This window comes from Microbispora sp. NPDC046933 (assembly GCF_040644635.1).
Taxonomy (GTDB): domain Bacteria; phylum Actinomycetota; class Actinomycetes; order Streptosporangiales; family Streptosporangiaceae; genus Microbispora.
The window spans coordinates 1-56590 of the sequence record NZ_JBEYWW010000019.1 but is presented as its reverse complement, the minus strand read 5'-3'; the positions used below and the strand labels follow the sequence as shown (position 1 = coordinate 56590).

The window sequence follows — 56590 nt, the reverse complement described above, 5'->3', positions numbered from 1 at the left end:
GAGCGGCTGCGGCCGGTGGTCGAGTCGGGGCCGTTCGAGACGAGGTACGCCCTCGGCCTGGCCGCCAAGGACCTGCGGCTCGCCACCGAGGGGCCCGGGGCTTCCCAGACGGTGACCGCCGCCGCCCGGGACCTGCTCGCGCGGGCGGCGGCCGCCGGGCTGGCGGGGCAGGACCTGACCTCCGTCGTCCCGTTCGCGGCGTCCCGGGCGGCGGAAACGCCCGCCCCGAAGGAGGTGCGCGCGGTCGACCCGCCCTCCGTCCCGGCGACCAACGGGTACTACTCCCACGCCGTACGCTTCGGCGACCTGCTGTTCGTGTCCGGCCAGGTGGCACTGGACAAGGACGGGAAGGTCGACGGCGAGGGCGACATGACCCGGCAGTCCGAGGTCGTGATGGAGAACCTGGGCCGGATCCTGGCCGACCAGGGCTCGTCTTTCGACCGGATCCTGCACATCAGGACGTTCGTGACCGACATGGACCGGCTGCCCGAGTACGCGGCGGTCCGCAGCCGTTTCATCACCGGTGAGCCGCCCGCCAGCACCACCGTGGAGGTCGGACGGCTGTTCCGGCCGGGGCTGATGATCGAGGTCGAGGTGGTCGCCGCCCTCTGAAGCCTCAGGCCAGTGGGCCGACGGCGGACTCCGCGGCGGTGACCACGGCGCCGCTCTCGACGAGCCGGGCGACCGTCTCGATCTCCGGCGCGAGGAAGCGGTCGGGTCCCGGACCCGCCACCGACTCGCGCAGCGCCGCGACCACCGCGCCCGTCCCCGGCGCGGGCGCGTACGGCCTGCGCAGGTCGAGCGCCCGGGCGGCGGTCAGCAGCTCGATCGCGAGCACGCGGGTGAGCCCGTCGACGGCGCGGCGCAGCTTGCGCCCGGCCGACCAGCCCATCGAGACGTGGTCCTCCTGCATGGCGGAGCTCGGGATCGAGTCCACGCTCGCCGGCACCGCCAGCCGCTTGAGCTCGGACACGATCGCCGCCTGGGTGTACTGCGCGATCATGTGCCCGGAGTCCACCCCCGGATCGTCGGCGAGGAACGCCGGGAGGCCGTGGCTGCGCGCCACGTCCAGCATGCGGTCGGTGCGCCGTTCGGCGATCGAGGCGAGGTCGGCCACCGCGATGGCCAGGAAGTCCAGGACGTACGCCACCGGGGCGCCGTGGAAGTTGCCGTTGGACTCCACCCGCCCGTCGGCGAGCACGACGGGGTTGTCGATGGCGCTGGCGATCTCGCGGGCGGCGACGGCGGACGCGTGCGCGAGGGTGTCCCTGGCGGCGCCGGCGACCTGGGGGGCGCAGCGCAGGGAGTAGGCGTCCTGGACGCGGGTGCAGGAGCCGTCGCGGTGGGAGGCCATCACGCCCGAGCCGGCGAGCAGCGTCCGCATGTTGGCCGCCGCCAGGGCCTGGCCCGGGTGGGGACGCAGCGCCTGCAGGTCGGCCGCGAACACGTAGTCGGTGCCGAGCAGCGCCTCCACGCTCATCGCGGCGCCGATGTCGGCGGTCGTGAGGAGCCGGGACAGGTCGTGCAGCGCGAGCACCAGCATGCCGAGCATGCCGTCGGTGCCGTTGATCAGCGCCAGCCCCTCCTTGGCGGCCAGCTCGACGGGCTCGACGCCGTGTTCCTTGAGCGCCTCCGCGGCGGGCCGCAGGCGTCCCTCGGCGTCCCGTACGACGCCCTCACCCATAATCGTCAGGGCGACGTGGGAGAGCGGGGCGAGGTCGCCCGAGCAGCCGAGGCTGCCGTACTCGTGCACGACCGGGGTGAGCCGGGCGTTCAGCAGGGACTCCAGCACCCGGGCCGTGGCCGGGCGCACGCCGGTGTGCCCGGTGGCGAGCGTACGCAGGCGCAGCAGCATCATGGCCCGCACGACCTCGGTCTCCACCTCGGGCCCGGAGCCCGCCGCGTGCGAGCGGATGAGGCTGCGCTGGAGCTGCGCACGCAGCGAGGGATCGATGTGCCGGGTGGCGAGGGCGCCGAAACCGGTGGAGACGCCGTAGGCCGGGGTGTCGGCCTCCGCGAGCTCCTCGACCCTCCCCCGCGAGGCGGCCATCTCGGCGATCGCGTCGTCCGTCAGGCGGATCTGTGCGCCGTACCTGGCGACCCGGACCACGTCGTCGAAGGCGAGCGGTCCGGGGCCGACGGCCACGACCTCGTTGTCGTGCATCGTCCCACTCTTTCACGTCGTGCTGCTCGCGCCTGCGCGCGCGGCGAGTAACTAGCGTATCTCAGGTTAGGTCCTTACATCCAAAGGTCTCCTCCAGCCCTTCCCGTCCCGCGCCGGTCAGCCGCAGGGCGCGGGGCACGGTGCCGCGCACCAGCCACTCCCGGGCCAGGAGCCGGTCCAGGACCGCGGCGCCGAGCGCCCCGCCCAGATGCGGCCTGCGCTCCAGCCAGTCCAGGCAGTCGGGGGCGAACCTGCGGCGCGCGTGACGCACCCGCTCCACGTCCACGCCCAGCCCTGTCAGCGCCTCGGCGCCGCTCGCGGTCAGCAGGCAGCCGCCGTCGGCCTCGACCAGATGTCCCTCGCGCACCAGCGCGTCGTACAGTTCGACCCCCACCCGGCCGGCCAGGTGGTCGTAGCAGCTGCGCGCCTCCCGCAGCAGCCGGGCCTGCCGCGACTGCCGCAGGGACCGTACGGCGACGCGCCCGCTGATCCGGGCCAGGACCTCCAGGGTGCGGGCGACATCGGGGCCGGCGAGGCGGTAGTAGCGATGCCGTCCCTGTTTGACCACGGTCACGAGGCCCCCGTCGAGGAGCCGGGCCAGATGGGAGCTCGCGGTGGGGGCGCTCACGCCCGCGATCCGGGCCAGCTCCCCCGCCGCCAGCGCCCTGCCGTCGAGCAGCGCGGTGAGCATTGCGGCGCGGGCGCCGTCCGCGATCAGCGCCGCGACGGGCGCGATGTCGGCGTCCCCCGCGATCTCGGCGTGCGCTGCTATCTCGGCTTTCCCTGTGATCTCGGCGTGCGCTGTGATCTCGGCCGTGCCGGGCTCGGGAGCGATCCCGGCGGGGCCGGAGATCGCGTCGTGTGTGCGGTCATGCGTCACGGACATGGTTCGACGCTAACGCGAGGACGGTTCGACGTGGCTGGAAGCATCGGCCCGGACTCGCGGCGTGAGCAGGGAGAACGCCGCTGATTTGGGGAGTCGGCGGGGGATTGGATAAAGTCTTCCCGTGAGCCCGGCCGGACAGAGCCGGGGACGCGGAAGTGGCTCAGTGGTAGAGCATCACCTTGCCAAGGTGAGGGTCGCGGGTTCGAATCCCGTCTTCCGCTCGGAGCTTGACACTGTGCAGCTTGACACGGTGGAGTGGCCGAGAGGCGAGGCAGCGGCCTGCAAAGCCGCGTACACGGGTTCAAATCCCGTCTCCACCTCTTGGTTCATCCAAGGGCGATTAGCTCAGCGGGAGAGCGCTTCCCTGACACGGAAGAGGTCACTGGTTCAATCCCAGTATCGCCCACCAGGCAGTACGGCAGAGGCCGGATTCCCCAGGAATCCGGCCTCTTGATCGTTCAACCGGCATCCCGGCGCCCGGCGGGGAACAGGCTCGGGGCCGCTTCCGCGTCGCCATCGAACCCCCACCGCCCGGCTCCGGCGGGATCGTGCCGCCCCCGGGAAACCCGCACCGGCCCTGGAACCAAGATCCGCCGGTACATACCCGGTCCGACGCAATGTAAAGCGATTGCACCATTTGCGAGATGCTGTCGCATAACATCACCACTCGCCCCGACTGGGACATTTAAGGTTACTTAAATAGCAAGCTCGCGAAGCACGAACGCGTCTTTGGGCATGACCACTATCGCTACACTTCCCTATCTGGGTGGTCGATCCGTGAGGCATGGCAGCCCACCTACTATGAGCGAAGCGGTGGGATCCAGCGATGCACGGTGTGGCCCGGCGGCCTGGTCGCCCGAAGTTGGGGCGCAACTTCGGGCTACTGTGGTCGGGGTCCGTCATATCCCTGGTCGGAACGGTCAACACCACCGTCGCGGTTCCTCTTGTGGCGCTCATGCTCACCGGGTCCGCGTTCGACGCCGGTCTCGCCGGCTTCGCCGGAACCCTGCCCCGCCTCGTCATGCATATTCCCGCCGGCTTCATCGCCGACAGGGTGGACCGTCGCAAGGTGCTGGCCGTCGCTCAACTCGGGCGATTCGTGGTGGCCGTATCTCTCGGATTCGCACTGCTGTCCGGGAACTGCACGATCCAATGGCTGATCGCGGGGGTCGTCGTCGAGGGTTCCTTCGCCGCCTTCTTCGAAATCGCCGAGATGTCGATAGTGTCCCAGGTCGTCCGGAGAGAGGATCTGGATGAGGCCTCGGCACGCAACGAGGGCCGGAATTTCGTGGCGACCCTCTCCGGACGTCCCCTCGGCGGCGCGCTCAGCGCGCTGGGCGGAGGCTTCCCCTTCTTCGCCGCGGCGGGGGCGTTGCTGGTTTCGACGGGTCTCTTCTTCCGGCTCGGCCGGCGTGATCCACTCGTTCCGCTCCCGCCGCGCGACCGGAGCACGGGGTTCCGGCGTCAGGCAGCGGTCGGCTTCGGGATCCTCCGGCACGATCCGTTGCTCCGCCGTACGCTGGCGATCTGCGCCCTCACCAACTTCCTGTTCCAGGTCGTCACCCTCAACGTGATCGTGATGGCCAGGCAGGACGAGGCCTCGCCGGCCCTGGTGGGCGTCCTCCTCGCGGCCTCGGGGATCGGCGGTCTGCTCGGTGCCTCGTTCGCGCCCAGGCTTCTCGGGTGGCTGAAACAGCCCGGCAAGGCCGTCCTCGCGTGTGTGACCACCTGGTGCTTCGCGTTGTGGGTCTTCGTCATCGTGCATCATCCGCTGGGCTGGCTCGCCGCCTGGGCGGCGGTGGGATTCACCGGGTCGCAGATGAGCGTGTTGCGCGGGACTCACCAGGCGACCGTCGTACCACCGGAATGGCAGGGCCTGGTGAGCGGCTTCAACCAGTTCCTGACCCAGGGCGCCGTCTTTCCGCTGGCGCACATTCTCGGCGGCGGTGCGATCGAGTCCCTCGGCCCGGGGACGATCGCCACGGCCACCGCCGGGACGGCGACCGCTCTCCTGGCGCTGACGCTCATTCGAGGATGGCAGAAGCTGCAGTGGGGCGACAAGAGCCTGCACAAACCCGGGCAGGCGCCGGAGTTCCTGGAGAGTTCGGAATCGTTGTACCCGGAGGGTTCTGAACCGTTGCGCCCCGAGGGTTCCGAACCGTTGTGCCCGGAGGGTTCGGATGTGAGCATGGGCCAGTGCTCTGGATCGGCCTTATCACCTCCGTCATCACCGGCGCGAGCGCTGTCCTGGCCGTGGTCGCGACCCAGTCGGCCACAACGCGACGCGAAGCCGCGGCCAGGGAGCGAGACCGGCAGGACGCCGCAGATCGCGAGCGCAGGGAGTGCCACGAGCGGCTGATCGAGGCCGCCATGAAGCTGCGTGCCCACTTGGAGTTCATCGGGAGAGCACGCTGGCCGGACATGGACGCGCGGCTGGCGCGGTTGGAGGAGCTGGCCACCGAGGTCTCCGTGGCGTCGGGAATCATCGCCCGGCTCGAAGCCCCGGACACCAGCAGAGCGGCACGCACCCTGTCGAAGATCTGCGTCGAGCTGGCCGCCGAGGTGGCCGCCGCGGTCGGTCCCGAGGGGGAGCTGCGAAGCCGGATTCCCTTCGGGCCGTTCGACGAACGACTGGACGAGTTCCTCGCACTGGCCGGCCGCGGCTCAGCGGTCGTGCCTGTGGTCGAGTAGGCGCCTGGCCGACTCCTTCTGCCGCGGTGACAGGGGCGGCTCGGTGGCGGCGATCGCCTGCCGGGCCAGCTCGGCCGCCTTGTCGAAGTCGCCGCTGAGAGTCTCGACCCGGGCGGCGTAGAGAAGAGCCGGCCCGTTCGTCGGCCCCTCCGCCACGACGGCGTCGACCTCGCGCTCCGCCTCCGCGGGGCCGAGCTGTTCGAGGGTGGCCAGGGCGAGCGCGCGGGCGGCGCGGGTCGCCGGCCAGGTGCGGCTGCTCACCCGCCGCAGATCACGCATGGCGTCCTCGGCCCGGCCCTGCTCGGCGTTGAACTCCCCGCGCGCCCGCAGAGCCGTCAGCTGGTCGCCCTCGTCGCGTAGAACACTGTCGAGTTCGGTCATCGCCCGGCTGCGGTGATCGGTCAGCCAGAGCGCGCGCGCCAGTTCGGTGCGCAGGGCGAGGTCCCGCGGCAGGAGGCTCTTGGCCTCCTCGAATTTGCGCACCGCCGACGTGAGCTCGCCCATCTGGGCCATCACCTGCCCGATCGCGCTCAGCATGCGGCCGGCCGCCCCCGCCTCACCCAGGTCGGCGTGACACTGCAGCGCGAGCCGATACCAGGACAGCGCCTTGTTCGTGTGCTGCCGGGCCTCTTCTTCCCGGTACGCGCGCTCTTCGGGGTTGCCCGCATCGGAGAGAGCCGCCTGCGCGGCGCGGGAGCGTTCGATCTGGATGTCGCCGAGCAACGTGTGGACCTCGGCGATCGATGTGGCTTCTGCGAGCTCCAGGGCGTGGAACGCCTGCCGTTCCGCGCCGTCCAGGTCTCCCGCGGCCAGGGCGGCGACAGCGGATTCCAGACCTCCCCGCCGGTCAGAAGGATCGGCCGGGAGCGGCTGGGTGAGCGCGGCCCGGAAGTCGTTGTGCAGGAGCCGTATCCCGTCGCCCAGAACCGATCGCAGGAGATGCTGGTCCTCCAGGGCGTGCACGATCGGGTTGCTCATCCCCGCGGTCTCCGTCGTCCCCTGTTTCGCGGCGTGTCCGTCCGCGAAGGCCGCGACGGCCCACGCCCGTATCGAGTCGGGATCCCGCCCGAAGGCGTCGGCCACCCGGGTGATGGCGGTGCTCACGAAACGCGCGAGAGCGGTCCCGCAGTCGGCGAGCCTGAAGACGTGTTCCGGGCCGATGACCTGGACCGTCGGGGGAAGGCTCGCCCAGAGCCACTGGCAGACGACCTGCAGGACGACCGGCTCGACGGCGTCGCCGCCCAGCTGGTCGAGGAGCTGAACGGCGGCCTGCGGAGTGAAACGGCGCGTGGTCGCCTCGGCGGGGCGGTGGATCGCCTCGATCGCCGCCTGCGCGCTCAGGGGTCCGAGCGTCAGCCACGCGGCCCGGCCGGCGAGCGCGCCGTAGTGCCCCAGGTCGTCGCGCCGGCTCTCCCGGACGACCAGGAGCAGCCGTAGCTCCGGATGGGTGTCGAGCGCGTCGACGAGTTCCTCGGCGAAAGGCTCCCGGAACTGGGCCCGGTAGGGACCGTTCAGGAAGAACTCCTCGAACTGGTCGACGGCGATGAGCAGGGGGCCGGGCTGCCGGCGCAGCAGGCGGGTCACGTAGTCCGTCAGGCTCATGCCCGCCAGAGCGCCCACGGGTTCCAGCGGCGCCAGTGTGGTGAGCAACGAGAGCGTCCAGGGGTTGTGACCGGACGGAAGGGCCGCGACCGGACCGCCGATGAATCGGCCCACCCGTCCGACGCGCGCGTGCGGGAGCCCCGGGAGCACGCCTGCCTGGAGCAGCGACGTCTTACCCGATCCGGTGTCGCCGCTGAGGACCGTCAACGGAAACCGTGACCACAACCGGGTCAGTTCCCGTGACTCCTCGGCGCGGCCGAAGAAGACCGCGGCGTCGTCCGCCTGGAAAGGGGTGGCTCCGGGGTAGGGATGCCGTTCCCTCCCAGGAGCGTCATGAGCGATCATCGGCCGGTTCGGCCCCATCGCGCCGCGCCAGACCGGCGACGGACTGGAAGTTGGCGACGGGCGCCGCCGACTTGGTGTCGGCGAGAATCCTCTGCAACGCGAGGAACAGGGCGGAGTCGTCGCAGCTGTCCAGTGTTTGCGGATCGAGCTTCGGCAGGCCGATCGACCCCGAGCGCTGAATAACGGCCTGTTCGAACACGACGACCACTCCCGCCCGACTTAATCCGAATGACAGGTCCCGAGATCCCATAGACCGCATCTAAACTATAGGCATCCTTCCCGCGGGTGTCGAGACGGGCATGCACCAGGAAAGCTCTAATTTGGCCGACCCTATTGCATTATCTACAGAGGCCGAAAAAAGCGATCGAAGAATATGGGCGCCAAAGGTTGCATACTGAAGGACAATAGACTTCTTCACGGGTAGGAGGACGCTGGTGCCGGCGCTTGAGACCCCTGGTCCGGAACCTCGCATCTGGGGAAGTCGCATTCCGCTTCGCAACGCGAACTTCACGGGCCGCGAGGCGGCTCTCCGCGAGTTGCGCGCACAGATGTTCGAAGGGCCGACCGCGATCCTCCCGCATGCTCTGCGCGGCATGGGGGGCGTCGGAAAGACGCAGCTCGTCATCGAATACGCGCATCGGTTCAAGGGCGACTACGACGTCGTCTGGTGGATCGCCTCCGACATTCCCCTGCTCATTCCCGGGGCGCTGGGCGCGCTGGCGGAGAAGCTGGGCCTCCCGCCCGCCAAGGTCGTCGGCATCGACGAGGCGTGCCGATCCGTGCTGGACGCTCTGCGCAGGGGCGAGCCCTACAAGCGCTGGCTCCTGATCTTCGACAACGTCAACAAGGCCGAGGACATCATGGAGCTGATCCCGGCCGGACGGCCGGAGCAGGGACACGTGCTGATCACCTCGCGCAACCCTCGCTGGGAGGGCGTCGCCAACACCATGGTGATCGACGTCTTCGATCGCGCGGAGAGCATCGAATTCCTCGGCAGGCGCGCCGGGAGGATGACGCCGGAGGAGGCGAGGGAGCTCGCCCACGAGCTCGGCGACCTCCCGCTGGCCCTGGAGCAGGCCGGAGCGCTGCAGGTGGAGACGGGGATGTCCACCGAGGAGTACCTGGATCTGCTGCGCAGGCAGCCGCTCGAGGTGATGGACGAGAACCAGCCGATGGAGTACCCGAGGTCGATGACCGCGGCGTGGCGTCTGTCGATCAACGCTCTCGAGGACCAGCTGCCGGAGGCCCTGCAGGTGCTCAGGTGCGCCGCCTTCTTCGGGCCCGAGCCGATTCCCATCGACCTGTTCAGCTGGGGGAGCTCCGCCGGCGTCGGCCCGCTGCTCGCCCCCATCCTCGGCAACCCGATCCTCCGCACACGGGCGCTTCGAGCGATCAACAACTTCGCCCTCGGGCGGATCGACGACCGCGCCATCCAGATCCACCGGCTGGTGCAGAGGCTGCTCAGGGCCGACCTCGAGCCTGAGCAGAAGCAGGTGTACGAACGCGAGGCACAGATGCTGCTCGCCGCCGCGAACGGGCTGCAGCCGGAGAACGAGGCCAACTGGGGCGTCTTCAGCAGGTTCGTGCCCCATCTCGACCCCGTCGGCGCCACGACCACCACGAACGGCCGGCTGCGCGATCTCGCTCTCAACGTCGTCCGCTACCTCTACCTGATCGGTGACACGGCGTCGGCCCGGACCTTCGCGGCCAGGTTCCGGGACGACTGGAGCCACCTGTCCGGCATGGACGACCACCACGTGCTGATCGCAGAACACCACCTGGCCAACAGCCTCCGGCAGGACGGGCGTTTCGACGAGGCGTTCGCCCTCCTGGAAGGGACGCTGCAACGGGGGCAGCGCGTTCTCGGGGGGGACGACGACGTGGTGCTGCTCCTGACCAACTCGTTCGGGGCCAGCCTGCGCGCCAGGGGCATGTTCAGGGAGGCCGTCGCCCACGACGAGGCGTCGCGACGCCGACACGTGAAGAAGTACGGGGAGGACGACCCCCGCACCTTGCGCACGATCAACAACCTGGCCCTCGGCTACGCGCTGGTGAGCGACTACGAAAAGGCGGTCGAGCTCCAGACCAGGGTCCACGATGTTCGCAACAGGCCGGGAGCCGGCAGCAAGCTGGACCTGCTCGTCTCCTCCGGAGGCCTGTGCCAGGCCGTCCGGTTGAGCGGGGATTACCAGGCGGCGTACGACCTCGGCGTCGACGCCCTGGAGTACGGCAGAAGCGAAGTAGGCGTGGACCACGTCCAGACCCTGGCGGTCGCGGTCGACCTCGCGATCGCCATGCGGCGGCTGGGCCGGATCGAGGACGCGCTGGAACTGGCCCGCGACACCTACAACCGGTACGAGTCGATCCTGACGGCCGCTCACCCGAACACGGTGTCGGCGGCGATCTCCCTGGCCAACGCGCTACGGACCGACGGCCGGCTCAAGGACGCCCTGGCGTTGGCCCGGGTCATCGCGGACGGATTGCCGCGCATCTACGGGCCCGGTCACCCGTTCACGCTGGCCGCGCGTGGCAACCTCGCTCTTCTGCAGCGCGTCAACGGCGACCCGGCGGCGGCCAGGACGCTCAACGAGCACGTCCTCGACGGCCTCGACGAGAACCTGGGCCGCAAGCACCACTACTCGTTGACCGTCGCCATGAACCTGGCCAACGATCTTCACGAGCTCGGTGAGCACGAAGCGGCACTCGATCTGGACACCCGGACCCACGCGCTCCTGCAGGAGCTGCTCGGCGCCGAGCATCCGATGACCCTCGGGTCGGCCGCGAACCTGACCGACAGCCTGAGGACCGCGGGCAAGACCGAGGACGCGGACGCCCTTCTCGTGGCGACCCTCGCCGTCTACGACAGGAAACTGGGCGTCCGGCACCCCGACACCGTCCTGGCGCGGGCGGGTGGCCGTCTGGACTTCGACTTCGATCCCCCGCGCTTCTAACTCCCCCGCGCTTCTGACTCCCCGGCGCTTCCGACTCAGCCGCGCGATCCCGGCCCCGCCCTCAGGCGAAGCCGGGGTTGCGCTCCAGCCACCGGCGCCGATGCTCCTGGGAGACCCGGCGCACGGCGGAGGCCACGGTCGCGGGTACGTGATCCGCGGACCACGACTCCAGTGTCTTGAGCATCACCGAGACGAAGATCCTGCCTTCGTGGTTCAGGTCGCCGGTGTCGAGGAGGGTGGTCGCGACCAGTTCGGCCGCCTCCCGCCAGCGGGCGAACTCGAAATGCGCCGCCTCGGCCGCCTCCCCGGCCTGCAGGTGGCGTTGCCGGCGCCAGAACCGGGTGACGCCGAGGAACGCGTAGCTGCCCTGGAGCAGCCCCTCGACCGGCCGTGGGTCCTCCCGCCAGGGCGCGTAGTAGCGGCTGCCCCGATCGGGACCGATGAGCCGCACGATGTCGAGGACGGCGCACAGTTTGACGTGCTGAACCTCGTGGGTGAGCGTCACGGCGGTGAGACGGTCGTCCCGGATCAGCGTCAACGCGACGCAGCCGAAGGTCTCTCGGGAGCTGGCGCTGCGAAGCCCGACGGGCACGGGCGCCAGCGGGGTGATCGTGTTCACCAGCGACCGGACCTCGCCGGCCTGCACCGGATGGTGCTCGGCAAGGAGCGTCCACGCGCTCTCCAGCGACCGGCGCCACTCGCCGACGGCGTCGTCGGACACCCTCCCGTCCAGATCTTCTCCCGGCATCCGCGTCGGATGCAGGTCGTCCAGAAGAAGGGACATGCCTGTCTCCGGGCTCGCGAGCGTCCGCATGCCGAGCCAGCCGGGAGCGTCGCGGGAGGCGTCGGAGGGGATGCGGATCCGCTCGTCGCCCAGTTCGATGAGCGCGCGTCCGTGTTCGACCGTCACCAGGCCGGCCTGGTCGGGCATCGGTGACGCGGTGCAGCCCACCGTGGGCAGGACCACCCGGCCCTCCATCGTCGGGACCCGAATCCCACAGGGCCATCCGGTCCGTACGGCGATCGCGGCGGCCACTCCGGCGAGCTGCCCGGGGCGCGCGTGCGGCGCGCCCGCCCGCAGATCGCGGATGGTGGTCAGCGCCCACGCGGAGACGGCGGGGTTGGAGATCACATCGGTGGCGATCGCGGGGTGACGGCGCAGAAAAAGCGTGAGCATGTCGTAGGCCTGTGCCGTGATCACGGCGTCGGGGTGATCGACGCCGCGGGTGAGGCGCTCGATGCCCCACAGGAGGAGCACCTGCTTGCTGCGCTGGGCCGCGACGAGCTCGCGGAGTATCTCCGGCGTGGAATCCCCGGCGGCGAGGAGCATCAGGGCGTCCTCTGACAGCTCGTGGCAGGGAAGGCTCATCTCCACGCCTCCAGGTCGCGTTCCATCGTCCGCCGGATGTGATCGATCAGAGCGCGGAGATCCGCGCAGTAGACGGACGGATTCTTGAAGCCGGTTCCGGCGCGATAGCGGTGCGCGTACAGGCCCGCGCCGCACACCTCGACCACTGGACAGGCGAGGCATTCGGCGGAAAGGGCCCGGGCTCCGATCTGGCGGGCGGCGAACCCGGGGAGGGTGAGCGCCCGGTCGAAGGGATCGGTGCGGACGTGCAGGCCGGTGACGGTGGCGCCGTCGTACGCGGCCTTGAGGAAGTCGGACTGTTCGATTGAGCCGTCCGTCTCGATGACCAGGACTCCGACGGGCGAAAGCCCGATGCTTTCGAGGGCGGACGCGCCGCCCAGGAGCAGGTGCATGATTTCGGCGAACAACCGGATCGAGGTTCGCGGGCGCCGATACCAGCGGTCGAAGATCTCGATCAGCCAGTCGGCGTAGGGCGTGGACGCGTCGGGCGGCCGTCCCGGCGGCGGATCGGACCATGTGCCGTGCGGCAGCAGGAAGTCGACGCTCGGCGGATCGAACTCCAGCAACGCCTCGTACGTGGCGAGCGGGTCGTTCCTGAGGTCGATCGTGCAGAGCAGACCGGCGAACAGGTGGTGATGGGCGGCCGTGAGCCTCCGTAACGACTCGACGACCCGGTCATGGCTCGACCGCCCGTCCCTGAACAGCCGGTGGCGGCCGGTGGCGATGGCGTCGCCGTCCAGGCTCACCCCGATGCGGACGTTCAGCTCGTCGAACAGGGAGAGGTACTCGTCGGTGAGACGCAGCCCGTTCGTCTGAACGCTGATGTGCGCCCGGCAGCCCGCGCCGTTTCGCAGGATTTCGACCAGCGCCCTTATTCTTTCCGGCCGGGCAAGCAGCGGTTCTCCGCCGTGCAGCACGATCTCGACGGAGGAAAGCCCGTGTGCCCGCGCGTGCTCGGCGATCCGGTCCGCCGTCCGTTCCGCCACCGCCTCCGACATGCCGCGGGGCTGGTCCCTCCAGCGGGAATCGTTGAGTTCGTACATGTAGCAGTAATCGCAGGCGAGATCACATCTGCTCTGGATCTTCAGCACGAAGGTCTGGAACGGGGTGGGTCGCCAGCCAGCATCGCGAAGTCCGGCAACGTCGAGAGTTGCTGGCCATTCCGCGCCCGTGGGGGATGCCGCGAGGTCCACTGCCACCTGTTCGCACGCGTCGGGTCGTCACGCCATGATGTGCTCGATTTCGCTTCTAATAGTTTACGCCCGGACGCCGGATAAAACATCTATTTGTTGTTATGGCCGCATTACCGCGACCGCCGGGGGCGTCCCTGGGCGCGGCCGTCGGGCCGCCCGCCATGGCCTGGCCGGGCGGCCCCTGGTGGACGTCCGGGTCAGTCGGCGCGGGCGGAGAGCTCGTCGAAGAGCTCCAGCGCGGCCTGCCGTACGTCTTCGGGCGAGATGCCGTTCAGGGTGCTGCGGGCCTGGACGGCGTCACGGGTCGTGGCGAAGGTGATCGCGACCGACTTGGCGGCCGCGTGGCGCAGCGATCCGGTGGGCGCGCTGTCGGCCAGTGCCTCCGCGCTCGCGGCCAGGTCGAGGTTGTCTTTGCCGAACTTGGTGGTCAAAGCGTTCTCCTGGGGTGATGGCGGCTTGACCCATTATCCGCGATGGCCGCGCGACACGGGGCGGCACCCCGCATTGTTCGCGTGTCCCGTCCCGTTTGACCGGCCTGTCTCACCGCCCTGCGAGGCGGGTCCGTACGACGAGGTCGTGCAGGGCGTCGTGGGCCGACGGGGCGTCCGGCAGCGCGGAGGCGTCCCGGGCGTCCTCCAGGCGCGCGGTAAGCGCGTCGAGGTCGGCCGTGAGCCGTTCCCGGCCGGGCGCGCCGTCCGGCAGCCCGCCGTGCTCGGCCGCCCGCTTCGCCTCCACCAGACCGGCCAGGTATGGCGGACCGCCGTCGAGGAGCAGGGTGAGGTCGGCGACGAGCTCACCCGTGCGCATGAGGTGGATGCCCGTCAGCAGCACCCGGAACGCGTAGAGCAGCGGCTTCAGCTCCCCCGTGCGGTCGAACAGCCGCCGCTGGGTGCGCGCGAAACCGAGGTAGTGGTGGGCGTGGTGCCGGGTCAGGCAGCCCCGCGCGAGGGCGCGCATCTCCTCGTGCAGCGGGGAGGTGGTCACGACCAGCGGCGACAGGAGCTGCTCCAGCACGTAGCCGTTGCGGCCGAGCAGCAGCCGGCAGAACTTCGCGAGATCGTGGGTCACGAGGTCGACCTCCACACCCTCGCGCGTCCACGAGCGGGTCACGGTCTCCTCCCCCGCGCGCAGGCCGACGACCTCCTCGGCCGGTAGCACGTGCACCCCCCGCAGGTCGACGTCGGAGTCCACCGACGGGAACCCGTACAGGTGCGCGCCGCTCACGGTGGCGAAGACGAGCGGGTGCCGCTCACCCGCGGCCACCTCGGGCAGCCAGGACGGCAGCACGGCGGTCACGGCGCCTCACCTCCCATCACGGTCACGGCGCCTCCCTCTCCCGTCACGGTCACGGCGCCTCCCCCTCCCGCCATGGTCACAGAGCCGACCTCCGCACCTCGATCAGGAACTCCTCCACGGCCGCCCGGTCCGGCCGCTCCGGCAGCGCGCTCCCGGCCCGCTCGTCCAGCTCGGCCAGCAGCCGCCCACGCCACTCCAGCACCTCGGGCCAGGGCGTCTCCCCCCGCCGTACGGCGAGCAGCCGGTCGCGGTGGACGCCCACCTCGACGAGCGGCTCCCCGTGCCGGGCCAGGTGGGCGGCGCCCAGCAGCAGCCGGATCATGTGCATCGCCATCTTCCACCGCCTGGCGTCGCCGCCCGGCCGGGGCGGGTCCTGCGGCCCGAGACGGTGGAACTGCCGGGCGGCCGATCCCGCGAACGCCCGCTCCGCCTTCCCGGACAGGAACGCGCGGCGCAGCGCCAGCAGCCGCTCGCCCACCGGGGTGACCAGCTCCACCAGCGGCGACCACAGGCACTCCAGCGCGGCCGGGTTGCCTTCGAGCGCGAGCGCGCAGAACCGCTCGACCTCCCACGAGAGCTGCTCGGGCAGCGGCCCCTCCACGTGGTCAGGCGGCTTGTCGAGCCGCCAGAACATCGGGGTGGGCGTCACGAACACGCCTCGCCTGTCGACGTCCGACTCCTCGGTCTCCAGCCCGTACGCGCGCGAGCCGATGACGACCGACAGGACGGTGCCGCCGGGGGCCGTCAGGGTCATGTCGCCGGATCTTGTCACAAAGGTAGGCTCCCGGTCCGGGACGCGGAAAGGTAGCGAATTAATGGCCGACTTCGGACATGAGTTGTGGTTCGGGGCGTTTCTCACGCCGGACGCCTCGGGACACCACCGGATCGTCCGGCAGGCCGTGCTGGCCGACGAGATCGGGCTCGACATCGTCGGCGTCCAGGACCATCCGTACCAGCCGGCGTTCCTGGACACCTGGACGCTGCTGTCCACGCTCGCGGGGCGTACCGAGCGGGTGCGCCTGTTCCCCGACGTGGCGAACCTGCCGCTGCGGCCGCCCGCGGTGCTCGCCAGGGCCGCCGCGTCGCTCGACATCCTGAGCGGCGGCCGGGTCGAGCTGGGGCTCGGCTCCGGGGCGTTCTGGGACGGCGTCGCGGCCATGGGCGGCCCGCGCCGCAGCCCGGGCGAGGCGGTGGAGGCACTGGAGGAGGCCGTCGCGGTCCTGCGCGCGCTGTGGACGCCGGGCGAGGCCGTACGGCTCGACGGCAGGCACTACCGGCTGGAGGGCGCACGGCCGGGGCCGTTCCCCCCGCATCGGATCGGGCTGTGGCTCGGCGCGTACAAGCGGCGCATGCTGGAGCTGACCGGGCGGCTCGGCGACGGCTGGGTGCCCTCGTCCGGATACGCCGCGCCCGGCGAGCTGGGCGCGCTGAGCGAGATCCTGGACGCCGCGGCCGAGCGGGCCGGGCGCGACCCCGCCGAGATCCGCCGCGTCTACAACATCGAGGGCCGGTTCTCCGGCGTCGCCGGGGAGGGGTTCCTCGACGGGCCGCCGGCCCTGTGGGCCGAGCAGCTCGCCGGCCTCGCACTCGGGCACGGCATGAGCGTGTTCGTGCTCGCGGTGAACGACGACAGGGACCTCAAGGTCTTCGCCGAGGAGGTCGCCCCCGCCGTACGCGAGGCCGTGGCGCGGGAGCGCGGCCGGGGGCGACGGGCCGACGCCGAGGGCCCGGCCGAGATCGCGGGGGCGACACCGGCGAGGGCCGTGCTCGACGAGGCGACCCGGCCCCGGCTGCCCAAGCGGGACATCGCCGCGCTCACGCCGCGGCAGCAGGCGAACGGCCGGCGGCTCGTGCTCATCCACGACCACCTGCGCCAGGAGCTGACCCAGGTCAGGGACGCCCTGGAGCAGGTCGCCGCGGGGCGCTCCGACGCCACCGCGCTCCGCTCGCTGATCAACCAGCTCACCATGCGGCAGAACTACTGGACCCTCGGCACGTTCTGCGCGTCGTACTGCCGCCTGCTGACCACCCATCACACGATCGAGGACGAGCACATGTTCCCGATGCTGGCGGCGGCGCAGGAGTCGCTGGCACCGGTCGTGGCCCGCCTGGAGCAGGAGCACGAGGTCATCGCCGGGGTGCTGACGGAGCTGGACGCCGCCCTCGTCGCGATGATCGAGGACCCGGGCCGGCTCGACGGCGTGCGCGACCAGGTGGACCTGCTGTCGGAGGTGCTGCTGTCGCACCTGCGCTACGAGGAGGAGGAGCTCGTGGAGCCCATCGCCCGCCTCAACCTCGACATCTGACAGAACCCGGACATCTGACAGAACGCGGACATCCGACGACCTTGACATCCGACGCCTTCGGATCGGGCGAAATTCGCATGCGGCCGCGCGCCGCCGGCGTCTAGGCTCGCGGCCGTGCGCGATCTCACCCTGCTGCCCAAGGCCCACCTGCACGTCCACCTGGAGAGCACGGTGCGGCCGGCCACTCTGGCGGAGATCGCGGCGGCCAACGGCAGGCCGGTCCCGGCCCTGGCCGCGGGAGCCCCCTTCGACGGCTTCCGCCAGTTCGCCGACCACAACGCGCTCGTACGGGAGTCCCTGCTCAGGCCGGAGGACTTCCACCGGATCGCGGTGGAGTTCTGCGCGGACGAGGCGGCCCAGGGCACCCGGTGGGCGGAGGTGACCTTCACCGCGGCCTCGCACGGGGAGCGGGTCGGCGACCTCGAGATGCCGCTGGAGGCGGTGCTGGCCGGTCTCGCCGAGGGCGGCGCGGCGTACGGCGTCGAGTGCCGGGTGCTGCTCGACCATTCGCGGCGGCGCTCCGTGGAGCGCGCCTGGCGCACGGTGAAGCTCGCCGGCCGGTACGCCGACGACGGCGTGATCGGCGTCGGCCTGGCCGGGGAGGAGTCCTACCCGCTGGCGCCGTTCGCCGAGGTCTTCGCCGCCGCGGCGGACGCGGGCGTCCACGTCGTGCACCACGCGGGCGAGTGCGAGGGCCCGGACAGCGTCCGCGAGGCGATCACGGTGGGGCGCACCGAGCGCCTGGGGCACGGCATCCGGGTGCTGGAGGACCCGGACCTGACCGCCGAGGTGCGCGAGCGGGGCATCCCGCTGGAGGTGTGCCCGTCGTCCAACGTCGCGCTCGGGATCGTGGACGGCCTGGCCGCCCACCCGTTCCCCCGGCTGCGGGAGGCGGGGCTGGCCGTCACGCTCAACACCGACATCCCGTCGATCATCGGAACCACCCTGTCGGAGGAGTACGCCAGGGTCGGGGACGCCTTCGGCTACGACGACGATGTGCTGGCCGGGCTCGCCCGCGCCTCGATCGACGCGTCGTTCGCCCCCGAGGAGACCAAGCGCGCGCTACGCAGCGAGGTCGACGCCTGGCTCGCGACGCCGTGAGCCGACGAGCTTTGTGACCGCGGTGACACGGACTGCTCACGGGGACGCGTGTTTCGCACCAAAGGACGGCGCGGTTCTGGGATGATCTCGAGGAAAACCGTCGGACGTCGAGAGACCGTGACTGATGCCCCCCATTGACCAAATAACCGCCTTCGTGTCGGCCCATCCGGTCGGAACAGTCATCATCAGCGTCATCGCCCTGGTCTTGCTGGTCCTGGCCTTCTTCGCCCTGCGCGCCCTGATCCGCCTGTTCCGCCGCTGGGCGGCCGACCGGCCCACCGAGGACGTTCTCACCATCGTCGCCGCCAGCATCGCCACGGGCGTCTCCGCCCAGGGCATGTGGCGCTTCTCCGGCGACGTCCTCGGGTTCGACGGGCCGCTGCGGCTCCTGCTGTTCGCCTTCATCGAGGTCGCCGTCATCACCAGCGCCGTACGGGCGCGCCGCAACATGCGGGAGAACTACTCCGCCGGCATCGACGGCGTCGCCGTGTGGGCCTTCACCTCCCTGTCGGCCGTCCTGTCGAGCATGGACGCCCGCAGCGTCGCCGAGGCCGTCTTCCGTCTCGCCGCCCCGCTCGTGGCCGCCTGGCTGTGGGAGCGCGGCATGGCCATCGAACGGGTCCGCATCACCGGCCGTGGCCGCATCAACTGGCGGCTCACCCCCGAGCGCGTGCTGGTCCGGATCGGCCTGGCCGAGGTCAGCGACCGTACGGCGAGCGAGGTGGACGCCCACCGCAGGCTGACCAGGGTGGCGCTGGCCGCCAAGCGGGTCCGCGCGCTGCGCGAGGCCGGGGCGTCCGACCGCAAGATGCGGGCCGCGATGGCCAGGCTCGACAAGGCGATGGACCAGGCCGTGGAATACACCGGGCTGGCCGTGGACGAGAAGCGGCAGGAGGCCCTGCTGTCCCAGATCGGCGCGCTCTACAACACCTCCGCGCTGATCGACCTCGCCCCGCCGGTCCCCTGGGCCCCTGAGCCCGAGCAGCCCGCTCCCCCGGCGCTGCCCGCCGCGGCCATCGCGGAGCTGATCGACGACGAGGAGGAGGACGTCCCCGCCGAACCGGCGCCGCCCGTCGTCGACACCGCCCAGCGCGCGGCCCAGCTGCGGACCGCCCGGCAGTACTGGGACCAGCAGATCGCCCGCAAGTACGTCCCCCGGGCCGCCGACATCGCCCAGGAGGTGGGCATCCCGCTCCTCGTGGCGCGGGAGTGGCGGGCGCTGTGGAAGCTCGAACCCCAGGCGTACGCGCTGATCGAGGCGGCGTACCGGGAGCACGGAATCATCGACACCGGCACGTTCCCGGCCATCGAGGTGCCCGAGCGCGAGCGCGTGCTCGTCGTGAACGGCTCCGCCCCGGGAGCGGCCGCGCACGACTCCTGACGGGAGCCGTGGCCGGCTCCTGACGTGGAACGAACGGGGCGGGGGGGGCCGCGGGGGCGGGGCCCCCGCCCCCGGCCCCCCCCCGCGACCGTGGAGGAGCTGCTCGACGGAGTACGGCGGGCGCGGCCGGGCCTGGACGTCCGCGCCGCCTATCTCGACCACGCCCCGCCGTCGCTGCCGCAGGCGCTGTCGGGGCTGGACGAGGCCGTCGTGCTCCCCCTGCTGCTCACCGCCGCCTACCACAGCCGGGTGGACATCCCGGCCGCGCTGCGGGAGGCGGCCGGCCGCACGCCACGGCTGCGGGCCGTCTGCGGCCCGACGCTCGGCCCGCACCCGCTGCTCGTCCGTGCCCTCGAACGCCGCCTCGCCGAGGCCGGGGTGGAGATCGGCGACCCGGAGACCGCCGTGGTGCTCGTCTCGGCCGGCTCCAGCGACCGCCGGGCGAACGCGACGATCGCCGCCGTCGCCCGCGAGTGGGCGCGCGCCCGCCCCTGGTGGTCGGTCACCGCCGCCTACGCCTCGGCCGCCGCGCCCACGCCCGCGGACGAGGTCGTACGGCTGACGCGCGCGGGCGCCCCGAAGGTCGTGGTGGCACCGTACCTGCTGGCCCCCGGCTACTTCGCCGACACGGTGGAGCGCGACGCCCTGGAGGCCGGGGCGCACGCCGTGGCCGGCGTCCTCGGCGCCGCCCCCGAACTGGTCGCGCTCCTGCTCGAACGCCACGCCCAGGCCGTACGCGCCGCCTCCGACGCCGCCTGACCCACTCGTCGGGGGGCCGGATCAGTGCAGGTCGCCGTGGCGGCGGTCGGGAATCTCGTACCCGCCGTAGCCCGGGCGCCGGCGGCGCTCCTGCCACCACTCGCTCCACGCGTGCCAGCCGCGCTTGATCGGCTCGGCCCGGGAGTCACCGATGATCTTCACGTCGCCCATCAGCACGTACGCCGCGACCTTGACGACGGGAGCGGACCGGCCACTGGGGGCCTCGACCACCTGGACCTTCTTGTCCCCCATGATCGTGACGCCGGAGAGCTCGACGTCGACGCCGTCCGGCACGATGATCTTCACGTCGCCCATCACGCACGTGGCGACGATGTCCACCTCACGCCCGCGCACCTCGGCCTGGCGCAGGTCGAGGACCACGTCGCCCATCACGCAGACCGCACCGATGCCGTCGTCGATCCGCCACGTGCCGGTCCTCTTGGCGTCGCCCATCACCGCCACGATCCACTTGCGCATCCTGCCCTGCCGGGCGGCCGGCGCCGCGGGAGCGGGGGCGGGGGCGGGGGCGGGGGCGGCGCCCGGCAGGTCGGCGGTGATCTGGGCGAGCTCGCCGTGGGTCTGCGCCAGATAGGCGGCCTCGGTCCGCTCGGTCAGTTCCGCGAGAGTCAGCCGCCCCTCCGTGGACGCGACGCGCAGCCGTTCCACCACGGACTCGCGTTCGGCGTCGGATGCCCGCATACCACCCGGATCGTTCACGCCCTTCACCGTATCCTGGCCGCCCCCGCTCCCCCTCCTCCCTGGGAACGATCCTGACGACGATCCTGGGAGACGATCCCTGCGGGCGAGGCCGGAAAGGGGCTGTGTGAGCATGGAATCGTGACCCGCAGCAGGTTGCTGGAGGCGATAGCGGGAGGGGACGTCGCGCGGGTGGCGGCGATGCTGCACCCGGACACCGCCGTGAACCCCGCGCAGGGGACGACGCCGCTCTACCGGGCGGCCGTCGGCGGTCACCACGACATCGTCAGGCTGCTCCTGGAGTACGGCGCCGACCCGGACCAGCCGAGCGGGGGGCACGAGGAGGGCCTTCCGCTCTGTGCGGCGGCGTGCTGGGACCACGCCGAGACCGTGCAGGCGCTGCTCGACGGCGGCGCCGACCCCGACGCGGCGGAGGAGGGCGGCTGGACGGCCCTGCTGTGGGCCGCGGCCAACGGCAACCTGGAGTCGGCCGACATCCTGCTCGACGCCGGGGCCGACCCCGGCCGGGCCGACGACGACGGCGACACCCCGCTGACGCTGGCCGCGATCTTCGGGGCGTACGGGATCGTCTGGTCCCTGCTCGAACACGGCGCCGACCCGTCCGCGCCCGGCTGGGACGGCGCGACCCCGCTGGAGATCGCCGCGCGGCTGGCAGCGGTGGATCTCGAAGCCGTGATGCGCGAGGAGGTCTCCGCGAGGGTGGAGGGCGAGTACGCCGTGCTGGTCGCGCACGGCGCCGCGCCGGACGGCACCCGGCGGGTCACGGTCGAGGCGCGCGGCGCCGACGGCGGCTACTCGATCAACCGCCAGCACGGGCACGCCGCGATCGAGACGGTCCTGGAGGCGGCTCTCGGCCTGCGTCCACCCGCGGACGTGCTGCTCAGGCGCGCGCTGCCCTACCGCGACCTGGACGAGGACGACGAGACGTGGTGGGCGGCCGTCCACGCGCTCCAGTCCCGCCACGACGAGGAGACGTTCCTGGCGCTGGCCCGGCTGTGCGAGAGCGACGACCCGGTGGAGCGGGAGTTCGGCGTCGACGTGCTCGCCGATTTCGGTCAGGAGACGGGGGTCGGTCAGGAGACGAGGCTCGGCCAGGGCGCCGTGTCCCTGGCCGCGGGGCACGACCCCTACCGGGACCGCATCCTGGAGATCCTGCGTGACATGGCCCGGCACGAGACCGAGCCCGCGGTCGTCGAGGCGCTGCTGCACGCCTTCGGCCACCAGGCCGACGAACGGGCGCTCCCCGAGGTGCTGAAGATCGTCAACAGCCCGGGCCGGGAGCCCACGGTCCACGACCCCATCGCGCTCGCCGCGGTCCTGCCCCCGGACGACGAGGACGGGCTGACCACGCTGATCCGGCTGAGCCAGTGCGCCGACGACGAGGTGCGGGACTGGGCCACGATGGGCATCGCGGGGCTGCCCGCCGACACCGCCCCCATCAGGGACGCCCTGGTCACCCGGCTGAACGACCGCGACCTGACGACGGTGGCCGAGGCCGCGCGGGGCCTGGCCGGGCGCGGGGACCGGCGCGCGATCGAAGGCGTCCACCGGGTGCTGAGCGAGGCGGGCGCCGACCAGGACTACGCCCGCGACCTCGCCCTGGAGGCGGCCCAGGAGCTCGGACTGGAGATTTCGGGCGCCTGACCGGGTCCCCGCCCGGTGTTTGCCCCGGCCGCCTGGGATGTTGAGATGGAGTCCCGGCATCGTGGACGTCCCGGTATGGACGAGTCCCGGCATCGACCACAGGAGGACCCAGTGACCCACGACGTGACCAACCAGGTGCCCCCGCTGACCGGCCACGACGTCTCGGCCGACCCGGCGCTGCTGGAGGGGCTCGCCAGGGAGGGGGCGGACTGGGCGACCGGGGAGCTGCACCAGCTCGGCCTGCTGGCCGGTTCGGCGAAGGCGCAGGAGTGGGGGCGGCTGGCCAACGAGCACCCGCCCGTCCTGCGCACCCACGACCGGTACGGCAACAGGATCGACGAGGTCGAGTTCCACCCGGCCTGGCACGAGCTCATGACGGTCGCGGTCGAGAGCGGCGCGCACGCCGCGCCCTGGACGTCGGCCCGGCCGGGCGCGCACGTCGCCAGGGCGGCCAAGTTCTTCACCTGGTCGCAGGTCGAGGCCGGGCACGGCTGCCCGATCTCCATGACGTACGCCGCCGTGGCGGCGCTGCGGCACTCGCCGTCGCTGCGCGCGGAGTGGGAGCCGCTGCTGGCCTCCCGCACGTACGACTTCGGGCTCCGCCCGGCCAGGGACAAGCGCGGCGTGCTGGCCGGGATGGCCATGACCGAGAAGCAGGGCGGGTCCGACGTGCGAGCCAACACCACCCGGGCCGAGCCGTTGTCCGACGGGAGCTTCGCCCTGACCGGCCACAAGTGGTTCAACTCCGCCCCGATGTGCGACGTGTTCCTGGTGCTCGCCCAGGCCCCGCGCGGGCTGTCGTGCTTCCTGCTCCCCCGTGTGCTGCCCGACGGCACCCGCAACGCGATGCGCCTGATGCGGCTGAAGGACAAGCTCGGCAACCGGTCGAACGCCTCCGCCGAGGTCGAGTACGAGGGCGCGGTCGCCTACCTCGTCGGCGAGGAGGGCCGGGGCGTCCGGACGATCATCGAGATGGTGAACATGACCAGGCTCGACTGCGTGATCGGCTCGGCCGCCGGCATGCGGTTCGGGCTGACGCAGGCGCTGCACCACGCCCGCCATCGCAGGGCCTTCGGCCGGACGCTGGCCGAGCAGCCGCTGATGCGCTCGGTGCTCGCCGACCTGGCGCTGGAGTCGGAGGCGGCGACCACGCTCATGACGCGCCTGGCCGGGGCGACCGACCGGGCCATCGGGGGCGACGCGGCCGAGGGCCTGTTCCGCCGGGCCGCCCTCGCCGCCGGCAAATACTGGGTGTGCAAGCGGGCCCCGGTGCACGCGGCCGAGGCGCTGGAGTGCCTCGGCGGCAACGGGTACGTCGAGGAGTCGCAGATGCCCCGGCTGTTCCGGGAGTCGCCGCTGAACGGCATCTGGGAGGGCTCGGGCAACGTGGCCGCCCTCGACCTGATGCGGGTGCTGGCGAAGGAGCCGGAGGCGGTCGAGGCGTTCTTCGCCGAGGTGGCGCTGGCGCAGGACAGGCGGGTCGCCGACGCGGCCGAGCGGGCGCTGAAGACGCTCGCCTCGGCGGGAGAGGCCGACGCGCGCCGGGTGGCCGAGGAGATGACGCTGGTCCTGCAGGCGTCCCTGCTCGTACGGCACGCCCCCGCCGCGGTGGCCGACGCGTTCTGCGCGTCACGCCTGTCCGGCGACTGGGGACGCGCCTTCGGCACGCTGCCCTCCGGCCTCGACCTGGAGGCGATCCTGGACCGCGCGGCGCCGGCCTGAGCCGACCGGCCATGCCGGTGAGCCCATCGCGTCGGCGGCGGCGTTAAGGTCGCTGCTGACGGATTAAGACTCGCTAGTGAAGGGAAGTCGCCATGGCGACCACTCGTACCGCGACGACGCAGTGGAAGGGCGCCCTGCTCGACGGTTCGGGCACCGTTTCGCTCGACTCCTCCGGGGTCGGCACCTTCGACGTCTCCTGGCCCTCCCGGGCGGAGGAGGCCAACGGCAAGACGAGCCCGGAGGAGCTGATCGCCGCTGCCCACTCCTCCTGCTTCTCGATGGCCCTGTCCAACGGCCTGGCCAAGGCCGGCACGCCGCCGCAGTCGCTGGAGACCCGGGCGGACGTGACCTTCCAGCCGGGTGAGGGCATCACCGGCATCGTGATCTCCGTTCGCGGGCAGGTGCCCGGCATCTCGGCCGAGGACTTCCAGCAGGCCGCCGAGACGGCCAAGGCGAACTGCCCGGTGAGCAAGGCGCTCGCCGGCACGACGATCACCCTCAACGCCGAACTCGTCGGCTGAGCACCAGCGGGAGCCCCCGCCGGACCCGGTCCGGCGGGGGCTCCCGCGTTCCCGTACGAGAGTAGGGGTCCTCGCTGGGTGCACGATTCGCCCGGGCAGTGGAGAATGAGGTTACATGCGCGAGGTTTGGCCTGGAGAGCCCTACCCGCTCGGCGCCACCTGGGATGGTGTGGGCACCAACTTCTCGGTGTTCTCAGAGGTGGCCGAGCGGGTCGAGCTGTGCCTGTACGACGACAGGGGCGGGGAGACCCGCGTCGACCTGCCCGAGGTCGACGGGTTCGTCTGGCACGGCTACGTGCCGGGGATCATGCCCGGCCAGCGGTACGGCTTCCGCGTGCACGGGCCCTACCGGCCCGACCACGGGCACCGGTGCAATCCGGCCAAGCTGCTGCTCGACCCGTACGCCAAGGCGGTCGAGGGCTCGGTGCGGTGGAACGAGTCGCTGTTCTCCTACCACTTCGCCGACCCCGCCCGGCTCAACACCGCGGACTCCGCGCCGTACATGCCGAAGAACGTGGTGGTCAACCCGTTCTTCGAGTGGGGCAACGACCGTCCGCCCCGCACGCCGTACCACGAGACCGTGATCTACGAGGCGCACGTGCGCGGCCTGACCATGCGCCATCCCGCCGTGCCTGAGGAGCAGCGGGGCACCTACGCGGGGCTCGCGCACCCGGCCGTGATCGACCATCTGCTGTCGATCGGCGTGACGGCGGTCGAGCTCATGCCCGTCCACCAGTTCGTGCCCGAGCACTTCCTGGTCGCCCGGGGGCTGACCAACTACTGGGGTTACAACACGATCGCCTACATGGCGCCGCACAACGCCTACGCCAGCTCCGGGCAGCGCGGCGAGCAGGTCCAGGAGTTCAAGGCGATGGTGCGCGCCCTGCACGAGGCGGGGATCGAGGTGATCCTCGACGTCGTCTACAACCACACCGCCGAGGGCGACCACATGGGCCCGACGCTGGGCTTCCGGGGCATCGACAACGTCGCCTACTACCGGCTGCGCGAGGAGGACCGCCGCTACTACCTCGACTACACCGGGTGCGGCAACTCGCTGAACGTCCGCTCGCCCCACGCGCTCCAGTTGATCATGGACTCGCTGCGCTACTGGGTGCTCGACATGCACGTGGACGGCTTCCGCTTCGACCTCGCCGCCGCGCTGGCCCGGGAGCTGCACGACGTCGACCGGCTGAGCGCGTTCTTCGACCTCATCCAGCAGGACCCGGTGATCTCGCAGGTCAAGCTGATCGCCGAGCCGTGGGACGTCGGCCCCGGCGGCTACCAGGTCGGGAACTTCCCGCCGTTGTGGACCGAGTGGAACGGCAAGTATCGCGACTCCGTGCGGGACTTCTGGCGCGGGGCCTCCCAGACGCTGCCCGAGTTCGCCTCGCGCCTGGCCGGGTCGAGCGACCTGTACGCCACCAGCGGCCGCCGTCCGGTCGCCTCGATCAACTTCGTGACCGCCCACGACGGGTTCACCCTCACCGATCTCGTGTCGTACGACCACAAGCACAACGAGGCCAACGGCGAGGGCAACCGCGACGGCACGGACGACAACCGCTCCTGGAACTGCGGCGCCGAGGGCCCGGTGGAGGACCCCGGCATCGTACGGCTGCGCCGGCGGCAGCGGCGCAACCTCCTCACCACGCTGTTCGTGTCCCAGGGCGTGCCGATGCTGCTGGCGGGCGACGAGTTCGGCCGCACCCAGCACGGCAACAACAACGCCTACTGCCAGGACAACGACATTTCCTGGATCGACTGGTCGCTGGTCCGGCAGGAGGGCGACCTGCTCGAGTTCGTCCGCCGCCTGGCCGCGTTACGGCGGGCGCATCCCGTGTTCCGGCGGCGCCGGTTCTTCCAGGGCCGCACGGTCGGCGACGGCAGCAGGGATGTCATCTGGCTCACGCCGTCCGGCACGGAGATGACCGACGGCGACTGGCACACGGGCTACGCGAAGTCGCTGGCGGTGTACGTCAACGGCGACGCGATCAGCGAGCCGGGGCCGCGCGGCGAGCGGATCAGGGACGAGACGTTCCTGCTGCTGATCAACGCCCACCACGAGAACCTGACGTTCGCCCTCCCCGGGCCCGAGCTGGGGACCGCCTGGCGTCCCGTCCTCGACACCGCCGACGAGGACGTCCGCGACGACCCGTACGCCGAGGAGGTCCTGCCCGCAGGGGCCAAGGTCTGCCTCGCCGACCGGTCCATGCGGGTCCTGGTCTGCGCCGGCGGCTGAGCCGTCCCCGCTGCCGCCCTGTGCCCGCTGCCGCCCTGTGCCCACGCCGACAGGGTGCCCGCCGACAGGCCCGGTCGCGGCCGGGCACGACCCCGGCGGACCCGCCTGCCGTGCGGGTTGGTGGCGCGAACCCGGCCGCTTACCCCCATAGGGGGCATTCCTGCATACTTCGTTACTCTCGGGCGAATGACCACGACACCAGTGCAGGCCGGCCTGCCGCCGAAGCCCCGGGCGGCGGTCGTGCGGGACGCCCTCGGGGTCGGCACGGCGGTCGGCCTGTCCGGCTTCGCGTTCGGCGTCACCTCGGCGGGTGCGGGGATGACCGTCGTCCAGACCTGCGTGCTGTCGCTGTTCGTGTTCACCGGGGCGTCCCAGTTCGCGCTGGTGGGCGCACTCGGCTCCGGCGGGAACCCGCTCGCCGCCGCGGCCGGGGCGCTGCTGCTCGGCGTACGGAACGCTTTCTACGGGCTGCGGCTGTCGCAGTTGCTCGGGCTTCCCGCGGCGGTCCGCCCGGTCGCCGCGCAGTGGGTGATCGACGAGACCTCCGCCGTGGCCCTGGCCCAGCCCGACCGGCGCCTCGCCCGGCTCGGGTTCACGGTCACCGGGGTCAGCCTGTACGCCGGCTGGAACATCACCACGTTCCTGGGCGCGCTGGGCGCCTCCGCGCTCGGCGACCCGGCGGCCTGGGGGCTCGACGCCGCCGGCCCGGCCGTCTTCCTCGCCCTGCTCCTTCCCATGCTCCGGGCCCGCTCCTCCCCCGCGCCCGCCGCCGCTCCCGCTCCCGCTGCTTCTCCCGCCGCCGCTCCCGCTGCTTCTCCCGAATCGGCCGGCGACGCGGCCCGCCCGCACGCCGCGCCGCCCGGCACACCGCCCGGCCGGGGCCCGCTCCTCCGGGTGCTCGTCCGGGCGCTCGTCCCGGCGCTCGTCCGGCGCGAGGAGGCGACGGTGGCGGCGCTGGCCGTCGTGCTCGCCCTCGCCTGCGTGCCGTTCGTGCCCGCGGGCGTGCCGGTGCTGGTGGCCGTGCTCGCCGCGCCCGCCGTGCTGGCCGCGTCCCGGCTCCTCGCCCGCCGCTCCCACCGAGGAGGACGCCGATGATCTGGGTCGCGATCGTGGTCACCGCCGCCGGGTGCTACGCGGTGAAGCTCCTCGGGCTGTCGGTGCCGGCGGCGGTGCTGGAGCGGCCACTCGTGCGCAGGCTGGCCGCGCTGGTGCCGATCGCGGCGCTGGCCGCGCTGATCGCCTTGCAGACCTTCGCCGACGGCCGCTCGCTCGTCGTCGACGCCCGGGCCGCCGGGCTCGCCGCGGCGGCCGTCGCGCTGCTGCTGCGCGCGCCGTTCCTGGTGATCGTCGCCGTCGCCGTCGTCGTCACCGCCGCCGTCCGCGCCCTGACCGGCTGAGGGCCCGGTCACGGGGGACGGGAACCCGGCCGCATGCCGCATGCCGCCCGCGTGGTGCGTCCGGCGCTGACCGCGGACGCCGGCCCGGCTCAGCGGGCGAGGATCTTGTCGAGGTCGTAGCTCACCGGGCGTTCGAGCTGTTCGTAGGTGCAGGACGCGGGGGTGCGGTCCGGGCGCCAGCGGCGGAACTGGGCGGTGTGACGGAACCGGTCGCCCTCCATGTGGTCGTAGGCCACCTCGACGACCCGTTCCGGCCGCAGCGGGATGAACGACAGGTCCTTCTTGGCGTTCCACCGCGACATGGCGCCGGGCAGGCGCTGGCCCTCGGCGCCGCCCGCCGCGACCTCGGCCCAGTGCCCCCACGGATGCTCGCTCAGGTCCTCCACCCGGTAGGGCGCGAGCTCCTCGACGAGCTCCTCACGCCGCTTCATCGGGAACGACGCCGCGACGCCCACGTGGTGCAGGCGGCCGTCGGGCGAGTAGAGCCCGAGCAGCAGCGAACCGACGACCGGCCCTGACTTGTGCTCGCGGTAGCCCGCCACCACGCAGTCGGCCGTCCGCTCGTGCTTGACCTTGAACATCACGCGCTTGTCCGGCACGTACGGCTGGTCGCCCGGCTTGACGACGATGCCGTCCAGCCCGGCGCCCTCGAACGCGTCGAACCACTCGGCGGCCCGGCCCTCGTCCTGGGTGACCGGCGTGAGCCGTACGGACCGGCCCGCACCCGCCAGCATCTCCTCCAGCCGGGCCCTCCGCTCCGAGAACGGCGCCTCCATGAGGTCCTCCGTCGCGGTGGCGAGCAGGTCGAAGGCGACGAAGGAGGCGGGCGTGTTCTCGGCCAGGAGCCGCACCCGGGACTGCGCGGGATGGATGCGCTGCTGCAGCGCGTCGAAGTCGAGCGACTGTCCCCTGATCAGCACGATCTCGCCGTCCACGACGCACTTGGGCGGCAGCTCCCGCCTGACGGCCTCGACCAGCTCGGGGAAGTAGCGCGTGAAGGGCCGCTCGTTCCTGCTGCCCAGGAAGACCTCGTCGCCGTCCCGGAAGACGATGCAGCGGAAGCCGTCCCACTTCGGCTCGTAGTAGAGCGTGCCGTCCTGCTTCGGCAGCCCCTTGACGGCCTTGGCGAGCATCGGCGCGACCGGCGGCACGACCGGCAGGTTCAGGTCGGGGATCTGCGGCTCAACCGGAAGCTTCATCCTGCGCCTCCCTGATGTATCGGCAGAAGAGGAAGCCGTCCTCTTCGAGCACCTGGGCGAGGGTCAGCGGCGTGTGCGACGCGACGCCGTCCAGTATGCGCGCCGCGTCGCCGCCGACCAGCAGCGGGCTCACGGTCAGCGCCAGCTCGTCGACCAGGCCGGCGGCGGCGAGCTGCGCGTTCACCCGGGGGCCGCCCTCGCACAGGACGCGGCCGAGTCCCCGGTCGCGCAGTTCGCTCACGGCCCTCGCGAGATCGACCCGCTCGTCGCCCGCGACGATCAGGTCGGCCTTTCCGGCCGCCTCCTCGCGGCGGTCCTTCGGCGCCGACTCCGTCGTGATCACGATCGTCCGGGCGTACGGCTCCGCCTCGATGAACAGCGGGCTGTCGAGATCGAGGTCGAGGCGGCGGGTGACGACGGCGATGGGCGGCGCCGGGGGCCTGCCCTCCCGCAGCGCCCGCCACGACTCGCGCGGGCGGGCCGGGCGGTATCCCTCCGTGCGGACGGTGGCGGCCCCGGCCAGCACCACGTCGGCCAGGCCGCGCAGCAGACCGAAGATCCGCTTGTCGGCCCGGCCGGACAGGCCCTCCGAGTGGCCCTCGACCCAGGCCGCGCCGTCGGCGCTGGCCACCATGTTGAGGCGCAGCCAGTGGTCGCGCGGGTAGGCGTAGGCGGCGGGGATGTCCGGCTCGTCCTCGGTGGAGGGGTGGATGCGGCGCACGCTTCCTACAGTGGCACACCGCACCGACAACGCCGCCCGCGACGCCCCGTCCCACGTTCTCCGTCCTGGGCGGCCACCCGCCTCACACTCCCCGCCCCATGTTCTCCGCCGCGGGCGGCAACCCGCCTCGCACTCCCCGCCGACGCCGTCCTCCTCGGCCGCCACCGTCCTCCGCCGCCGCCCCCTCGCCCCGCCTCCCACCGCCGCCGCGGGCCACGGCCGGTCCGTCTCAGGGCCGACACGGCGCGGAATTCACGTCCCGGGCGGCTTAGTCGTTCTAGTCTTTCCGCCGATCGGAACAGGCCACGGAATCCGGTGACATTCGGGGGGCGGAAATGCGTGGGCCGAGCAGGCGGGAGATGCTGGCGTCGGCGGTGTGGGGCACGGCGGCGATCGCGGTCGGGGTGCGCGGGACGGCGGCGCACGCGGACCCGGCCCCGCCGGCCCGCGGGCGGGCCGCCGGAACGACCACCCGCGGGCACGCCCGCGACATGAACACCCGCGGGCAGGCCCGCGACATGACCAGCCATGGGCAGGCCCGCGACATGACCACCCGCGGACACGCCCGCGACATGAACACCCGCGGGCAGGCCCGCGACATGAGCACCCGCGGGCAGGTCGGCGACATGAGCACCCGCCGACGGGTCGGCGACATGAGCACGGCGCAGTGGGAGGCGTTCGTCCGGGCGGTGCGCGCGCTGAAGGCGCGGGGGACCTACGACGCGCTGGTCAAGACCTACGCGGACGACTTCATGGACACCCACGCCAACGGCTTCTTCCTGCCGTGGCAGCGCAGATACCTTCTGGACTTCGAGCGGGAGCTCCGGCGCGTCGATCCTGCGGTGTCCGTGCCGTACTGGGACTGGACCCTCGACGGCCGGGCGCCGGAGCGCTCGGCGGTGCTGTCGAAGGCGTATTTCGGGGGAAACGGGAGCGCCACGCACGATCAGGCCGTGCTCGACGGCGCGTTCGCCGGGTGGACGGCCACAGTCCCGCGGATGCATCCGCTCCGGCGTTCGTACGCCGACGGAGAGAGGATTCCCGCGTGGGCCTCCACCGGTCTCATCGCCAACATGCTGAAAAATCCTGATTTCCAGCTGTTCAACATGCAGCTGGAGATCCACATCGGCGCGGTGCAGATGGGCATCGGCGGCGACCTGGCCCAGCCCGCCGCCCCGAACGATCCTCTGTACTGGGCCGTCGCCTGCTTCGGCGACCTGCTGTGGCACATGTGGCGGTGCCGCCATCCGAAGGCCCGGGTCCGGTCGGCGTACGGGAACGTCACCGAGGAGAGCCGCCTGCCCAGGTACGGCGACACGGTCGCGGCCGTCCTGGACATCGAGAAGCTGGGCTACCGCTACGACGGCGGGTGGCCGCGGACGCGCTGAGCCGTGCCCCGGCGGGCCCCCGCCCGGCACCGCGGATCGCCGGCAGGGACCGGCTCGCGGAGGCCGCGGAAGCTCGATCGCCGGCGTGGATGGCGCCGGATGTGTCGCCGGCGCGGCACGGCCCAGCTCGCGCGGGTCGGGCGGGCGACCGGATGCGCGTGTGGCCCCGCCCTCTCCGGAGGGCGGAGCCACGTGCGGATCGGCCGGTTCCCGGGCGGCCGGCGCGTCGCCGGAGGCGCGTGCCGCGCTCGCGGCCCGGCGGACGCGGCCCGCGTGTCAGGCCCTGGACGTCGTGGCGCGGGCCCGGCCGGTCGTCTGGCCGACGGTCTCCCTCTCCCGCTCCCTTTCCTGCCTCTCCTGCGCCTGGCGCGCGGACCTGGAGAGGTCCTCCAGCTCGTGGGCGGTCTCCTCGAACTCCTGCGCGGCCTCCCGGCTCATCCTGCTCACGATCCTGCGGCCGCGGACGGCCATGTCCTCGTACACCTCGCCGGCCTTGGCGAGGGCGTACGGGCCGACGCCGGCGAGGGCGCAGAACGGCTTGGACATCGTGATCCTCTTGACCGGTGTTGTCACTTGGTCACTCTCCATACATATCGGTCTAGCGGCGGCTTCCACCTGTTCCAGTCAGGGGAAAACGGCCCGCCCTCCTGCGGAGGCGAGGGCCGGCCGGTGTTCTCCGGGTTTCGTTCCTTGCGCGGTCGTGCCCGGGGCGCGTGCCCGCTCCCCGTCGCCGATCGCACGTCGCCGATCACACCCCGGGCCATCCCCGCGTCTGCGCCGGACGCGGGGTCGGGGCCCGGCGTCAGGAAGGTGGCGTGCCGAGGGACGCCATGCCGGACCTGATGTTGTCGGCGGCCTGCGCCGGGCTGATGTCCGCAGCCCTGGAGGCCTTCTGCAGGTCCGTCCAGGTGATGTGGTCGGGATTCCCGTGGTCGTCGTCAGGCTCGCCGCAGCCGCAGCTCAGGCACATCCGGATGTCTCCCCCCGCTCGGTCTTGTGCAAGGCGGCCTCGCCCTCGGCAGCGGTGCGAGGGCGAGGCTCTTCAGGTGTTCCAGGTTCGTCCGTGCGCGGTCTTGCCCGGGGATGAGCGCCCGCTCCCCCGTCGGCGAGCGCTCACCAGGACCATCCCCGCAGCCGTCTCCAGGGACACCGGGCGGGAATGCAAGAGCCGATCAAGAGCAGAGACAGGCGTACAAAAACGCGATGTCCGCGATCACCCGGCCACGATCGGGCCGCCGGTGGTCCTGCCCCGGGTAGGACCACCGGCGGCGCCGGATCGTCACATGGCCGTGTCAGCAGGGGTCGACCATGTCGATGACGTCGTTGATCTTGCCGCCGTTGTCCATGCGCTTGTCGATGGCGAGGTTCGCCCTCCTGTCAAAGGCGTACGTCCAGAACGCCTGCACCCATCTGCCTTCCCAGTTGTAGAAGTTCGCTCGCGTGCCGGAGGTCTGGTTGTTGATCATGGAGGAGATGCGGTCGTTCCACTTCGGCCCCGACGCGCCGGTCCCGACCCATGCGCCGTCGGGATAGCGCGCACCGCCCAGGTCGTACTGCGAGCACGCCTCCCAGGCGAGCCCGTAGCCGCTCATGTTCGAGTTCTCCCACACGCACAGGTTGTAGTAGGCGCACGTGCCGGCCGCGATGGCGGCCTCCGCCCCTCCGGCCGTCGGCAGCAGGAGGAAGACGCCGTCCGCGATCTCGACCCTGCCCGCGCCGGCGGGCTTGGCGGCGGGGTTCAGCCGCAGGATGTCCTGGACGGTGAGCGGGGCGGCCTGAGCGGACGAGGAACCGGAGCCGGCTGAGGGGGTGGGGTCGTCCGAGGCGTACGCCGATCCCGTCGTGGCCGGCAGCACGACAAGCGCTCCCAGCACCGCGCCGATCAGGGCGGTCATTCTGAAGCTTTTTCGCATGACAATTCCTTTCCTGGTTTCCGGACCGCGCTCCCGCAGATGCGCCGGTCGCTGGAGGGGGAAAAGCCCGGCCGTTTCGACCAGGCCGGAAAATCTTTATCGGTCGGTTTGGCCGCCCACCGAAGCCCGGCTCGCCGTGTAAAGAGGAACGAATTCAGGTCTTCTGCCGGACCGGACAGCACTGTCCTTTTCCACGACGGGCGGCCGTGTAGGTCGCGGTTCCCCCGAACTCCCCGGCCGGCCCCTTCCCGCCGAACGATTCTCCGTTGCCACCCAGTTTTCTGCGCGCCGTCCCTGCGGGGTCAAGGGAGGACCCGCAAGTTGGGACGACGGGATGGGAAAACGCGTTCCGGCCTGCGGCTCTGGCAAATGCGCGGGACGCCGTGGTGGGATGGTTCCACGCTTTGTCGGCCCTCCCCGGAGCGCGTGATGATTGAGCATGATCTAGCGGAGTTCGCCGGTTACCTGCAGCGAATGAAGGACAAGGCAGGGCGCAGTTACGAGGCTCTTGCCCGGCGCACCGGAATCAGCAGCTCCGCGCTGCACCGTTACTGCACGGGAAGAGGCCTCCCACCGGACTTCGGCACTGCCGAGCGCATGGCGAAGGCATGCGGAGCCACCGCCGAAGAACTACTCGAACTGCATCGGCAGTGGATCCGCGCGGAGGCGGCCCAGACCCGGTCCAGAGCCGGGGGGACACCCCTCGGCGCACGAAATCCGGAGAGCGCGGATGAACAGATCCGGGCGGAGGAATCCGCATCCCGGCCCGGTTCGCGCCCTCTCGAAGCGGCGGACGGGCCGGTGCCCGCGGACGAACCGGAGACGGAGCCGAGGGGCCACCCCTCCCGGCGCCGCCGCATCGCCGTGCTGACGAGTTGCTTCGTCGCGATCGCCGTGGCGACGACGGCACTGGTGACGTACGTCCGGGCCCGGCCACAGCCGGGGGTGGTCGAGAAGTCCCCGGACGACGGCCGCCTCCTCCTGTCCCGGGCCTGCCCACCGGCGATGGCCATGGGCGAGCACGACGAGTGCGTCCGCGAGTTACAGAGGCTCCTCATCAAGGCCGGCGGACGCCTGGAGGCGGACGCCGACTTCGGCCCTGCGACCCTCCGGAACGTGGTGGCGTTTCAGGTGCTGGCCGGGCTGCCGCCGAACGGCCTGGTGGACCGCACCACCGCGGAGGCGCTCTACACGGCCGGTGTGGAGATGCGCAGCTGGTCCCCCGAGCAGGTGGAGAACCGGATCAGGCAGGTCTTCCCCGAGGAGCCGCACCGCGCCATCGGCATCGCCAGGTGCATGTCCTTTCTCGATCCCTTCTACTCTCTGCCCAACGTCAACGGCACACGCAACTGGGGGGTCTTCCAGATCTCCGACGGCCGCCTGACGGAGCTGGGCGGCACCCCCCTCAAGGCGTTCGACCCCGAATGGAACATCCAGGCCGCCCGGCGCCTGTGGAGCCAGCACCGGGATTTCAGGCACTGGGAGAACTGCGACCAGGCGTACCGGCAGCAGCAGACGCCGTCCGGGCAGGAGCGCACTCCCCGCTGAGGTCGCCGCGGATCCGCCGGTCGGGCGTGACGACCGGAGCCGGCACCTTCCCGGGACTACAGGGCCGGCCCGTGGTAAACCGCCGGGAATGCCGGGTCGTCTCCTATGAGCCAACATCCCCCAGCCTTCAAGGAGAGCACGTGCTCCGTCGTCTCCTGGCCGCGGGCGCGCTTGTCGCGTCCGCTCTCGTCACCCCCGCCGCGCTGGCCGTGCCGGCCCACGCCTCCGCCTCATCCGCCTCCGCCTCGGCTGCGGCGAACTGCTACACACGGGTTGGCAACCACTGGAACTGCATCACCCCGGGCGCCTACTGCCCGGCCGCGGCCCACGGGAAGTACGGGTACGCCAAGGTCACGAAGAAGCGGTACAAGTGCAGCTACTACAGCAGCAACTACAGCAGCGACGGCCGCTGGCACTGGAAGCGCGCCTACTGACCCGGACCCCTGGGAACGGCCCGCCCTCCGGCTCTCGCCCGGGGGAGAGCGGGCCGCCGAGCGTCCGGGTCACCACGTTCATCCGGCAGGATTCTCCCCGCTGGACGGCCTTGCCTTGCTGGGCTGGACGCGCCTCGGCTCGCCGGGCATCTTCGGGTAGTTCGGCGGGTACGGCATGTCGCCCCGGTCGTCGGCGTCGTACCAATCCAGCAGCGTGCCGATGTCGTAGGCCCGGTCGTCGATCGCCCGCTGCACGTCGCCCAACTCGGCGAACCGCTCCGGCATCGTCGTGATGTCGAAGTCGCGCGGGTCGCAGCCGGCCAGCTCCTCCCAGGTCACGGGGGCGGAGACCCGGGCGTCGGGCCGCGCCCGGACCGAGTAGGCGGCGACCACCGTGCGGTCGCGGGCGTTCTGGTTGTAGTCGATGAAGACCTTCTCCCCCCGTTCTTCCTTCCACCAGGCGCTCGTCGCGAGGTCCGAGCGCCGCTCGACCTCCCGGGCGAAGGCGATCGCGGCGTACCGCACCTCCGTGAAGGTCCAGCGGGGCTCGATGCGCACGTTCACGTGGATGCCGCGACTGCCCGAGGTCTTGGGGAAGCCCGTCATGCCCAGCTCGTCGAGGATCTCCTTCGCCGTGAAGGCCACCGTACGGGCCTGCTCGAACGAGGTGCCGGGCTGTGGGTCGATGTCGATGCGCAGTTCGTCGGGGTGGTCGAGGTCGGCGCGGCGCGCGTGCCAGGGGTGGAAGTCGATCGTGCCGAGGTTGGCGCACCACGCGATGGCCGCCACCTCCGTCGGGCAGAACGCGTCGGCCGTGCGCCCGCTGGGGAAGCGCACGGTGACGGTCTCGATCCAGTCGGGATGCCGGGGCATCCGCTTCTGGTAGATCGCCTCGGTGCCGACGCCATCGGGGTGCCGCTTGAGGTAGGTCGGCCGCTCCCGCAGGGCGCGCAGCACGCCGTCCCCCACGCTCACGTAGTACTCCACCAGGTCGCGCTTGGTGGCGCCGATCTCCGGGAAGTAGACCTTGTCCGGATTGGTGACCTTGACCGTGCGGCCACCCACCTCTATCTCGATGTACGGCGAAGCCATGCACGTGACCCTACCCGTGGAGGAGGGGGTCCGTCCCGGGCTGCCGACGGCGGCCGGACCGGGCGCTCCCACGGCCGCGCCCTTCCGGCGCAGGCTCGTGGTCGCGTACGGCGCGCTCGCGTTCGGACTGCGCCGCACGCGACGGGACGGACCACGACGGCCGCCCGCGGGCGGCCTCCTCTCACCGTCCGGCGGCGTCCAGCACGGGTCGGGTGCTTCGCCGCCCTGACGGCGGTGCGGGTGACCGCCCCCGCGCGGGTGACGGCGATCAACCCCCTCGTCTGTGAAGACGCCGGAAGACCCGGGAAAGGATGCTTCGCACCGCGAACACGTGCGGGGAAGATCCCGGGCCCGCGTGGAGTTCCTCAGTTCGTAATCCCCGCGAGGGGCCGCCGAAGGCAGGGTGGTGAGCTATGGAGAAGGTCGTCAAGAGCGACGCCGAGTGGCGTGCGCAGCTTTCCCCCGAGGAGTATCGGGTCCTCCGGCAGGCGGGGACCGAGCGCCCGTTCAGCGGCGAGTACGTCGACACCAAGGCCGTCGGCGTCTACTCCTGCCGCGCCTGCGGGGCGGAGCTGTTCCGGTCGGAGACCAAGTTCGAGTCGCACTGCGGCTGGCCGTCGTTCTACGAGCCGTCCGAGTCGGACGCCGTGACCCTGCACGAGGACGACTCGCTCGGGATGCGCCGGGTGGAGGTCCGCTGCGCCCGCTGCGACTCGCACCTCGGGCACGTGTTCCACGGCGAGGGCTACCCCACGCCGACCGACGACCGGTACTGCATCAACTCCGTCTGCCTGACCCTGCGGCCGGCCGGGTGACGCCTACTTCGGCTTCGGGTAGGTGACCCGGCAGTCGTCGTCGTCCGGGCCCAGGACGTTGGCGAGGACGGGGTTGCCGTTCTCGCCGAACCTGGACTGGACGAACACCACGGGGTTGGCCTCCCCCCGCTCGGCCAGATACTCCAGGCCGCGCTTGCACAGGGTGATCGCGGCCTTGGAGTTGTCGGCGTTCTCGGGGAGGTTCGTGTAGATGCGCAGGTAGCCGCCCTCAGTGCGGATGTCCTTGACCCGCTTGGCGGTCTTGTCCTTCCACCTGCTGCGGAAATAGGCCTCCGCCTTGGTGTCGGTGTACTTCGACGGTCCCGACGCCTTCTTCTCGGCGGCCTTCTTGTCCCGCTTGTCGGCCGCCTTCTTGCCGGTGTCGACGCTGGCGACGGTCAGCTCGCCGGCCGGGGAGGCCTGCGGCGTGGGCGCGGCGACCACGCGCCCGGGAGCCGCGTCGGAACGCGACAGCGGCCAGGCGATCGCGACGGCTCCGACGGCGAAGGCGGCCACCCCCAGGGACACCTCGACGACGTGCGAACGGGCCCGCCTCTTGCGGCGGCGCCCCCTGGAACGTGCCAGCCCGCTTGCCACTCTGCCTCACATAGACGTCGATCCTTCGTCACAGTATGGCAAAGACTTCGAGCCGCCAAGACCGTTTCCGACGCTTCGCGCAAGATCCGCCAGAATGTCCCTTCTGAACGGCTCCTGTCCTCCGCCGTTCACAGGGAGGGTGCGTGCCGGCCGTCATGTCCTGGCTCGTGTTCGGGCTGGCCTGCGTCCTGGTCGCGGCCGGCGGAGCGCTGGGCGGCGCCGACCCGGTGGACGCGGCGGTCGCGCTCGGTTTCACCCCGCTCGGCGCTTATCTGGTGGCCCATCGCAGGGGCGGCGCCGTCGGTCCCTGCTGCCTCCTGACCGTGCTCGGCGCCGTCGCCTACTTCGCCGACTCCTACTCCCTCCGGCCCGGCCTTCCGGGTGCCCGGTGGGCCGCCTGGGCGGGCACGTGGACCTGGGCCCCCGCGCTGCTGACCGTGGGCGGCGTCGTGCTGCTGCTCGTGCCTGACGGCCGCCTGCCCGGGCGGGCCTGGCGGCCGGTGGCGGCGACAGGAGTGGCCGCCACTGCGGCGTTCACGGTCGTCGCCGCACTGGTGCCGGAGGGTGCGGACCGGCCGTTCGCGGTCGAGGCCCTGGCGCCGGTGCGGGACGCGCTGCCGGTGGTCGTCGTGATCCTGGCCGCGACCTCGCTCGCCTGCGCGGCCGGGCTCGTCGTCCGTACGGCCAGGGCGCAGGGCGAGCAGCGCACCCAGCTGCTGTGGATCTGCCTCGGCGCCGCCGCGTTCGTGGCGGGGGTCTTCCTGCCGGCCGTCACCCGGCTGCCCGGCGCCGGCGTGCCGTTCATCCTGGCCCTGCCGGCCTGCGTCGGCGTGGCGATGCTCCGCCACGACCTGTACGGGACCGGGCCGTGGCTGCGCCGCGTGCTGACCCTGGGACTGCTGACCGGGGCGCTGGCCCTGCTGTATTTCACGGTGACCGGGCTCACCGGGGCGCACGTCGCCGCCGCGGCGGCCGTGGCGGTGGCGGTCGAGCCGCTGCACCGCTGGCTGCGCCGGGCCTCCGGCCGCATCCTGTACGGCGGCGGGGCCGACCCCGAGGCCGTCCACGCCCGGCTGGGCGCCCGCCTGGCCGCGACCTCGGAGCCCGGGGAGATCCTCGCCGCCGTCGCCGACGCCGTCGCCGAGGCGACCCGAGCCCCCTACGTGCGGGCCGAGCTGGGCACGCCCGGCGAGCCGCTGAAGGTCGTCGAGCGGGGAACGCCCGCCCCGCTCGGCGTGTCGGTGCCGCTGCGCTTCCAGGACGAGGTCCTCGGCGCTCTCGGATCGTCGGGAGGCGACGCACGGGTGCTGGCCCCGCTCGCGTCGCACGCGGGGGCCGCGCTCGCCGCCGCCCACCGCGCCGCGGCGCTGCAGCGCTCGCGGACGCTGCTGATCACGGCCAGGGAGGAGGAGCGGCGGCGGATCAGCAGGGACCTGCACGACGGGCTGGGCGCCTTCCTCGCGGGCATCGGCTTCACGGTGGACGCCGCGGGCAACGCGCTGAAGGCCGACCCGGAGCGGGCGCGCGGCCTGCTGACCCAGATCAGGACCCAGGTGGCCGACGCGGGGGCGGGCGTACGCCGCCTGGTGCGGGGACTGCGGCCGCCCGAGCTGGCCCAGCTCGGCCTGGCCGGCGCCGTCGAGCACACCGCCGCGACGCTGGGCGACGGCGGGGTGGAGATCGAGATCACGGCCGCGGATGTGAGCGGCCTGCCTGCCGCCGTGGAGGTCACGGCCTACCTGGTGGCCCGCGAGGCGCTGACCAACGCCGTGCGCCACGGCGGGCCCCGCCACTGCGCCGTACGGCTGGGCCGGGCCGCGGACGGGTTCGAGCTGAGCGTGCGCGACGACGGGCGCGGGCTCGGGCCGGAGGCCGTCCCGGGAGTCGGGCTGACCTCGATGCGGGAGCGGGTGGAGGAACTGGACGGAAAGCTGACGATCGACGCCGCCCGCGGCGGCGGAACGGTGGTGACGGCATGGATTCCCCTGTGATCAGGCTGCTCGTCGTCGACGATCACCCGGTGGTCCGCGACGGGCTCGGGGCGCTGATGTCGACGGTGGAGGGCATCGAGGTCGTCGCGGTGGCCGAGGACGGCCTGCGGGCGCTCACTGCCGTCCGCGAGCACTCCCCCGACGTGGTGCTGATGGACATCGCGATGCCGACCATGGACGGCATCGAGGCGACCCGGCGGCTGTCGGCGGGGCCCCGGCCGCCGAGCGTGGTCATGCTCACGATGTCGGACGACGACCTGTCGCTGCTGGCGGCCGTCCGCGCGGGGGCCAGGGGCTACCTGCTCAAGAACGCCGCCCAGGACGACGTGGTCGCCGCGGTGCGCGCGGCGGCCCGGGGGCAGGCCGTCTTCGGGACCGGCGCGGCCGAGGCCGTGATCAAGCTGCTGCACGCGCCGCCCCGCGTCTCCCCCCGGCCGTTCCCCGCGCTCACCGACCGGGAGTACGAGATCCTCGAACTCGTCGCATCGGGCCTCGGCAACCAGGCGATCGCGGCGCGCCTGGGCGTCAGCCCGAAGACCGTGGCCAACACCGTCTCCGGCGTCCTGGTCAAACTCGGCGTGCGCGACCGCGCCGAGGCGGTCGCCGCCGCCCGCGCGGCGGGACTCGCCACGGGCTGAGCGCGTCCGGGCGTCCCGGGGCCCGGGAGGCGTTCCCGGGCCGGCGGGAACATCGGCTCCTCCGGCCGGGATCGTCGCGGCCCGAATCTGGACGGGCAACGACAGCACCCTCCGGAGGAGAAACTCATGGACGCCACCGCGTCGCCCGGCGCTCCCGCCGGCCACACCACCCCCGACGATCGGGCCGGGGGCACGGACGACCCGGCCGGCACCGGCGCCCCGGGCCGCCGGAATCTCGTCGCCGCCGCTCCGGCCGTCGCCGCGGCGGCGGCGCTGACGCTCGGCGTGACACAGATCCTGCACAGGCAGACGGTGCCGTTCGCCTCTGTGGGCGACTACGTCTGCGAGGGCGCGTACGCCCTCTATCTGACGGCGGCGGTCGCGGCCGTCCTGACCCTGCGCCGCGTCCACGGCCGGGCGCGGGGCTGGGGACGGGTCGGCGACGCCGGAACCCTGCTGTACGGCCTCGGCCACGCGGTCGTCGCGATCCCGGTGACCGCCACCTTCGTCCTCGCCACGAACCCGCCCGACCCGCTCGGCGCGCTGTACGCGCCGGGGATCGTGCTGTGGCTGGCCGGCCTGGTCCCGCTGGCGATCGCGGCCTTCCGCTCCGCGCTGGTTCCCCGCGCCGTCGCCGTCGCCCTTCCCGCGACGCTGCCGCTGACGATGGCGCTCGGCGCGGCCGGCCCCCTGGTCGAGGCCCTGACCTGGGCCGTCCTGGGGTGGTCGATCGCTAGGGCAGCGCGGCGACGAGCTCGCTGACCGGCTTGCGGGTGCCGGTGTAGAAGGGGATCTCGATCCTGGTGTGCCGCCGCGCCTCGGCTCCGCGCAGGTGGCGCATCAGGTCGACGATGCGGTGCAGCTCGTCGGCCTCGAAGGCCAGCATCCACTCGTAGTCGTTGAGCGCGAAGCAGGCGACCGTGTTCGACCGCACGTCGGGGTAGTCGCGGGCCATCTTGCCGTGCTCGGCGAGCATCCTGCGCCGCTCGGAGTCCTCCAGCAGGTACCACTCCAGGGACCGTACGAAGGGGTAGACGCAGACGAAGCCCCTGGGCTCCTCTTCGGCGAGGAAGGCCGGAATATGGGACTTGTTGAACTCGGCCGGGCGGTGCAGGGCCATGGCCGACCAGACCGGCTCGCTCGCGCGGCCGAGGGCGGTGCGGCGGAACCGGGTGTAGGTCTCCTGCAGGTCCTCGGGTGAGGGGGCGTGCCACCAGAACATGAAGTCGGCGTCGGCGCGGAACCCGGCCACGTCGTAGCAGCCTCGGGTCGTCACGTCCTTGCCCGCCGCCTGCGCGAGCAGTTCCTCGACCTCGTCGGCCACGCCCTCACGGGCGGCGGGAAGCTGGTCGCGCAGCCGGAAGACCGACCACATCGTGTATCGGATGACCAGGTTGAGATCGCGCGCCTTGGGCCGCGGGGCAGGCTCCGTCATGCCTCCATTCTGCCGTCACGGGGTGGTGGTCCGGCCGCCGGGTGCCGCCGATCAGGCGCACCGGCGGCCGGCGTCCACCGCCCGTCAGGCTTCGGAGGCCGGTGCTCCGTGGGCGTCCCGCAGGTGCTCCAGGACGAGCTTGGCGGCGGTGCGGGCGGTCGCGACACAGGCCGGGATGCCGAGGCCGTCGTACGCCGCGCCGCAGACGGCGAGGCCCGGCTGCCCGGCGATCGCGGCGCGCACGCGGGCGATCCGGTCGAGGTGGCCCACCTCGTACTGCGGGAGCGCGCCGCCCCAGCGGGTCACCCGGGTGTCCAGCGGCAGGCCCCGCACGCCCATGATCTCGGCCATCTCGTTCATCGCCAGGGCCGTCAGCTCGGCGTCGTCGCGCTGGAGCACGAGCTCCTCGCCCAGGCGGCCGAGCGAGCAGCGCACGATCATCACGTTGCGGTCGGCCTCGGCCAGGTGGGGCCATTTGACGCTGCTGAACGTCGCGGCCTTGACCGGCCTGCCCTCGACCGGCGGCACGAGGTAGCCGCTGCCCTCCGGCGGCTCGGGGAAGGCCGTCCTGGGATAGGCGAGGGTGACGATCGCCATGCTGGCGTACTCGATGCCGGACAGTTCGGCCGCCGCCTTCGGCACCTCCCGCCCGAGCAGCCGGGAGGCGGGCCGCGCGGGGACCGCCAGGACGACGGCGTCGGCGTCGATCACCTCCTCGTCCCTGGTGGGACCGGTGACCAGCCGCCAGCCGTCCGGCGTCCTGATCAGGTCGCGCACGGTGACCCCGGTGCGGATCTGCGCGCCCGACTCCTTGGCCACCGCGGCGGGCAGCGCGCCCAGGCCGTTCCTGAGGGTGGCGAAGACCGGCCCGCCGTCCGCGGGGGCCTCCGCCGCCATGCTCCTGGCCGCCTGCAGCAGCGACCGCTCGGTGCGGGCGGCGGCGGCGATCCGCGGCATGGTCGCGTCCAGCGACAGCATGTCGGCCCGGCCCGCGTACACGCCGCCGAGCAGCGGCTCGACCAGCCGCTCGACGACCTCGCTCCCCATCCGGGCCCGGATGTACGCCGCCACGGAGACGTCGCCGGTCACGAGCGTGGGCGGCAGGAACTGGTCGAGGGGAACCCGGGCGAGCCCGCCCGGCGACAGGATGCCCGAGCGTGCGAGGGCGACCACGTCCGAGGGAACGCCCATCACCTGCTGCCGGGGCAGCGGGCGCAGCGACCCGCGCGACAGGACGGCGGCCCGGGTCGTGCCGGGGTCCACCAGGTCGTCGCCGAGACCGGCCAGCCGGGCCAGTTCCTTGCCCTCGGGCCGCCGCGCCAGCATCGACTCGGCGCCCGCGTCGACCTCGACCCCCGCCACCTGCGAGGCGTACAGCTTGCCGCCGACTCTCGGCGACGCCTCAAGCACTGTGATCCGCAGGCCGGCGTCGGCCCGGTTCAGGTGCAGCGCCGCGGCCAGGCCCGCGATGCCCCCGCCGACGACGACCACATGACGACCCGCAATCCCGTCCATGGGGCAAAGCTATCGGCCCGTACGCGCGAGTCCCGCACCGGCGCGGGCGTGTCCACCGCGATGCGGGAACCTCGCGGCACCGAAAGAGCACGGATAGTTACGCATCGGTACACCGCCCGGCAAAGCTACCCAGAAGGCAAGATTCTTAGAAACTTTTCACCTCTAGGGCAAAAAGTAAGGGTTCGTTGTAATAAAGTTGATGTAGTCAGAGCAGAAGTAGAGTCACTTCTGGCACTCACCCGATTCCCCGACCCGAAGAGCGGCGTGAAGCGAATGACGGCTCGCCCCGAGAACCCGCACCAGGCGCGGCTCCTGCGCCTCCTGCGTCAGGACGGCGCGCGTTCACGCGCCGAACTCGGCGAGGTGGCCCGTCTGTCACCGTCGAAGCTCGCACTCGAGCTCGACCGGCTCACCAAGCTGAACCTCCTCGAATCCGGCGGCCTCGCGGCCTCGCGGGGCGGCCGCAGATCGGGCATCGTACGGATCGCCTCACACCTGCGTTTCGTCGGCATCGACATCGGCGCCACGTCGATCGACGTGGGGGTGACCAACGGCGAGCTGGAGGTGCTCGGCCACCTGTCGAAGCCGGCGGACGTGCGGGACGGCCCCGAGGCGGTGCTGGAGCAGGCCCTCGAACTCGTCGGCAAGCTGCGGACCGGCGAGACGACGGAGATCCACGGCGTCGGGATCGGAGTGCCCGGCCCGGTGAGCTTCCTCGACAGGACGCCGGTCTCCCCCCCGATCATGCCGGGCTGGGACCGCTTCCCCGTACGGGAGACGCTCAGCCGCGAGTTCGGCTGCCCGGTGCTCGTGGACAACGACGTGAACATCATGGCACTCGGCGAGCTGCACGCGGGCCTCGCCAGGGCCGTCGGAGACTTCCTGCTCGTGAAGATCGGCACCGGCGTCGGCTGTGGCATCGTGGTCGACGGCGAGATCTACCGCGGGGTGACCGGCAGCGCCGGCGACATCGGCCACATCCGGGTCTCCGACGACGGTCCGCTGTGCACGTGCGGCAACACCGGCTGCCTGGAGGCGTACTTCGGCGGCGCGGCGCTGGCCCGCGACGCCCTGGCCGCCGCGGAGTCGGGCGACTCCCCCTTCCTCGCGGAACGGCTCGCGCAGGAGGGCGCGCTGACCGCGGAGGACGTCGCCGCGGCGGCGGCCTCGGGCGACGCCGCGGCCGTGCGGATGATCCGCGAGGGCGGCCGGCACGTGGGCATCGTGCTGGCGTCGCTCGTGAGCTTCTTCAACCCCGGCCTGGTGATCATCGGAGGCGGGGTGGCCGGTCTGGGCCACGCGCTGCTCGCGGAGATCCGCAGCGTCGTCTACCAGCGCTCGCTGCCGCTGGCGACCGGCAACCTGCCCATCGTCTTGTCCGAGCTCGGCGACACGGCCGGGATCATCGGGGCGACCCGCCTGATCAGCGACCACGTCTTCTCCGTCGAGTGAGCACCCGGCCCCGCGGCCCCTCAGAACGCCGGACGGCCGCCGTCCCCCGAGGGGGACGGCGGCCGTCTTCACAGGTCAGCCCTTCAGCAACTGCGTGAGCAGGCCCTTGACCTCGGTCGCGGCGTAGGCGTCCCGGTCGAAGGGGCCGAGCAGCACCGGCCCGTCCGCCGCGGCGTCGGGCAGGCGGCCGTGGCTGCCGCGCACCGGCGCCGGGTCGAGCGGCACGACCGACATCATGTAGCGCATGCCCAGCTTCTTGCGGGCCAGAGCCGCGCCCGCGCGCAGCTTCACCAGCGGGTCGTTCGGATCCATGAACAGCTCCGCCGGGTCGTATCCGGGCTTGCGGTGGATCTCCACGAGCTTCGCGAAGTCGGGCGCCCGGTCGTCCGACAGCCAGTAGTAGTAGGTGAACCAGGCGTCCGGCTCCGCCACGGCGACGAGGTCACCGGCCCGCTCGTGGTCGAGGCCGTACTTCGCCTTGCCCTCCTGGTTCAGGACCTCGTCCACGCCCGGCAGTTCGGCCACGATGTCCCGTACGCGGGGCAGGTCGGCGGAGTCGCGGACGTAGACGTGGGCGACCTGGTGATCGGCGACCGCGAAGGCCCGCGAGGCCCAGGGGTCGAGATACTCCATGCCGTCCTGGGTGTAGACCTCCAGCAGCCCGGCCCGGCGCAGCGCGCGGTTGACGTCGACCGGGCGGGACGCGTTGGTGATGCCGTACTCGGACAGCACGACCACGGTGGCGTCCTCCCGTAGCAGCGGCGCGAGCGCGGCGTCGACCTCCCGGGCCGCCGCGACGGCCTGCGGCGCGTCGGGCCCGAAGCGCTGCAGGTCGTAGTCGAGGTGCGGGATGTAGACCATGAGCAGGTCGGGCCGCTCCTTCGCGAGGATCCTGCGGGCGGCCGCGATGATCCACTTGGACGAGGCGATGCTCGCCGTCGGCCCCCAGTAGGTGAACAGCGGGAACTCGCCCAGCTCGGCCACCAGGTCGTCGTGCAGCGACGGCGGCCTGGTGTAGCAGTCGGGCTCCTTGCGCCCGTCGGCGTAGTAGATCGGGCGCGGGGTGACGATGAAGTCGCTGGAGCCGCCCATGGCGTACCACCAGCAGACGTTGGCCGTGCGGATCCCCGGCACCGCGTCCCACAGCTGCTCGCCCTGGATCAGCCGGTTGTGCTGCCGCCACAGGAAGATCTCGCCGAGATCCCGGAAGTACCAGCCGTTGCCGACGATGCCGTGGTCACGCGGCATCGTGCCGGTCAGCAGCGTCGCCTGCACCGAGCAGGTCACGGCGGGCAGCACGGGCGTCAGGGACGCGGCGGCGCCGACCTTGGCCACGTTCGGCATGTGCGCCAGCAGGCGCGGGGTCAGGCCGACGACGTTCACGACGACGACGGGCGCCATCAGATCTCCTTAAGTCCGAGGGCGGCGAGCCGCCGCCGGGTCCAGTCCAGCTCGGCCGCGATGCCCTCGGCGACGTCCACCGGGCCGGGCAGCACGCTCCAGGTGTAGGTCTCCACCTCGAGGTGCCGAGTGAGGGGCGCGGTGAGCGGCGCGCCCGGGGCAGCCATGAGGCGTTCCAGCAGGTCCTCCAGGTACGGAGTGGTCGTGGTGAGCGGCGGCGGGGGCGCGGCGTGCAGCGGCATGTGGAAGTGCGTGCGCCATGGCAGGTCGGCCGGGAGCCCGCCGGCCAGCGCCTCAGGCAGGTCGTCGGCGTACCCGGCCGCGCAGCGCGTCTGGTGGAGATACCGCTCCTCCTCGTACGCCGCCAGCGCCCGCTGGCCGCCCGGCGGCGCCTCCACGGCGGACGAGACCTGGAGCTTGACGATCGGCAGCCCCAGGCCGGCCGCGTCGGCGGCCTCCTCGAGGCCGACGGCCAGGTGGCAGGCGTCCAGGCAGACGCCGAGGTACGCGGGGTCGGTGCCGTCCAGCAGCTCGACAGCCTGCGGGGTGGTCTCCACGATGCAGCCCGGCTCGGGCTCGAAGCCGACGCGGATCGTCTTGCCGGTGCGCTCCGCCAGCGCCCGCAGGCCACGGGTGAGCGCGTCCAGGTTGGCGGCGACGGCGCCGGCCTTGTCCGGCGTCCATCCGGTGCGCCAGGCGAGGGGCAGCGTCGAGATCGAGCCCTCGGTCACGTCGTCCGGCAGCAGCGCGGTGAGGATCTCGGCCAGGTCGAGGGTGTAGGCGAGCCGCTGCGGCTCCGCCCAGTCGGGCCGGTACACGCGGAGCTTCACGACCTGGTCGTGGAAGCCCTGGTAGGGGAAGCCGTTGAGGGTGACGACCTCCAGGCCCAGCTCGTCCAGCCGGGCGCGCAGCCGCGCCAGCTCGGCGGGGTCGGCCCGCAGCGCCCGCGCCGCGCCGGACGACAACCACAGCCCGAGGCCGAGCACCGGCGCGCCGGTCAGCGCCCGCACCCGGGCGGCGACCCCGGAGAGCTGTCCGTGGATCCCGGCGAGGTCCTCGGCGGGGTGGACGTTGGTGCAGTAGGCCAGGTGGACGACGGAACCGGAGGGATGGAGCAGGCGCATGGTCAGCGCGTCCCGCGCAGGATCGTGTTGCCCTCGTAGTCGCCGCCCGACTCGACGTCGTCCAGCGACAGGCGCCCGCTCTGCCCATAGAACGCCACCGGGTTCTGCCACAGCACCCGGTCCACGTCCTCGTCGGTGAACCCGGCGGCCAGCATGGCCTCGCCGACCTCGCGGGTCTTGAGCACGTCGCTGCGCCCCCAGTCGGCGGCGGAGTTCACGATCATCCGCTCGGTGCCGTACTCCTTGAGGATCGCCACCATCCGCTGCGGGTCCATCTTGGTGTCGGGGTAGATCGAGAAGCCCATCCAGCACCCGGCCTCGTGGACCATGCCGACGGTCAGCTCGTTGAGGTGGTCGACCAGCACCGTGCCGGGGTCCATGCCCTTGACCACGTCGAGCGTGCGCCGGGTGCCCGCCGCCTTGTCGCGGTGCGGCGTGTGCACCAGCACCGGCAGGCCGTGCTCCTCCGCGAGGGCGAGCTGGGCCTCGAAGACGCGGTCCTCCTCCGGCGTCATCGAGTCGTAGCCCACCTCGCCGACCGCGACCACCGAGTCCTTCAGCAGGTAGCGGGGCAGCTCGTCCAGCACGCCCGCGCAGCGCGGGTCGTTGGCCTCCTTCGGGTTGAGCGCGAGCGTGCAGTGGTGGCGGATGCCGTACTGCGCGGCGCGGTAGGGCTCCCAGCCCAGCAGCGCGTCGAAGTAGTCGAGGAAGCTGCCGACGTTCGTGCGCGGCTGACCGAGCCAGAAGGCGGGCTCCACGACGGCGCGGACCCCGGCGGCGTACATGCGCTCGTAGTCGTCCGTCGTGCGGGACGTCATGTGGACGTGGGGGTCGAAGATCCTCATCGGAATCAGAGCCTCTCGAGAACGTCGGGGGGAACGGGACGCCCGGCCGCGCGGCGCTCGGCGGCGAAGTCGGCGAGCATGCGGCGCAGCTCCTCGTCGAAGCGCCGGCCGAGGCCCTCGACCGACGCGAGCGGGACGGACATGAAGACGCACTTGAGCACGCCCTGCCGGAAGGCGTGGTCGTCCAGCCAGGCCGAGCCGTACGGGCCGAGCGCGGCGGCGACCAGCCGGGTGTCGTTGGTCCGCAGGGCGTCGTGGACGAGCGGGAGAGCGGCCGGACCGAGGTCGAGCTGCGGAAGCGACTCCAGGATCTCCAGCCGCTCCCCCGCGTCGCCCTGCCAGTAGAGCTTCATGACGGCCGCCGCCGGGTCCGGCACCGCCTTCGCCAGCGCCCTCAGCAGCTCGGCGCGGGCGCCGGGGCCACCCTCCCGCGCGGCCCGCGGGAACAGCGCGTGGACGGTCTCCGGGTCGCGCTCAACGTCGGCTACGGCCCGCGCCAGCCAGGTCATGTGCCCTCCTCAGGAATTCGATCGACCTTCTCGCCACCTCGGGCGCCGCGTGGCTGTGCCTGGCCAGCTCGACGGCGACCAGGCCGCCGAAGCCGTCGAGGGCGGCGAGCACGGGCGGGAAGTCGATCTCGCCCTCGCCGAACTCGAGATGCTCGTGGACGCCCCGCCGCATGTCCTCGATCTGCACGTGCACCAGGTGCGGCAGCGCCCGCTCGACGCACTCGGGCACGTCGTACGGCTCCAGGCAGCGGCAGTGCCCGACGTCGAGGGTGAGGCCGAACCTCGGGTGCCCGCCGAGCAGGCCGCGCAGCCGTTCGTATCCGGCGAGGTCCGCCACGAGCATGCCCGGCTCGGGCTCGAACCCGAGCGTGACGCCCACCTCGTCGGCTTCGGTGAGCAGGCGCTCGCACTGCCGTACGAGCCGGTCCCACGCCTCGTCCTCGGGCACCTCGGGCGGCCGGATGCCGCTCCACAGGTGCACCACGGGGGCGCCGAGGTCGGCCGCGATCCGCATGGCCCGGCACAGGAAGCGCACCCGCGCCTCGGCCTCGTCGTGCAGCAGGGTCGGGAAGTGCTTGCGCCGGGGGTCGAGCGTGAAACGGCCGCCCGTCTCCACGGCGAGGGCCAGGCCGAGCCGCCCCGCTAACGCCGCGATCCGCCCGACCTCCGCCGGGGAGGCGCCGGGCATGAGGTGCCCGTGGTCGAGGCTGACCGCCGCGCCGGTGTAGCCCAGGTCGGCGAGCACCTCCAGCGTCTGGTCGAGCGGATGGTCGCGGAAGCCGTTGGTGCAGTAGGCCCAGTTCATAGGCACGCTCACGACGTGGCCACCTTCGCCGACAGCCAGCGGCCGGCCGGCAGCGCGGCCAGCAGCGCCGCCGCCTGGGCGAGCCTGCCCCGCCCGGCCACCGCGGCGGCCTGCAGCGGGATCAGGCCGAGGATGCTCATCCGCACCGCCTGCCGCACCTGCTCGGGGTCGGGGTCGGTGCGCAGCGCCGCCTGGGCCCTTCCGGCGGTGGCGAGGTAGCCGGCGATCATCGCGGCGGCGCCCAGCCTCCCGGTGGTCTCGCCGCTCCGGCAGGCGAAGGCGGCCAGCGCCGCGGACGCGCCGGTCGCGGCCAGCGCCTGGGTGACGGTCGCGGGCGTGGCACCGTCCACCTCCGCGCGGCCGAGCAAGGTGATCCCGTAGGTGTGGGCGCCGACGGCCAGTGCCATGGGGGCCGCCGCCCGCGTCCCCGGTCCCGCACCGAGCAGGACGTCGAGCGCGCGGCAGGCCGCCATCGCGGCCGGCCCCGCCACGGTGTGCTTGAGCCGCAGGTCGTAGGCCCAGGCGGCGCCGGCGAGCAGGCCCGCGAGCGCGAGCCCGCGCCGTCCGCCGAAGACCGCGGCGGTGGCCACCCCGGCGCCGGTCAGCGCGGCGGCGAGGCCGAGGGCGCCTTCCGGGCTGATCCGGCCGGAGGGGATGGGCCGTTCCGGGCGCTCCTTCGCGTCGATCTTCCGGTCGGACCAGTCGTTGAGCGCCATTCCGGCCCAGTAGAGCAGCACCGACGCGGCGGCGAGGCCGGGCCGGGCCGACCGTCCGGCCGCCGCCGCGCCGGCGAGCGTGTCCCCGGGAACCGACAGCGCGGCGGGCGCGCGGACCAGCTCCAGCCAGGCCCTCACGGCCGTTCGCCCGTCAGAGTCCGCGCGAACGCCACCAGCCGGGCGTACTGGGTGGGCAGGTCGTGCCCGGCGCCGCCCAGCGGGTCCTTGAAGAAGTAGCCGAGCTCGGGAAGCACGCCGCTGTGCCCGGCCTCGTGGGCCCGCGCGACGAGCCGTACGAGGTCGAGGACGAGCGGGGCGGCCAGCGTCGAGTCGCAGCCCTGCCAGGTGAACTGCATGGTCATCCGGACGCCGAGGAACCCCTCGAACGTGATGTGGTCCCAGGCGGTCTTCCACTCGCCGAGGTCGGCGACGTAGTCGATGTGCGTCAGGCCCTCGACGTCCTCGCCCACGATCGCGGGGACGGCCCGCGCCTTGCTCGCCGACTTGCTCGCCCGGGCCGCGGGGTCGGCCAGCGTGGCGCCGTCGCCGCCGCCGAGGAGGTTGAGCCCCGACCACGAGCGGACCCGCAGCGCGCGGCCGGCGAACATCGGCGCGAGCGCGCTCTTGACCAGCGTCTCCCCGGTCTTGCCGTCGCGTCCCGCGTACGGCAGGCCGTCGCGCCGCGCCAGCTCGTCCAGGGCGGGCGGCGTGGGGCCGGAGGACGGCGTGAAGGCCACGTAGCCGCAGCCGGCCGTGAAGGCCGCGTAGGCGTACAGGGAGCTCGCGGGCAGCGGATCCTGCCCGGACGCCAGCGCCTCCTCCAGGCCGGCGAGCGTGGCGTACGGCACCTCGGCGGGAGGCTCGGTCGACGACACGTCCACCACGACGACGCGGGACAGGCCGTGCCGCTCCCGGAAGTCCGCGATGTCACGGGCCAGCCGCCGCGCGGCCTCCGCCTGGCTCTCCTCACCGGGGACGTAGCCGTGCCGGATCTCGGCCTCGGCGGCGTCGAGGTCCGCGGCGAGCAGGGTCGTCAGGACGGGAGGGAGCACGCCCGCCTGGGCGAGCAGCTCGGCCCTCTTGCGCAGCGGGGTCGCGACCACGTCGTGACCGCCGAACACCAGGTCGCCCAGGGGGGCGAAGTCCCCGGGGAAGCCCGCGGCCTCGATGACGCAGCCGGTGGGCGGGGCCGCTCCCGCGCGAACCGCTGCCGCCCCGACCACCGCCGTGGTCGCGACGGACCCCCGGGCGCCGACCAGCCAGACACCGATGGGCACTGTAACTCTCCCGTCAACTCGGGTATGAAGGATGACCCCGGAACATTCGGATAGTAAGAGGGATCTTTCGTCGCTGACAAGGAAAAGTTTCTCGCGCGATACAGAAAGTTCACCTACCCGCGCGGGATCAGTGCGCCGGACTCCCGCCGCCGGCTCCCCTGCCGGAGAGCGAGGGCGGGCACAGTCGCCGCCCCACGCCGAACCCTCCCGGGCCCTCCGACTTTGTCCTCTCGAAGTTGAAAGTTCAAAAGATCATGGAAAAACTTCTTCCCCGTTAGGTAAAAGTGGCGTAACTTGCTCGCCAAGTGCTCCGCACAGTCATGAGGGGTCGGAGTGAGGCGAACGGCGGTGCCCATGGCAGGACATCCGGTGGTTCTCCGCCACGGAGGCGGCCGTCACCCCTGACCGCCCCGTCCACTCCTGAGGAGTCACCAGCGGCACGGCCGCGTCATCGGGGGATCAAGGTTCTTCACGCAGATGGAGTTAGCAAGACGATGAGTGCGTACGAAGAAGAGATGGAGACGGCCGGCAACCTCGGACGCAGGCTGGGGCTCAACCGCCGCCAGTTCCTCGCGGCCACGACCGGCATGGCGGCGGTCGCCGCCGTGGCCGCGGCCGGACCGCTGAAGTCGGCCGCTCGGGCGGCGACCGCGGGCGGCAACGGCGTGCTCGTGCCGCCCGGCAAGCGGGGCATCATCCTGTACACGGTCCGCGACGCCATCTCCCGCGACCCGCTGTCGAGCACCCTCCCGTCCGGCTTCCGCGCCGTGCTCCAGGAGCTCAGCCGGATCGGTTACAAGCAGGTGGAGTTCGCCGGCTACGGCCAGCACCGCAACGCCGAGGGCGGCGCCAGCCTGGAGAGCGTCGAGGGCGCCCGCCTGCTGCGCACCTGGCTGGACGACAACGGCCTCGAGGCCGAGGGCAACCACGGCTTCATCCCCGGCTCCTGGCCGCTGAGCCAGGCCGACCTGGACCGCTTCAAGCTCCACCTGGAAATCGCAAACATCCTCGGCATGGGCCACGTGGGCACCGGCAGCGACCCGACCGGCAGCGCCTACAAGGCCGACTGGGACGTGGCCGCCGACAAGTGGAACACGCTCGGCGAGCTCGCCACCGCCGCGGGCCTCAAGCTGTACACGCACAACCACGACGTGGCCTACAGCTTCCTGCTCGACAGCGGCCCGCTCGACGCTCAGGGCCGGCCCACCCGCTCCTCCGGCATCCGCCGCCTCGAGTACTTCCTCCAGCAGACCGACCCGGACAAGGTCTGGCTGGAGATGGACATCTTCTGGGCGCACGTGGCCAAGTACAAGTACAAGACCTACACCGCGCCCGACGGCTCCACCCAGACGCAGGTCTTCAACCCGCTCGGCGTCGTGCAGGCCCAGACGATGCGGTTCCCGCTGTTCCACGCCAAGGACGGCAAGATCAACACCGGTACCTCCAACGGCTACGACATGGTTCCGTTCGGCACCGGCGACATCGACTACAAGAGCTTCTTCTCGCAGATGGGCGCCAAGGGCTACCACAACCCGATGTACGAGCAGGACAACGCCCCCGGCGGCACGGCCAACCCGGCGCAGTCGCTGCAGTACGCGGAGCTGAGCTACAACAACATCGCCAAGCTCCGCGGCTGAGGCCGAGGCCCACCCGAGCACCTCGGACAGTCACCCGACCATGGCGGACCGCCACGCGTTCGACCCGTTCCAGCGGCACGCGGCGGCCCGCCTTTCCCTGCCACCCCCCTGAAAAGAAGAGGCGCAGCAGATTTGAAGCGTACTCGCATACTGGTCGGCGGTCTCGCCGCCGCGTTGACGCTCCCGTTCACGGCGGCGCTCACCGCCGCACCGGCCCAGGCGCACGAAGACGCGCTGCACTGGGAGAACTACGAGAAGGTCACCCTCACCAAGGACGTCGGCGAGCCGATCGACATGGCGATCCTGCCGGACAGCCGGGTGCTGCACACGGCCCGCAACGGCGACATCCGGATGACCGACCCCGCCACCGGCGTCACCAAGATCATCAACACGATCGACGTCTACAACAACTCCGAAGACGGCCTGCAGACGATCGGTCTGGACCCCGACTTCGAGCACAACAAGTGGGTCTACGTCTACTACGCGCCCAGGAAGATGACCGCGCCGTACCCGGAGACGACTCCGGCAGGCTCGGCGCCCAACTCCCTGCCCGCGGGCGCGGACGAGTCCTACTGGAACCAGTGGAAGGGCTACAACCAGCTCTCCCGGTTCAAGTGGAACGGCGACAAGCTCGACCTGTCCACCGAGCAGGTCATCATCAAGGTCGAGACCAACCGCGGGCAGTGCTGCCACGTCGCGGGTGACTTCGACTGGGACGACGAGGGCAACCTCTACCTGGCCACCGGCGACAACACCCCGGCCAGCGCCCCCGGCGCCAACGGCATGGCCCCCAACAACGACGCGCCCGGCATGAACCCCGGCTTCGACTCGCGGCGCGGCTCGGGCAACACCAACGACCTGCGCGGCAAGATCCTCCGGATCAAGGTGGCGGAGGACGGCTCCTACACCGTTCCCGACGGCAACCTGTTCCCGAAGGGCACCGCCAAGACCCGGCCCGAGATCTTCGTCACCGGCGTGCGGAACCCGTTCCGCATGGACGTCGACTCCAAGACCGGGACGCTGTCGTGGGGCGACTACGGTCCGGACGCCGGCGCCGCCGACCCCCAGCGCGGCCCGATGGGGTACGTCGAGTGGAACGTCACCCCGATCAACAAGCCCATCAACGCCGGCTGGCCGTACTGCACCGGCGACAACTTCAACTACAACAACTGGGACTACGCGAACTCCAAGCCCCGTGAGTGGTTCGACTGCGCCGGCGGGCCCACCAACACCTCTCGGTGGAACACCGGCCTGGAGAAGCTGCCGCCCGCGACCCCGGCCGACCTGTACTACGGCGACCGCGCGAGCGACCAGCCGGCGGAGTGGTCCGGGCTGACCGAGTTCGACCCGGTGCAGAACGGTCAGGCCCCGATGGGCGGACCGGTCTACCACTACGACGCGGACAACCCCTCGACGACGAAGTTCCCGGCGTACTGGGACAACAAGTTCTTCTTCGGCGAGTTCTCCCAGGACTACCTGGCGGCGTTCACCGTGACCGGCTCCGACGGCCCGGTCACCAAGATCGAGCACTTCCTGCCGAACGCCGAGCTGACCAAGATGGCGATGCCCATCACGGACAACCCGATGGACCTCGAGTTCGGCCCCGACGGGGCGCTGTACGTGCTCGAGTACGGCGACGGCTTCTTCCGGGCCAACCCCGACGCGGGTCTGTACCGCATCGACTACTCGCCCGGCAACAAGGCCCCGCAGGCGAAGATCACCGTTGACAGGACGTCGGGCAGCAACGCGCCGCTCACCGTCCAGTTCAGCGGCGCCAAGTCCTCCGACTCCGAGGCGGGCGACCTCACCTACGAGTGGGACTTCGACGGCAACGGCACCTTCGACGCCAAGGGCGTGACGGCGACCCACACCTACGACAAGCTCGGGCAGTACACCGCCCGGCTCCGCGTCACCGACGCGGGCGGCAGGTTCGGCCTCGCCACGATCGAGATCACCGTCGGCAACACCGCGCCCAAGGTCAGCATCGAGACCCCCGGCGACGGCGGCTTCATCGACTGGGGCAACGCGGTTCCGTTCAAGGTCGCGGTGAGCGACCAGGAGGACGGGAACAACCCGACCTGCAGCCGCGTCCAGTGGACCTTCGGCCTCGGCCACGACACGCACGCCCACCCGATCACCACGGGCACCGGCTGCACCGTCACCTGGGCGACCCCGGCCGACGCGCCCGAGCACGGCGTGACCGAGAACATCTTCGGCGTCGTCGTGGTCAGCTACCGCGACAACGGCGCCAACGGCATTCCCGGCGCGAGCAGCGACGCGACGCTGATCCTCAACCCCAAGCTCATGCAGGCCGAGCACGGGGACGACAGCAAGGGCGTCACCAAGGTCCAGGACGAGACCGCGTCCGGCCTCAACAAGATCACCTCGTTCGACGCGGGCGACTACATCGGCTACGACCCGGTGAACTTCTCCGGCATCACCTCGGTGAAGACCGTGGCGACCGGTGCGGGCACCCTGTCGCTGCGCTGGAACTCGCCGACCGCGACCCCGTTCGCGACGGTCGCGATCCCGGCCGGCTCCGGCTGGCAGACGGTGACCACCGCGCTGCAGAACGCCCCCACGGGCAGCGGCAAGCTGTACGTCACCTCGACCGGCGGCGTGGACGTGGACGCGTTCACCTTCGTGGGCGACGGCGTCGCCGACAAGACCCCCCCGACCGTGACGGCCACCCTCAACCCGGCCCAGCCGAACGGTGAGAACGGCTGGTACACCGGCAACGTCACGATGACGGTCACCGCGACCGACAACGGCACGGTGGCGAGCCGGCAGTACTCGATCAACGGCGGCGCCACCTGGCTGAGCGCCACCAACGCGGTGACCTTCAGCACGGAGGGCTCCACGGAGGTCCGCTACCGGGCGACCGACAGCGGCGGCAACATCGGGCAGGGCACCGTCACCGTGAAGATCGACAAGACCGCTCCCGCGCTGACCCTCAGCGGCGTCGAGTCCGGCGACCACGGCGACTCGACCTCGATCACGCCCGTCTTCTCCGCCACGGACGCCACCTCCGGGGTGGCGAGCCTGACGGCGTCCATCGGCGACCTGCAGGTCAAGTCGGGCGAGGCGCTGCCCCTGTGGAAGCTGCCGCTCGGCGAGAACGAGCTGGTCGTGACCGCCAAGGACAAGGCCGGGCACACCACCAAGAAGACGGCGACCTTCACCGTCACGACCTCCTTCGAGGACGTGAAGGCCCTCCTCACCTCCTTCCGCGGCGCCGGCACGGTGACCGAGGACGG

51 protein-coding genes, 3 tRNA genes and 1 pseudogene (1 of these 55 cut by a window edge) are annotated in these 56590 nt (G+C 72.0%); 29 read left to right on the top strand and 26 right to left on the bottom strand.

Annotated elements, in window-relative coordinates:
* On the top strand, positions 1-612 hold the 3' portion of the coding sequence (locus tag ABZ857_RS24665; protein WP_357046586.1) for an NAD(P)-binding domain-containing protein. The gene continues 609 nt to the left of window position 1, outside the view; the window shows 612 of its 1221 coding nt (coding positions 610-1221); its start codon lies off the left edge, out of view; it ends in the stop codon at positions 610-612.
* Positions 613-616: 4 nt separating this feature from the next.
* Here the strand turns inward: ABZ857_RS24665 and hutH are convergent, their stop codons facing one another.
* Both hutH and ABZ857_RS24655 read right to left on the bottom strand, forming a co-directional pair.
* Positions 617-2164, bottom strand: coding sequence for a histidine ammonia-lyase (hutH, locus tag ABZ857_RS24660; protein ID WP_357046584.1), 1548 nt, complete (start codon positions 2162-2164; stop codon positions 617-619).
* A gap of 61 nt (positions 2165-2225) precedes the next feature.
* A complete protein-coding gene (locus tag ABZ857_RS24655; RefSeq protein ID WP_357046582.1) occupies positions 2226-3050 on the bottom strand; it encodes a helix-turn-helix domain-containing protein in 825 nt (274 codons plus the stop codon).
* 149 nt (positions 3051-3199) lie between these two features.
* On the opposite strand from ABZ857_RS24655, the gene ABZ857_RS24650 reads away from it, so the two are divergent.
* The 5 genes from ABZ857_RS24650 (at position 3200) to ABZ857_RS24630 (ending at position 5741) form a co-directional block, all read left to right on the top strand.
* Positions 3200-3271, top strand: a tRNA-Gly gene (locus ABZ857_RS24650).
* A gap of 28 nt (positions 3272-3299) precedes the next feature.
* Positions 3300-3370, top strand: a tRNA-Cys gene (locus ABZ857_RS24645).
* A 14-nt stretch (positions 3371-3384) separates the two neighbouring features.
* Positions 3385-3459, top strand: a tRNA-Val gene (locus tag ABZ857_RS24640).
* A 417-nt stretch (positions 3460-3876) separates the two neighbouring features.
* Complete coding sequence (locus ABZ857_RS24635) at positions 3877-5409, top strand: MFS transporter (protein ID WP_357046580.1); 1533 nt, start codon at positions 3877-3879, stop codon at positions 5407-5409.
* An 11-nt stretch (positions 5410-5420) separates the two neighbouring features.
* Complete coding sequence (locus ABZ857_RS24630) at positions 5421-5741, top strand: hypothetical protein (protein ID WP_357046578.1); 321 nt, start codon at positions 5421-5423, stop codon at positions 5739-5741.
* Here ABZ857_RS24630 and ABZ857_RS24625 read toward each other — a convergent pair.
* Both ABZ857_RS24625 and ABZ857_RS24620 read right to left on the bottom strand, forming a co-directional pair.
* On the bottom strand, positions 5715-7688 hold the full coding sequence (locus ABZ857_RS24625) for a hypothetical protein (RefSeq protein ID WP_357046576.1): 1974 nt from the start codon (positions 7686-7688) through the stop codon (positions 5715-5717). The genes ABZ857_RS24630 and ABZ857_RS24625 overlap by 27 nt on opposite strands.
* On the bottom strand, positions 7675-7887 hold the full coding sequence (locus ABZ857_RS24620) for a hypothetical protein (protein WP_357046575.1): 213 nt from the start codon (positions 7885-7887) through the stop codon (positions 7675-7677). Before ABZ857_RS24620 ends, ABZ857_RS24625 begins: the two co-directional genes overlap by 14 nt.
* A 235-nt stretch (positions 7888-8122) precedes the next feature.
* Here ABZ857_RS24620 and fxsT point away from each other — a divergent pair, with 235 nt between their 5' ends.
* On the top strand, positions 8123-10639 hold the full coding sequence (gene fxsT / locus ABZ857_RS24615) for an FxSxx-COOH system tetratricopeptide repeat protein (protein ID WP_357046573.1): 2517 nt from the start codon (positions 8123-8125) through the stop codon (positions 10637-10639).
* A gap of 61 nt (positions 10640-10700) precedes the next feature.
* Here fxsT and ABZ857_RS24610 read toward each other — a convergent pair whose 3' ends face one another.
* The 5 genes from ABZ857_RS24610 to ABZ857_RS24590 all read right to left on the bottom strand — a co-directional run bounded on the left by ABZ857_RS24610 (position 10701) and on the right by ABZ857_RS24590 (position 15251).
* Positions 10701-12008 (bottom strand): HEXXH motif domain-containing protein, encoded by a 1308-nt coding sequence (locus tag ABZ857_RS24610; RefSeq protein WP_357046571.1) that lies wholly within the window; start codon positions 12006-12008, stop codon positions 10701-10703.
* The gene (locus ABZ857_RS24605; protein ID WP_357046569.1) at positions 12005-13099 is read right to left on the bottom strand and encodes an FxsB family cyclophane-forming radical SAM/SPASM peptide maturase; all 1095 of its coding nucleotides are present in this window, start codon (positions 13097-13099) and stop codon (positions 12005-12007) included. Before ABZ857_RS24605 ends, ABZ857_RS24610 begins: the two co-directional genes overlap by 4 nt.
* Positions 13100-13398: 299 nt before the next feature.
* Positions 13399-13632, bottom strand: a complete 234-nt coding sequence (locus ABZ857_RS24600) for a hypothetical protein (protein WP_357046567.1) — start codon at positions 13630-13632, stop codon at positions 13399-13401.
* Between the two features lie 109 nt (positions 13633-13741).
* Positions 13742-14497, bottom strand: a complete 756-nt coding sequence (locus ABZ857_RS24595; protein WP_357046565.1) for a nucleotidyltransferase domain-containing protein — start codon at positions 14495-14497, stop codon at positions 13742-13744.
* Between the two features lie 76 nt (positions 14498-14573).
* Entirely contained in the window at positions 14574-15251 is a 678-nt protein-coding gene (locus tag ABZ857_RS24590; protein WP_357046564.1) for a nucleotidyltransferase domain-containing protein, read from the bottom strand.
* A 61-nt stretch (positions 15252-15312) separates the two neighbouring features.
* On the opposite strand from ABZ857_RS24590, the gene ABZ857_RS24585 reads away from it, so the two are divergent.
* From ABZ857_RS24585 to ABZ857_RS24570, 4 genes are all read left to right on the top strand, one after another.
* Positions 15313-16803: an LLM class flavin-dependent oxidoreductase gene (locus tag ABZ857_RS24585; RefSeq protein WP_357046562.1), complete on the top strand. Its 1491-nt coding sequence runs from the start codon at positions 15313-15315 to the stop codon at positions 16801-16803.
* Positions 16804-16917: 114 nt separating this feature from the next.
* Positions 16918-17904 (top strand): adenosine deaminase, encoded by a 987-nt coding sequence (add, locus tag ABZ857_RS24580; protein WP_357046560.1) that lies wholly within the window; start codon positions 16918-16920, stop codon positions 17902-17904.
* A 124-nt stretch (positions 17905-18028) separates the two neighbouring features.
* Positions 18029-19285 carry a hypothetical protein gene (locus ABZ857_RS24575; protein ID WP_357046558.1) on the top strand — a complete coding sequence of 419 codons (1257 nt, stop codon included), beginning with the start codon at positions 18029-18031 and terminating at the stop codon, positions 19283-19285.
* 90 nt (positions 19286-19375) lie between these two features.
* Entirely contained in the window at positions 19376-20044 is a 669-nt protein-coding gene (locus tag ABZ857_RS24570) for a sirohydrochlorin chelatase (RefSeq protein ID WP_357046556.1), read from the top strand.
* Between the two features lie 21 nt (positions 20045-20065).
* Here the strand turns inward: ABZ857_RS24570 and ABZ857_RS24565 are convergent, their stop codons facing one another.
* Positions 20066-20761 carry a DUF1707 domain-containing protein gene (locus ABZ857_RS24565; protein ID WP_357046554.1) on the bottom strand — a complete coding sequence of 232 codons (696 nt, stop codon included), beginning with the start codon at positions 20759-20761 and terminating at the stop codon, positions 20066-20068.
* A gap of 120 nt (positions 20762-20881) precedes the next feature.
* Between ABZ857_RS24565 and ABZ857_RS24560 the strand changes: the two genes are divergently transcribed.
* The 6 genes from ABZ857_RS24560 (at position 20882) to ABZ857_RS24535 (ending at position 28281) form a co-directional block, all read left to right on the top strand.
* Positions 20882-22405: an ankyrin repeat domain-containing protein gene (locus ABZ857_RS24560; protein WP_357046552.1), complete on the top strand. Its 1524-nt coding sequence runs from the start codon at positions 20882-20884 to the stop codon at positions 22403-22405.
* A 75-nt stretch (positions 22406-22480) separates the two neighbouring features.
* Complete coding sequence (locus tag ABZ857_RS24555) at positions 22481-24127, top strand: isovaleryl-CoA dehydrogenase (RefSeq protein WP_357046550.1); 1647 nt, start codon at positions 22481-22483, stop codon at positions 24125-24127.
* Between the two features lie 92 nt (positions 24128-24219).
* On the top strand, positions 24220-24648 hold the full coding sequence (locus ABZ857_RS24550) for an OsmC family protein (protein ID WP_079314144.1): 429 nt from the start codon (positions 24220-24222) through the stop codon (positions 24646-24648).
* A gap of 115 nt (positions 24649-24763) precedes the next feature.
* Positions 24764-26884 carry a glycogen debranching protein GlgX gene (glgX, locus tag ABZ857_RS24545; RefSeq protein ID WP_357046548.1) on the top strand — a complete coding sequence of 707 codons (2121 nt, stop codon included), beginning with the start codon at positions 24764-24766 and terminating at the stop codon, positions 26882-26884.
* A gap of 186 nt (positions 26885-27070) precedes the next feature.
* On the top strand, positions 27071-27979 hold the full coding sequence (locus tag ABZ857_RS24540) for an AzlC family ABC transporter permease (RefSeq protein WP_357046547.1): 909 nt from the start codon (positions 27071-27073) through the stop codon (positions 27977-27979).
* The gene (locus ABZ857_RS24535) at positions 27976-28281 is read left to right on the top strand and encodes an AzlD domain-containing protein (protein ID WP_357046545.1); all 306 of its coding nucleotides are present in this window, start codon (positions 27976-27978) and stop codon (positions 28279-28281) included. Before ABZ857_RS24540 ends, ABZ857_RS24535 begins: the two co-directional genes overlap by 4 nt.
* A gap of 89 nt (positions 28282-28370) precedes the next feature.
* Here the strand turns inward: ABZ857_RS24535 and ABZ857_RS24530 are convergent, their stop codons facing one another.
* Together ABZ857_RS24530 and ABZ857_RS24525 are read right to left on the bottom strand one after the other, a co-directional pair.
* On the bottom strand, positions 28371-29447 hold the full coding sequence (locus ABZ857_RS24530) for an ATP-dependent DNA ligase (protein WP_357046801.1): 1077 nt from the start codon (positions 29445-29447) through the stop codon (positions 28371-28373).
* A gap of 16 nt (positions 29448-29463) precedes the next feature.
* Positions 29464-30201 (bottom strand): pyrimidine reductase family protein, encoded by a 738-nt coding sequence (locus ABZ857_RS24525; RefSeq protein ID WP_357046543.1) that lies wholly within the window; start codon positions 30199-30201, stop codon positions 29464-29466.
* A 335-nt stretch (positions 30202-30536) separates the two neighbouring features.
* Here ABZ857_RS24525 and ABZ857_RS24520 point away from each other — a divergent pair, with 335 nt between their 5' ends.
* Positions 30537-31589 (top strand): tyrosinase family protein, encoded by a 1053-nt coding sequence (locus tag ABZ857_RS24520; protein ID WP_357046541.1) that lies wholly within the window; start codon positions 30537-30539, stop codon positions 31587-31589.
* A gap of 276 nt (positions 31590-31865) precedes the next feature.
* On the opposite strand, the gene ABZ857_RS24515 is transcribed toward ABZ857_RS24520, so the two are convergent.
* The 3 genes from ABZ857_RS24515 to ABZ857_RS24505 all read right to left on the bottom strand — a co-directional run bounded on the left by ABZ857_RS24515 (position 31866) and on the right by ABZ857_RS24505 (position 33502).
* On the bottom strand, positions 31866-32162 hold the full coding sequence (locus ABZ857_RS24515; protein WP_357046540.1) for a hypothetical protein: 297 nt from the start codon (positions 32160-32162) through the stop codon (positions 31866-31868).
* 229 nt (positions 32163-32391) lie between these two features.
* Positions 32392-32559 (bottom strand): hypothetical protein, encoded by a 168-nt coding sequence (locus ABZ857_RS24510; protein ID WP_357046538.1) that lies wholly within the window; start codon positions 32557-32559, stop codon positions 32392-32394.
* Positions 32560-32881: 322 nt separating this feature from the next.
* A complete protein-coding gene (locus tag ABZ857_RS24505; protein ID WP_357046536.1) occupies positions 32882-33502 on the bottom strand; it encodes a peptidase inhibitor family I36 protein in 621 nt (206 codons plus the stop codon).
* Positions 33503-33541: 39 nt separating this feature from the next.
* On the opposite strand from ABZ857_RS24505, the pseudogene ABZ857_RS24500 reads away from it, so the two are divergent.
* From ABZ857_RS24500 to ABZ857_RS24490, 3 genes and pseudogenes are all read left to right on the top strand, one after another.
* Positions 33542-34132, top strand: a pseudogene (locus ABZ857_RS24500) (helix-turn-helix transcriptional regulator); the annotation flags it as partial.
* Positions 34133-34303: 171 nt separating this feature from the next.
* Entirely contained in the window at positions 34304-35050 is a 747-nt protein-coding gene (locus ABZ857_RS24495) for a peptidoglycan-binding protein (protein ID WP_357046799.1), read from the top strand.
* A gap of 140 nt (positions 35051-35190) precedes the next feature.
* On the top strand, positions 35191-35484 hold the full coding sequence (locus ABZ857_RS24490) for a hypothetical protein (RefSeq protein ID WP_357046534.1): 294 nt from the start codon (positions 35191-35193) through the stop codon (positions 35482-35484).
* Between the two features lie 78 nt (positions 35485-35562).
* Here the strand turns inward: ABZ857_RS24490 and ligD are convergent, their stop codons facing one another.
* On the bottom strand, positions 35563-36576 hold the full coding sequence (gene ligD / locus ABZ857_RS24485; protein WP_357046532.1) for a non-homologous end-joining DNA ligase: 1014 nt from the start codon (positions 36574-36576) through the stop codon (positions 35563-35565).
* Here ligD and ABZ857_RS24480 point away from each other — a divergent pair.
* Together ABZ857_RS24480 and msrB are read left to right on the top strand one after the other, a co-directional pair.
* Positions 36575-36805 (top strand): hypothetical protein, encoded by a 231-nt coding sequence (locus tag ABZ857_RS24480; RefSeq protein WP_357046530.1) that lies wholly within the window; start codon positions 36575-36577, stop codon positions 36803-36805. The genes ligD and ABZ857_RS24480 overlap by 2 nt on opposite strands.
* A 184-nt stretch (positions 36806-36989) precedes the next feature.
* Entirely contained in the window at positions 36990-37391 is a 402-nt protein-coding gene (msrB, locus tag ABZ857_RS24475; protein WP_357046528.1) for a peptide-methionine (R)-S-oxide reductase MsrB, read from the top strand.
* A 3-nt stretch (positions 37392-37394) separates the two neighbouring features.
* Here msrB and ABZ857_RS24470 read toward each other — a convergent pair whose 3' ends face one another.
* Complete coding sequence (locus ABZ857_RS24470) at positions 37395-37988, bottom strand: hypothetical protein (RefSeq protein ID WP_357046526.1); 594 nt, start codon at positions 37986-37988, stop codon at positions 37395-37397.
* Positions 37989-38131: 143 nt separating this feature from the next.
* Here ABZ857_RS24470 and ABZ857_RS24465 point away from each other — a divergent pair, with 143 nt between their 5' ends.
* The 3 genes from ABZ857_RS24465 to ABZ857_RS24455 all read left to right on the top strand — a co-directional run bounded on the left by ABZ857_RS24465 (position 38132) and on the right by ABZ857_RS24455 (position 41379).
* Entirely contained in the window at positions 38132-39979 is a 1848-nt protein-coding gene (locus ABZ857_RS24465) for a sensor histidine kinase (protein ID WP_357046524.1), read from the top strand.
* Positions 39964-40617, top strand: coding sequence for a response regulator transcription factor (locus ABZ857_RS24460; protein ID WP_357046522.1), 654 nt, complete (start codon positions 39964-39966; stop codon positions 40615-40617). The genes ABZ857_RS24465 and ABZ857_RS24460 overlap by 16 nt, the downstream gene beginning before the upstream one ends.
* A gap of 126 nt (positions 40618-40743) precedes the next feature.
* On the top strand, positions 40744-41379 hold the full coding sequence (locus ABZ857_RS24455) for a hypothetical protein (protein ID WP_357046520.1): 636 nt from the start codon (positions 40744-40746) through the stop codon (positions 41377-41379).
* On the opposite strand, the gene hemQ is transcribed toward ABZ857_RS24455, so the two are convergent.
* A complete protein-coding gene (gene hemQ, locus ABZ857_RS24450) occupies positions 41351-42052 on the bottom strand; it encodes a hydrogen peroxide-dependent heme synthase (RefSeq protein WP_357046518.1) in 702 nt (233 codons plus the stop codon). The two genes, ABZ857_RS24455 and hemQ, sit on opposite strands and share 29 nt — an antisense overlap.
* Before the next feature lie 84 nt (positions 42053-42136).
* On the bottom strand, positions 42137-43567 hold the full coding sequence (gene hemG / locus ABZ857_RS24445; protein ID WP_357046516.1) for a protoporphyrinogen oxidase: 1431 nt from the start codon (positions 43565-43567) through the stop codon (positions 42137-42139).
* A gap of 273 nt (positions 43568-43840) precedes the next feature.
* Between hemG and ABZ857_RS24440 the strand changes: the two genes are divergently transcribed.
* Entirely contained in the window at positions 43841-45019 is a 1179-nt protein-coding gene (locus ABZ857_RS24440) for an ROK family protein (protein ID WP_357046797.1), read from the top strand.
* 75 nt (positions 45020-45094) lie between these two features.
* Here the strand turns inward: ABZ857_RS24440 and ABZ857_RS24435 are convergent, their stop codons facing one another.
* From ABZ857_RS24435 to ABZ857_RS24405, 7 genes are read right to left on the bottom strand one after another with little or no spacing between them, the layout of a single operon-like run.
* A complete protein-coding gene (locus ABZ857_RS24435; RefSeq protein WP_357046514.1) occupies positions 45095-46420 on the bottom strand; it encodes a nucleotide pyrophosphatase/phosphodiesterase family protein in 1326 nt (441 codons plus the stop codon).
* Entirely contained in the window at positions 46420-47544 is a 1125-nt protein-coding gene (eboE, locus tag ABZ857_RS24430; RefSeq protein WP_357046512.1) for a metabolite traffic protein EboE, read from the bottom strand. The genes ABZ857_RS24435 and eboE overlap by 1 nt, the downstream gene beginning before the upstream one ends.
* A gap of 2 nt (positions 47545-47546) precedes the next feature.
* Complete coding sequence (locus ABZ857_RS24425; protein ID WP_357046510.1) at positions 47547-48389, bottom strand: TatD family hydrolase; 843 nt, start codon at positions 48387-48389, stop codon at positions 47547-47549.
* Between the two features lie 5 nt (positions 48390-48394).
* Complete coding sequence (locus ABZ857_RS24420) at positions 48395-48898, bottom strand: EboA domain-containing protein (protein ID WP_357046508.1); 504 nt, start codon at positions 48896-48898, stop codon at positions 48395-48397.
* Positions 48864-49715: a sugar phosphate isomerase/epimerase family protein gene (locus ABZ857_RS24415; protein ID WP_357046506.1), complete on the bottom strand. Its 852-nt coding sequence runs from the start codon at positions 49713-49715 to the stop codon at positions 48864-48866. Before ABZ857_RS24415 ends, ABZ857_RS24420 begins: the two co-directional genes overlap by 35 nt.
* On the bottom strand, positions 49712-50557 hold the full coding sequence (locus ABZ857_RS24410) for an SCO3242 family prenyltransferase (RefSeq protein WP_357046504.1): 846 nt from the start codon (positions 50555-50557) through the stop codon (positions 49712-49714). The genes ABZ857_RS24415 and ABZ857_RS24410 overlap by 4 nt, the downstream gene beginning before the upstream one ends.
* Complete coding sequence (locus tag ABZ857_RS24405) at positions 50554-51696, bottom strand: inositol-3-phosphate synthase (RefSeq protein WP_357046502.1); 1143 nt, start codon at positions 51694-51696, stop codon at positions 50554-50556. The genes ABZ857_RS24410 and ABZ857_RS24405 overlap by 4 nt, the downstream gene beginning before the upstream one ends.
* A gap of 494 nt (positions 51697-52190) precedes the next feature.
* Between ABZ857_RS24405 and ABZ857_RS24400 the strand changes: the two genes are divergently transcribed.
* Together ABZ857_RS24400 and ABZ857_RS24395 are read left to right on the top strand one after the other, a co-directional pair.
* Positions 52191-53333 carry a sugar phosphate isomerase/epimerase family protein gene (locus ABZ857_RS24400; RefSeq protein ID WP_357046500.1) on the top strand — a complete coding sequence of 381 codons (1143 nt, stop codon included), beginning with the start codon at positions 52191-52193 and terminating at the stop codon, positions 53331-53333.
* A gap of 132 nt (positions 53334-53465) precedes the next feature.
* On the top strand, positions 53466-56590 hold a 3125-nt coding region (locus tag ABZ857_RS24395), incomplete at its 3' end, for a PQQ-dependent sugar dehydrogenase (protein ID WP_357046499.1).

Excerpts from the sequence above, each read along its gene's own strand:
- ABZ857_RS24625 (WP_357046576.1), bottom strand. The coding sequence starts at position 7,688 with ATGATCGCTCATGACGCTCCTGGGAGGGAACGGCATCCCTACCCCGGA.
- ABZ857_RS24420 (WP_357046508.1), bottom strand. The coding sequence starts at position 48,898 with ATGACCTGGCTGGCGCGGGCCGTAGCCGACGTTGAGCGCGACCCGGAG.
- ABZ857_RS24635 (WP_357046580.1), top strand. The coding sequence starts at position 3,877 with ATGCACGGTGTGGCCCGGCGGCCTGGTCGCCCGAAGTTGGGGCGCAAC.
- hemG (WP_357046516.1), bottom strand. The coding sequence starts at position 43,567 with ATGGACGGGATTGCGGGTCGTCATGTGGTCGTCGTCGGCGGGGGCATC.
- ligD (WP_357046532.1), bottom strand. The coding sequence starts at position 36,576 with ATGGCTTCGCCGTACATCGAGATAGAGGTGGGTGGCCGCACGGTCAAG.
- hemQ (WP_357046518.1), bottom strand. The coding sequence starts at position 42,052 with ATGACGGAGCCTGCCCCGCGGCCCAAGGCGCGCGATCTCAACCTGGTC.
- hutH (WP_357046584.1), bottom strand. The coding sequence starts at position 2,164 with ATGCACGACAACGAGGTCGTGGCCGTCGGCCCCGGACCGCTCGCCTTC.
- ABZ857_RS24535 (WP_357046545.1), top strand. The coding sequence starts at position 27,976 with ATGATCTGGGTCGCGATCGTGGTCACCGCCGCCGGGTGCTACGCGGTG.
- ABZ857_RS24400 (WP_357046500.1), top strand. The coding sequence starts at position 52,191 with ATGAGTGCGTACGAAGAAGAGATGGAGACGGCCGGCAACCTCGGACGC.
- ABZ857_RS24480 (WP_357046530.1), top strand. The coding sequence starts at position 36,575 with ATGCACGTGACCCTACCCGTGGAGGAGGGGGTCCGTCCCGGGCTGCCG.
- ABZ857_RS24505 (WP_357046536.1), bottom strand. The coding sequence starts at position 33,502 with ATGCGAAAAAGCTTCAGAATGACCGCCCTGATCGGCGCGGTGCTGGGA.
- glgX (WP_357046548.1), top strand. The coding sequence starts at position 24,764 with ATGCGCGAGGTTTGGCCTGGAGAGCCCTACCCGCTCGGCGCCACCTGG.
- ABZ857_RS24425 (WP_357046510.1), bottom strand. The coding sequence starts at position 48,389 with ATGAGGATCTTCGACCCCCACGTCCACATGACGTCCCGCACGACGGAC.
- ABZ857_RS24435 (WP_357046514.1), bottom strand. The coding sequence starts at position 46,420 with ATGGCGCCCGTCGTCGTCGTGAACGTCGTCGGCCTGACCCCGCGCCTG.
- ABZ857_RS24575 (WP_357046558.1), top strand. The coding sequence starts at position 18,029 with ATGCCCCCCATTGACCAAATAACCGCCTTCGTGTCGGCCCATCCGGTC.
- ABZ857_RS24610 (WP_357046571.1), bottom strand. The coding sequence starts at position 12,008 with ATGAGCCTTCCCTGCCACGAGCTGTCAGAGGACGCCCTGATGCTCCTC.
- ABZ857_RS24555 (WP_357046550.1), top strand. The coding sequence starts at position 22,481 with ATGGACGAGTCCCGGCATCGACCACAGGAGGACCCAGTGACCCACGAC.
- msrB (WP_357046528.1), top strand. The coding sequence starts at position 36,990 with ATGGAGAAGGTCGTCAAGAGCGACGCCGAGTGGCGTGCGCAGCTTTCC.
- ABZ857_RS24585 (WP_357046562.1), top strand. The coding sequence starts at position 15,313 with ATGGCCGACTTCGGACATGAGTTGTGGTTCGGGGCGTTTCTCACGCCG.
- ABZ857_RS24510 (WP_357046538.1), bottom strand. The coding sequence starts at position 32,559 with ATGTGCCTGAGCTGCGGCTGCGGCGAGCCTGACGACGACCACGGGAAT.
- ABZ857_RS24630 (WP_357046578.1), top strand. The coding sequence starts at position 5,421 with ATGAAGCTGCGTGCCCACTTGGAGTTCATCGGGAGAGCACGCTGGCCG.
- ABZ857_RS24455 (WP_357046520.1), top strand. The coding sequence starts at position 40,744 with ATGGACGCCACCGCGTCGCCCGGCGCTCCCGCCGGCCACACCACCCCC.
- eboE (WP_357046512.1), bottom strand. The coding sequence starts at position 47,544 with ATGCGCCTGCTCCATCCCTCCGGTTCCGTCGTCCACCTGGCCTACTGC.
- ABZ857_RS24440 (WP_357046797.1), top strand. The coding sequence starts at position 43,841 with ATGACGGCTCGCCCCGAGAACCCGCACCAGGCGCGGCTCCTGCGCCTC.
- ABZ857_RS24460 (WP_357046522.1), top strand. The coding sequence starts at position 39,964 with ATGGATTCCCCTGTGATCAGGCTGCTCGTCGTCGACGATCACCCGGTG.
- ABZ857_RS24655 (WP_357046582.1), bottom strand. The coding sequence starts at position 3,050 with ATGTCCGTGACGCATGACCGCACACACGACGCGATCTCCGGCCCCGCC.
- ABZ857_RS24520 (WP_357046541.1), top strand. The coding sequence starts at position 30,537 with ATGCGTGGGCCGAGCAGGCGGGAGATGCTGGCGTCGGCGGTGTGGGGC.
- ABZ857_RS24550 (WP_079314144.1), top strand. The coding sequence starts at position 24,220 with ATGGCGACCACTCGTACCGCGACGACGCAGTGGAAGGGCGCCCTGCTC.
- ABZ857_RS24540 (WP_357046547.1), top strand. The coding sequence starts at position 27,071 with ATGACCACGACACCAGTGCAGGCCGGCCTGCCGCCGAAGCCCCGGGCG.
- ABZ857_RS24590 (WP_357046564.1), bottom strand. The coding sequence starts at position 15,251 with ATGACCCTGACGGCCCCCGGCGGCACCGTCCTGTCGGTCGTCATCGGC.